This is a genomic window from Marivibrio sp. (assembly GCF_040218065.1).
Taxonomy (GTDB): Bacteria; Pseudomonadota; Alphaproteobacteria; order UBA8366; family Aestuariispiraceae; genus Marivibrio.
The window spans coordinates 683940-738900 of record NZ_JAVJQE010000013.1 but is presented as its reverse complement, the minus strand read 5'-3'; the positions used below and the strand labels follow the sequence as shown (position 1 = coordinate 738900).

Annotated in this window: 53 protein-coding genes and 1 other RNA gene (1 of these 54 running past the window's edge); 24 read left to right on the top strand and 30 right to left on the bottom strand. The window is 67.8% G+C overall.

Annotation, left to right across the window (positions count from 1 at the left end; translation table 11 throughout):
* Positions 1 to 841: the 5' portion of a polyprenyl synthetase family protein gene (locus RIB45_RS15370; RefSeq protein WP_350051413.1), read on the bottom strand. It extends 191 nt beyond the left edge of the window; 841 of the gene's 1032 nt are visible here — the first part of the coding sequence; the start codon lies at positions 839 to 841; the stop codon falls past the left edge of the window.
* A 141-nt stretch (positions 842 to 982) separates the two neighbouring features.
* On the opposite strand from RIB45_RS15370, the gene RIB45_RS15365 reads away from it, so the two are divergent.
* Positions 983 to 1192 (top strand): putative signal transducing protein, encoded by a 210-nt coding sequence (locus tag RIB45_RS15365; RefSeq protein WP_350051307.1) that lies wholly within the window; start codon positions 983 to 985, stop codon positions 1190 to 1192.
* On the top strand, positions 1189 to 1974 hold the full coding sequence (locus RIB45_RS15360; protein WP_350051306.1) for a tRNA1(Val) (adenine(37)-N6)-methyltransferase: 786 nt from the start codon (positions 1189 to 1191) through the stop codon (positions 1972 to 1974). The genes RIB45_RS15365 and RIB45_RS15360 overlap by 4 nt, the downstream gene beginning before the upstream one ends.
* Positions 1975 to 2087: 113 nt before the next feature.
* On the opposite strand, the gene RIB45_RS15355 is transcribed toward RIB45_RS15360, so the two are convergent.
* Positions 2088 to 2354, bottom strand: a complete 267-nt coding sequence (locus RIB45_RS15355; protein WP_350051305.1) for a hypothetical protein — start codon at positions 2352 to 2354, stop codon at positions 2088 to 2090.
* A 137-nt stretch (positions 2355 to 2491) separates the two neighbouring features.
* Here RIB45_RS15355 and gcvA point away from each other — a divergent pair, with 137 nt between their 5' ends.
* The 7 genes from gcvA (at position 2492) to RIB45_RS15320 (ending at position 12129) form a co-directional block, all read left to right on the top strand.
* Positions 2492 to 3391: a transcriptional regulator GcvA gene (gene gcvA, locus RIB45_RS15350; protein ID WP_350051304.1), complete on the top strand. Its 900-nt coding sequence runs from the start codon at positions 2492 to 2494 to the stop codon at positions 3389 to 3391.
* Between the two features lie 301 nt (positions 3392 to 3692).
* Positions 3693 to 4550 carry a S49 family peptidase gene (locus tag RIB45_RS15345; protein WP_350051303.1) on the top strand — a complete coding sequence of 286 codons (858 nt, stop codon included), beginning with the start codon at positions 3693 to 3695 and terminating at the stop codon, positions 4548 to 4550.
* Positions 4551 to 4591: 41 nt separating this feature from the next.
* Positions 4592 to 4873: a hypothetical protein gene (locus RIB45_RS15340; RefSeq protein WP_350051302.1), complete on the top strand. Its 282-nt coding sequence runs from the start codon at positions 4592 to 4594 to the stop codon at positions 4871 to 4873.
* A gap of 238 nt (positions 4874 to 5111) precedes the next feature.
* A complete protein-coding gene (locus RIB45_RS15335) occupies positions 5112 to 6038 on the top strand; it encodes a glycine--tRNA ligase subunit alpha (protein ID WP_502882575.1) in 927 nt (308 codons plus the stop codon).
* A 3-nt stretch (positions 6039 to 6041) separates the two neighbouring features.
* Entirely contained in the window at positions 6042 to 8222 is a 2181-nt protein-coding gene (gene glyS, locus RIB45_RS15330; protein WP_350051301.1) for a glycine--tRNA ligase subunit beta, read from the top strand.
* Between the two features lie 80 nt (positions 8223 to 8302).
* Positions 8303 to 10993, top strand: a complete 2691-nt coding sequence (gene ppdK / locus RIB45_RS15325; RefSeq protein WP_350051300.1) for a pyruvate, phosphate dikinase — start codon at positions 8303 to 8305, stop codon at positions 10991 to 10993.
* 167 nt (positions 10994 to 11160) lie between these two features.
* A complete protein-coding gene (locus RIB45_RS15320) occupies positions 11161 to 12129 on the top strand; it encodes a response regulator transcription factor (RefSeq protein WP_350051298.1) in 969 nt (322 codons plus the stop codon).
* Positions 12130 to 12136: 7 nt separating this feature from the next.
* Here the strand turns inward: RIB45_RS15320 and RIB45_RS15315 are convergent, their stop codons facing one another.
* The gene (locus RIB45_RS15315; protein WP_350051297.1) at positions 12137 to 12508 is read right to left on the bottom strand and encodes a helix-turn-helix domain-containing protein; all 372 of its coding nucleotides are present in this window, start codon (positions 12506 to 12508) and stop codon (positions 12137 to 12139) included.
* Between RIB45_RS15315 and RIB45_RS15310 the strand changes: the two genes are divergently transcribed.
* The 3 genes from RIB45_RS15310 (at position 12496) to RIB45_RS15300 (ending at position 14025) form a co-directional block, all read left to right on the top strand.
* On the top strand, positions 12496 to 13170 hold the full coding sequence (locus RIB45_RS15310) for a helix-turn-helix transcriptional regulator (RefSeq protein WP_350051296.1): 675 nt from the start codon (positions 12496 to 12498) through the stop codon (positions 13168 to 13170). The genes RIB45_RS15315 and RIB45_RS15310 overlap by 13 nt on opposite strands.
* 97 nt (positions 13171 to 13267) lie before the next feature.
* On the top strand, positions 13268 to 13534 hold the full coding sequence (locus RIB45_RS15305; protein ID WP_350051295.1) for a hypothetical protein: 267 nt from the start codon (positions 13268 to 13270) through the stop codon (positions 13532 to 13534).
* Positions 13534 to 14025 (top strand): hypothetical protein, encoded by a 492-nt coding sequence (locus tag RIB45_RS15300; RefSeq protein ID WP_350051294.1) that lies wholly within the window; start codon positions 13534 to 13536, stop codon positions 14023 to 14025. The genes RIB45_RS15305 and RIB45_RS15300 overlap by 1 nt, the downstream gene beginning before the upstream one ends.
* On the opposite strand, the gene RIB45_RS15295 is transcribed toward RIB45_RS15300, so the two are convergent.
* The 5 genes from RIB45_RS15295 to RIB45_RS15275 all read right to left on the bottom strand — a co-directional run bounded on the left by RIB45_RS15295 (position 13934) and on the right by RIB45_RS15275 (position 19462).
* A complete protein-coding gene (locus tag RIB45_RS15295) occupies positions 13934 to 14677 on the bottom strand; it encodes a hypothetical protein (RefSeq protein ID WP_350051293.1) in 744 nt (247 codons plus the stop codon). The genes RIB45_RS15300 and RIB45_RS15295 overlap by 92 nt on opposite strands.
* 165 nt (positions 14678 to 14842) lie before the next feature.
* On the bottom strand, positions 14843 to 15886 hold the full coding sequence (pyrC, locus tag RIB45_RS15290) for a dihydroorotase (RefSeq protein WP_350051291.1): 1044 nt from the start codon (positions 15884 to 15886) through the stop codon (positions 14843 to 14845).
* A complete protein-coding gene (gene asnB / locus RIB45_RS15285; protein WP_350051290.1) occupies positions 15883 to 17664 on the bottom strand; it encodes an asparagine synthase (glutamine-hydrolyzing) in 1782 nt (593 codons plus the stop codon). The genes pyrC and asnB overlap by 4 nt, the downstream gene beginning before the upstream one ends.
* Positions 17664 to 18692, bottom strand: coding sequence for a glycosyltransferase (locus tag RIB45_RS15280; RefSeq protein WP_350051409.1), 1029 nt, complete (start codon positions 18690 to 18692; stop codon positions 17664 to 17666). The genes asnB and RIB45_RS15280 overlap by 1 nt, the downstream gene beginning before the upstream one ends.
* Positions 18693 to 18709: 17 nt before the next feature.
* Positions 18710 to 19462: a glycosyltransferase family 2 protein gene (locus tag RIB45_RS15275; protein WP_350051289.1), complete on the bottom strand. Its 753-nt coding sequence runs from the start codon at positions 19460 to 19462 to the stop codon at positions 18710 to 18712.
* Positions 19463 to 19639: 177 nt separating this feature from the next.
* Here RIB45_RS15275 and ygfZ point away from each other — a divergent pair, with 177 nt between their 5' ends.
* The 5 genes from ygfZ to RIB45_RS15250 all read left to right on the top strand — a co-directional run bounded on the left by ygfZ (position 19640) and on the right by RIB45_RS15250 (position 25526).
* Positions 19640 to 20557, top strand: coding sequence for a CAF17-like 4Fe-4S cluster assembly/insertion protein YgfZ (gene ygfZ, locus RIB45_RS15270; RefSeq protein WP_350051288.1), 918 nt, complete (start codon positions 19640 to 19642; stop codon positions 20555 to 20557).
* A gap of 79 nt (positions 20558 to 20636) precedes the next feature.
* Complete coding sequence (locus tag RIB45_RS15265) at positions 20637 to 22265, top strand: acyl-CoA synthetase (protein WP_350051287.1); 1629 nt, start codon at positions 20637 to 20639, stop codon at positions 22263 to 22265.
* Between the two features lie 189 nt (positions 22266 to 22454).
* On the top strand, positions 22455 to 22985 hold the full coding sequence (locus tag RIB45_RS15260) for an ATP-dependent zinc protease family protein (RefSeq protein WP_350051286.1): 531 nt from the start codon (positions 22455 to 22457) through the stop codon (positions 22983 to 22985).
* 4 nt (positions 22986 to 22989) lie between these two features.
* Positions 22990 to 24531, top strand: a complete 1542-nt coding sequence (locus RIB45_RS15255; protein ID WP_350051284.1) for a UUP1 family membrane protein — start codon at positions 22990 to 22992, stop codon at positions 24529 to 24531.
* Positions 24528 to 25526, top strand: coding sequence for an alpha-L-glutamate ligase-like protein (locus RIB45_RS15250; protein WP_350051283.1), 999 nt, complete (start codon positions 24528 to 24530; stop codon positions 25524 to 25526). Before RIB45_RS15255 ends, RIB45_RS15250 begins: the two co-directional genes overlap by 4 nt.
* 7 nt (positions 25527 to 25533) lie before the next feature.
* On the opposite strand, the gene RIB45_RS15245 is transcribed toward RIB45_RS15250, so the two are convergent.
* The 4 genes from RIB45_RS15245 to RIB45_RS15230 form a co-directional block, all read right to left on the bottom strand.
* Complete coding sequence (locus RIB45_RS15245) at positions 25534 to 26874, bottom strand: cytosine permease (protein WP_350051282.1); 1341 nt, start codon at positions 26872 to 26874, stop codon at positions 25534 to 25536.
* Entirely contained in the window at positions 26871 to 27053 is a 183-nt protein-coding gene (locus RIB45_RS15240; RefSeq protein WP_350051281.1) for a hypothetical protein, read from the bottom strand. The genes RIB45_RS15245 and RIB45_RS15240 overlap by 4 nt, the downstream gene beginning before the upstream one ends.
* 176 nt (positions 27054 to 27229) lie before the next feature.
* Complete coding sequence (betA, locus tag RIB45_RS15235; RefSeq protein ID WP_350051280.1) at positions 27230 to 28906, bottom strand: choline dehydrogenase; 1677 nt, start codon at positions 28904 to 28906, stop codon at positions 27230 to 27232.
* Positions 28907 to 29351: 445 nt separating this feature from the next.
* Entirely contained in the window at positions 29352 to 30650 is a 1299-nt protein-coding gene (locus tag RIB45_RS15230) for a serine hydrolase (protein WP_350051279.1), read from the bottom strand.
* Between the two features lie 236 nt (positions 30651 to 30886).
* Between RIB45_RS15230 and RIB45_RS15225 the strand changes: the two genes are divergently transcribed.
* Entirely contained in the window at positions 30887 to 31651 is a 765-nt protein-coding gene (locus RIB45_RS15225) for a hypothetical protein (RefSeq protein WP_350051278.1), read from the top strand.
* A gap of 28 nt (positions 31652 to 31679) precedes the next feature.
* On the opposite strand, the gene RIB45_RS15220 is transcribed toward RIB45_RS15225, so the two are convergent.
* Positions 31680 to 32465 carry a proteasome-type protease gene (locus RIB45_RS15220; protein ID WP_350051277.1) on the bottom strand — a complete coding sequence of 262 codons (786 nt, stop codon included), beginning with the start codon at positions 32463 to 32465 and terminating at the stop codon, positions 31680 to 31682.
* 414 nt (positions 32466 to 32879) lie between these two features.
* Here RIB45_RS15220 and RIB45_RS15215 point away from each other — a divergent pair, with 414 nt between their 5' ends.
* Positions 32880 to 33380 carry a phasin family protein gene (locus RIB45_RS15215; RefSeq protein WP_350051276.1) on the top strand — a complete coding sequence of 167 codons (501 nt, stop codon included), beginning with the start codon at positions 32880 to 32882 and terminating at the stop codon, positions 33378 to 33380.
* Between the two features lie 240 nt (positions 33381 to 33620).
* Complete coding sequence (locus tag RIB45_RS15210) at positions 33621 to 34232, top strand: DUF1013 domain-containing protein (protein WP_350051274.1); 612 nt, start codon at positions 33621 to 33623, stop codon at positions 34230 to 34232.
* Positions 34233 to 34353: 121 nt separating this feature from the next.
* Here RIB45_RS15210 and RIB45_RS15205 read toward each other — a convergent pair whose 3' ends face one another.
* The 8 genes from RIB45_RS15205 to rpmJ all read right to left on the bottom strand — a co-directional run bounded on the left by RIB45_RS15205 (position 34354) and on the right by rpmJ (position 43667).
* Positions 34354 to 34623: a GIY-YIG nuclease family protein gene (locus tag RIB45_RS15205; protein ID WP_350051407.1), complete on the bottom strand. Its 270-nt coding sequence runs from the start codon at positions 34621 to 34623 to the stop codon at positions 34354 to 34356.
* A 157-nt stretch (positions 34624 to 34780) separates the two neighbouring features.
* A complete protein-coding gene (locus tag RIB45_RS15200; protein ID WP_350051272.1) occupies positions 34781 to 36664 on the bottom strand; it encodes a propionyl-CoA synthetase in 1884 nt (627 codons plus the stop codon).
* A gap of 79 nt (positions 36665 to 36743) precedes the next feature.
* A complete protein-coding gene (locus tag RIB45_RS15195) occupies positions 36744 to 37979 on the bottom strand; it encodes a bifunctional alpha/beta hydrolase/OsmC family protein (RefSeq protein ID WP_350051270.1) in 1236 nt (411 codons plus the stop codon).
* 29 nt (positions 37980 to 38008) lie between these two features.
* Positions 38009 to 38809 (bottom strand): dioxygenase family protein, encoded by an 801-nt coding sequence (locus tag RIB45_RS15190; protein WP_350051268.1) that lies wholly within the window; start codon positions 38807 to 38809, stop codon positions 38009 to 38011.
* A gap of 217 nt (positions 38810 to 39026) precedes the next feature.
* Positions 39027 to 40319, bottom strand: coding sequence for a glycolate oxidase subunit GlcF (gene glcF / locus RIB45_RS15185; protein ID WP_350051266.1), 1293 nt, complete (start codon positions 40317 to 40319; stop codon positions 39027 to 39029).
* Between the two features lie 6 nt (positions 40320 to 40325).
* Positions 40326 to 41564: an FAD-binding protein gene (locus tag RIB45_RS15180; protein ID WP_350051265.1), complete on the bottom strand. Its 1239-nt coding sequence runs from the start codon at positions 41562 to 41564 to the stop codon at positions 40326 to 40328.
* Between the two features lie 223 nt (positions 41565 to 41787).
* Positions 41788 to 43275, bottom strand: a complete 1488-nt coding sequence (locus RIB45_RS15175) for an FAD-linked oxidase C-terminal domain-containing protein (RefSeq protein ID WP_350051264.1) — start codon at positions 43273 to 43275, stop codon at positions 41788 to 41790.
* A gap of 266 nt (positions 43276 to 43541) precedes the next feature.
* Entirely contained in the window at positions 43542 to 43667 is a 126-nt protein-coding gene (gene rpmJ, locus RIB45_RS15170) for a 50S ribosomal protein L36 (protein WP_350051262.1), read from the bottom strand.
* Between the two features lie 269 nt (positions 43668 to 43936).
* Here rpmJ and RIB45_RS15165 point away from each other — a divergent pair, with 269 nt between their 5' ends.
* A complete protein-coding gene (locus RIB45_RS15165; protein ID WP_350051260.1) occupies positions 43937 to 44548 on the top strand; it encodes a gamma-glutamylcyclotransferase in 612 nt (203 codons plus the stop codon).
* 59 nt (positions 44549 to 44607) lie between these two features.
* The gene (locus RIB45_RS15160) at positions 44608 to 44829 is read left to right on the top strand and encodes a PAS domain-containing protein (RefSeq protein ID WP_350051258.1); all 222 of its coding nucleotides are present in this window, start codon (positions 44608 to 44610) and stop codon (positions 44827 to 44829) included.
* Between the two features lie 168 nt (positions 44830 to 44997).
* Here the strand turns inward: RIB45_RS15160 and RIB45_RS15155 are convergent, their stop codons facing one another.
* Positions 44998 to 45531, bottom strand: coding sequence for a GNAT family N-acetyltransferase (locus tag RIB45_RS15155; protein WP_350051256.1), 534 nt, complete (start codon positions 45529 to 45531; stop codon positions 44998 to 45000).
* Between the two features lie 62 nt (positions 45532 to 45593).
* Positions 45594 to 45743 carry a hypothetical protein gene (locus tag RIB45_RS15150; protein WP_350051254.1) on the bottom strand — a complete coding sequence of 50 codons (150 nt, stop codon included), beginning with the start codon at positions 45741 to 45743 and terminating at the stop codon, positions 45594 to 45596.
* Between the two features lie 222 nt (positions 45744 to 45965).
* On the opposite strand from RIB45_RS15150, the gene RIB45_RS15145 reads away from it, so the two are divergent.
* Positions 45966 to 46979: a class I SAM-dependent methyltransferase gene (locus tag RIB45_RS15145; protein ID WP_350051252.1), complete on the top strand. Its 1014-nt coding sequence runs from the start codon at positions 45966 to 45968 to the stop codon at positions 46977 to 46979.
* 63 nt (positions 46980 to 47042) lie between these two features.
* On the opposite strand, the gene rnpB is transcribed toward RIB45_RS15145, so the two are convergent.
* Positions 47043 to 47459, bottom strand: an RNA gene (rnpB, locus tag RIB45_RS15140) — RNase P RNA component class A.
* A gap of 75 nt (positions 47460 to 47534) precedes the next feature.
* Here rnpB and RIB45_RS15135 point away from each other — a divergent pair.
* Positions 47535 to 48677, top strand: a complete 1143-nt coding sequence (locus RIB45_RS15135; protein WP_350051250.1) for a GlxA family transcriptional regulator — start codon at positions 47535 to 47537, stop codon at positions 48675 to 48677.
* A gap of 21 nt (positions 48678 to 48698) precedes the next feature.
* On the opposite strand, the gene RIB45_RS15130 is transcribed toward RIB45_RS15135, so the two are convergent.
* The 6 genes from RIB45_RS15130 to RIB45_RS15105 all read right to left on the bottom strand — a co-directional run bounded on the left by RIB45_RS15130 (position 48699) and on the right by RIB45_RS15105 (position 54945).
* Complete coding sequence (locus RIB45_RS15130) at positions 48699 to 50021, bottom strand: MFS transporter (protein ID WP_350051249.1); 1323 nt, start codon at positions 50019 to 50021, stop codon at positions 48699 to 48701.
* Positions 50022 to 50149: 128 nt separating this feature from the next.
* Positions 50150 to 50542 carry a hypothetical protein gene (locus RIB45_RS15125; RefSeq protein WP_350051248.1) on the bottom strand — a complete coding sequence of 131 codons (393 nt, stop codon included), beginning with the start codon at positions 50540 to 50542 and terminating at the stop codon, positions 50150 to 50152.
* A 110-nt stretch (positions 50543 to 50652) separates the two neighbouring features.
* Positions 50653 to 52560 (bottom strand): helix-hairpin-helix domain-containing protein, encoded by a 1908-nt coding sequence (locus tag RIB45_RS15120; protein ID WP_350051246.1) that lies wholly within the window; start codon positions 52558 to 52560, stop codon positions 50653 to 50655.
* A gap of 11 nt (positions 52561 to 52571) precedes the next feature.
* Positions 52572 to 53372: a PP2C family serine/threonine-protein phosphatase gene (locus RIB45_RS15115; RefSeq protein ID WP_350051244.1), complete on the bottom strand. Its 801-nt coding sequence runs from the start codon at positions 53370 to 53372 to the stop codon at positions 52572 to 52574.
* Positions 53373 to 53376: 4 nt separating this feature from the next.
* Positions 53377 to 54237, bottom strand: coding sequence for a vWA domain-containing protein (locus RIB45_RS15110; RefSeq protein WP_350051243.1), 861 nt, complete (start codon positions 54235 to 54237; stop codon positions 53377 to 53379).
* 99 nt (positions 54238 to 54336) lie between these two features.
* Complete coding sequence (locus RIB45_RS15105) at positions 54337 to 54945, bottom strand: glutathione S-transferase family protein (protein WP_350051242.1); 609 nt, start codon at positions 54943 to 54945, stop codon at positions 54337 to 54339.
* Positions 54946 to 54961: the final 16 nt, after the last annotated feature.

Here is a 54961-nt window from a genome sequence, read left to right as displayed (position 1 = left end):
AGCGTTCGACGGTGCGGCGCCAGAACTCCCGCTCCTCCTCCGTGCCGCGCCGCCAGGCGAGGACGACGGGCAGGGTCACCTTGCCCTCGCGGAAATCGTCGCCGATCGTCTTGCCCAGCGCCGCCTGGTCGGCCGAGTAGTCCAGCACGTCGTCCACCAGCTGGAAGGCGACGCCCAGATTCATGCCGTAGGAGTGGAGCGCCTCCTCCTCCTTGTGCGGGCGGTCGGCGACGACGGCGCCGATCTGGCTGGCCGCGGCGAACAGCGCGGCCGTCTTGGAGCGGATCACGCGCAGATAATCCTCCTCCGAGGTGTCGGGGGCGTTCGCCGTCATCAACTGCAGCACCTCGCCCTCGGCGATCACGGCCGAGGCGTCGGAGAGGATCTTCAAGACCTTTAACTGCCCGTCGGCCGTCATCAGCTGAAAGGCGCGGCTGAACAGGAAGTCGCCGACCAGCACGCTCGCCTGATTGCCCCACAGAGCGTTGGCGCTTTCCTGCCCGCGGCGCAGGTCGCTTTCGTCCACCACGTCGTCATGCAGCAGCGTGGCCGTGTGAATGAACTCCACGCAGGCGGCCAGGCCGACGTGCCGGCTGCCGGTGTAGCCGCACAGCTGGGCGGCCGCGCAGACCATCATCGGGCGCAGGCGCTTGCCGCCGGCGGCGATCAGATGGCCGGCCAATTGCGGGATCAGCGCCACCGGGCTTTGCATATGGTCGAGGATGTGCTGGTTCACCCGCGCCATGTCGGCGTCGACCAGCCGCGCGAGATTGTCGAAGGAGGGCTTGCGGGCGTCCGCCGCCTCCGGCTTGGCGTTCTTGTCGCCGTGCAGCTTCACCACCTTCGCCACCGGTCCCTCTCCAACTCATATCCCGAGGCGGGATGCGCGCGCCGATTGACGCGCGCCGCCCCACGCGCGAACCATAGTCCGCGGCGGGGGAGGGTCAAGCTCAACAGGCGGCGGAAGACGGGCGGAGGAGCAATGCGCGAACTGGTGCGAAGCAACGATCCGGTGCGGCTGAGCTTCCTCACCGCATTGTTGGCCGAAAGCGGCATCGAGGCGGTGATGATGGACCTCCACGCCAGCGTCGCCGAGGGGTCGATCGGCGCGCTGGAGCGTCGCCTCATGGTGCTGGAGGAGGACTATGAGCGCGCGCGCCGGCTGCTGATGGAGGCGGAGGAGCATTGGTGAGAGAGCCTCTTCGCGATTTCACCGACGACGCCTTCCTCGACGGCCGGGTTCGCGTTCGCCAGCCGAAACAGGGCTATCGCGCCGCCATGGATCCGGTGCTGCTGGCCGCCGCCGTCCCGTCCGTCAATGACCGCGGCGCGCGCGCCGGCGGACCGGTGCTGGATCTCGGCTGCGGGGCCGGCGTCGCCCTGCTGTGCTACGGCGCGCGCGTCGCCCACGCCGAGCTTTGGGGGATGGAGCGCGACCCGGAGACGGCGCACCTCGCCCGCGCCAATCTGGACCGGAACGCCATGGCCGGCCGCGGACGCATCCTGACCGGGGATCTGCTGGCCCCGCCGGACGATCTGCCGCAGGGCGTGTTCGCCGAGGTGATGGCCAATCCGCCCTATCATCGGGCCGAGGCTTCGGCGGCCTCGCCGCACCCGCAGCGCGCCGCGTCCAACAGGGAGGGAGAGGCGCTGTTGGCCGATTGGATCGAGGCGGGGTTGCGGGCGCTTGCGCCGAAGGGCGGGCTGACGCTGATCCACCGCGCCGATCGGATTTCTGAGATTTGCGCCCTGCTGCGCGGGCGGGCCGGCGCGATCACGATTTTTCCGCTGTGGCCCCGCGCGGGGCGCGCGGCCAAGCGCGTGATCGTGCGCGCGCGCAAGGGCGTGAAAAGCCCCGACCTGTTGGCCGCCGGCCTTATGCTGCACGCCGGCGATCCCGAAAAAGAAGAGGGACAACGCTACACCCGCGAGGCGGAGGCGGTGCTCCGCGACGGGGCGGCGTTGTCCCTCTAACGCCGATCCGGGGGCCCGCGGCCCGCCCGTGATCCGTCCGCCTGAGTTTCGGGGGCTGCGGACGGATCGGGGCTTTGGGGCGGGACGGGCGTGCGGACCCGCCGGGCCGGTCCTCAGGCGGCCGCGGCGCCGTCCTGGGTCAGGCGACGCCGAGCCCGCTCGGTGTAGGCGACGGTCAGCCGGCGATAGGCCGCCGCCGCGGCGCCGGACAGCGCCTCCACCGCCTCCTGCCGGCGCCGGCGGGCGCGAGCCTTGCGGTCGGCGCGCTCCAGCTCGAGCCGCTCGCGCAGGCTCTGGGCGCCGAAGGGGTTGGTGCGCGCGTCCAGCGCGCCGTCGCCGAGGCGGGTCAGGCTCAGGGTCACGTCGTTCCAGGGGTTCATGGCAAATCTCCTTACGGTTTCTTGTCTTTGGCGTCGCCGATGTGCGCCGCCTTCTGGGATCATATGTAGGGAAAAGATTGACTTCGGGCGACTCAGCAATTCTTGCAAATATGTAAGATCAAGTTACATTTCTTGTCATGCGCCGCGCCATTCCCAACCTCACCCAACTGCGCGCCTTCGAGGCGGCCGCCCGCAATCTGTCGGTCAGCAAGGCCGCCGCCGATTTGAACGTCACGCACGCCGCCGTCAGCCAGCAGCTGCGCGCATTGGAGGGGTGGCTCGGCTTTGCGGTGATCCGGCGGGCGGGCCGGTCGATCGTCCTGACGGAAGCCGGGCAGCGCTACTACGCCGCCGTGCGCGACGCCTTCGACCGGGTGGAGGAGGAGACGATCCGCCTGCGCCGCGCGGACGAGGATCGCCCGCTGCACGTCGCCACCACCTCCGCCTTCGCCTCGCGCTGGCTGGTGCCGCGCCTGCCGCGCTTCGAACAGACCGCCCCCCACATACAGCTGCGCATCAACCCGACGCGGGAACTGGTGGATTTCGAGCGCGAGGACGTCGATCTCGGCATCCGGCACGGGGAGGGGAACTGGCCCGGCCTGGTCGCCGAGGCGCTGATCGGCGGGCGCCTCGTGCCGGTGTGCAGCCCGGATTACCTGGCCCAAGCGCCCAAGCTGGAGACGCCGCAAGACCTCGCGCATCATCGCCTTCTGCACGACAGCGAGTATGCGGAGTGGGAGCTCTGGTTGGCCGGCGCCGGCGCGCCGGAGGTGAATGCGCGCCGCGGCGTCATCTTCTCGCTGACGACGCTCAGCTATCAGGCGGCGATCGGCGGGCAGGGGGTGATGCTGGGGGTCGAGACCCAGGTGCGCGACGACATTGCGGCCGGGCGCCTCGTCATCCCCTTCACCCCGCCGCCGGATCGCCGGCACACCGCCTACTACATCGTCCGGCGCGAGAAGTCGCCGCTGCGCCCGGCCGCCGAGACCTTCCGCCAGTGGTTGATTGCGGAGGCCGAGGCGGATGCGCAAGGGTAGGGGGACGAGGGGGAGCCCCCGCGACGGCGGGGACCTTTCCCGGCGCGCCAGCGCAGAAGCGGCCCGCCCCAGGCCCCCGCCTTCGCGGGGGCGCCCTAGGAAGGAGGCCCCCGCCTTCGCGGGGGCGCCCTAGGAAGGAAGCCCCCGCCTTCGCGCGGGCGCCCTGGGACCGTGGGCGCGCGGGCGCGGGAAATAGCGGCGTGTCTGCAGGCGCGCTGACGGCCTCCCGCCTTGACCCGCCGGCCCCCCTCGCCATTTGTGGGGGAGGGGACTTTCACGCACAGAATTGGATAAGACAGCGATGGCGATGTTCGGGATGGGCGGCAAGCCCATGGTGTCGGTGCTGCGCCTCAACGGCGTGATCGCGGCCGGCGGCGGCCTTGGGCGCAAGGGGTTGAGTTTGGACAGCCTCGCCGGGCCGATCCAGAAGGCCTTCACGGCGCGCGGGACGCGGGCGGTGGCGCTCGCGATCAACTCCCCCGGCGGCAGCCCGGTGCAAAGCGCGCTGATCGCCGAACGTATCCGCCAATGGGCCGATCAGAAAAACATCCCCGTCTACGCCTTCTGCGAGGATGCGGCGGCCTCCGGCGGCTATTGGCTCGCCTGCGCGGCCGATCATCTCTACGCGATGCCGGGCACGATCGTCGGCTCAATCGGCGTGGTCTCGGCCTCCTTCGGCTTTCAGGATGCGATCGAGAAGATCGGCGTCGAGCGGCGCGTCCACACCGCGGGCGACAAGAAGGCGATGCTCGACCCCTTCCGGCCCGAGAAGCCGGAGGAGGTGGAGCGTCTGAAGGCCATCCAGCGTGATCTGCACGAGCAGTTCATTCAATACGTCAAGGACCGCCGCCTGACCCGCCTGGACGAGGCGGAGATGGATCAGCTCTTCACCGGGGAGTTCTGGACCGGCCGCCGGGGGCTGGAGCTCGGCCTCGTCGACGGGCTGGGCGACATGCGCTCGACGCTGCGCCAGATCTACGGCGAGAAGGTGCGCTTCCGCCTGATGAACCCGCCCAAGTCCCGCCTGCAACGCCTCTTCGGCGGCGACGGGGCGGCCGCCCCGGGCCTGCCGGGCGTAGACGGCTGGGGCGCGGAACTGGCCGACGGCCTGCTCACCGCAGCGGAGGAGCGGGCGCTTTGGACGCGCCTTGGGCTGTAGGTCGCTTGACCCGGCCGGCCGCGCCCCGCTAAATCCGCCCCATGCTCGGATTCTCCTTCACCAAACTCGTCATCCTCGTCGCCGTGATCGCGGCGGTCTGGTACGGCTTCAAATATATCGGCCGGCTGGAGCGGATGAACAAAGGCGAGCGCCGCACCGGCGAGCGCAGCTTCTCCGAACGGCTGCGCAAGGCGACCAAGGCCAAGTCCGGCGAGGCGGGCGAGCCCGGCCGGATCGAAGAGACCGAGCAGTGCCCCACCTGCAAGGCCTACGTCCCCGTTGAGGGCGTGGAGAATTGCGGGCGGCCGGGCTGTCCTTATTGAGCGGGTGAAAAAGGCGAGGCGTCCCCGCGAAAGCGGGGACCTCCTCCAGCGCGCGAGGGCGGTCGAGCGCGGATCGTAAAGGCCCCCGCTTTCGCGGGGGCGCCGGATCGCCCGGCGGGGCGAGCGAAGCGCTGTTCGCGCGGTTGATTCCCCTAAGGCCCGTCGCTATGTTGCGCCGCACCTTGGCCCGAGCCGACAGCGGCGGATTTCCGCCGCCAGAACAGGACGACGCCTTCTCATGGCCGACCCGACCCCATCGCCCGCCGAGCCGGCGGCGCAAGAGAGCGTGATTGCGCGTCTCGGGATCGCGCCCGAGGCGACTTTCCAGAACATCATCCTGACGCTGCACCGCTATTGGTCGGAGCGCGGTTGCGTGATCCTGCAGCCCTACGACATGGAGGTCGGCGCCGGCACCTTCCATTGGGCGACGACGCTGCGCTCGCTCGGCTCGAAGCCCTGGATGGCGGCCTACGTCCAGCCCTCGCGCCGCCCGACCGACGGGCGCTACGGCGAGAACCCGAACCGGCTGCAGCACTATTACCAATATCAGGTGCTGATGAAGCCCTCGCCGGCGGACAGCCAGGCGCTCTATCTCGGCTCGCTCGAGGCGATCGGCATCGATCCCAAGCGCCACGACATCCGCTTCGTGGAGGATGATTGGGAGAGCCCGACGCTCGGCGCCTGGGGCCTCGGCTGGGAGGTCTGGTGCGACGGGATGGAGGTGAGCCAGTTCACCTATTTCCAGCAGGTGGGCGGCTTCGACTGCAATCCGGTCTCGACCGAGTTGACCTACGGGCTCGAGCGTCTCGCCATGTACGTCCAGGGGGTCGAGAACGTCTACGACCTCGCCTTCAACGAGACCATGACCTACGGCGAGGTCTACCATCAGGCCGAGGTCGAATATTCCCGTCACAATTTCGAACTGGCCGACACCGACATGGTGCTGCGCCATTTCGAGGATGCGGAGGCGGAGTGCGCGCGCCTGATCGCGGGCGGCGTCGCGCTGCCGGCCTATGACCAGTGCCTGAAGGCGAGCCATCTGTTCAATCTGCTGGACGCCCGCGGCGTGATCTCGGTGACCGAGCGCCAGGCCTATATCGGCCGCGTCCGCGCGCTGGCGAAGGCTTGCGCGGAAGCCTGGCTGAAGAGCCAGGGGGAGCTTTAGCCGATGGCTGAACTCCTGCTCGAACTGTTCTCGGAAGAAATCCCCGCGCGTATGCAGCGGCAGGCGGCGGAGGATCTGAAGCGCCTCGTCCTGCAGGGGCTGAAGGACGCGGCCCTGGAGCACGGGCCGGCGCGCTGCTACTGGACGCCGCGCCGGCTCGCGCTGGTGGTCGAGGGTCTGCCGACCGAGCAGCCCGACAGCCGGGAGGAGCGCAAAGGCCCCAAGGTCGGCGCGCCCGACAAGGCGGTCGAAGGCTTCCTGAAGAGCTGCGGCCTTTCGAGCCTAGAGCAGTGCGAACAGCGCGACACGCCCAAGGGGCCGGTCTGGTTCGCGGTGATCGAGAAGCGGGGCGGGAAAAGCGCCGACGTGCTGCCCGGCCTGATCGTCGACGCGATCCGCCAGCTACCCTGGCCGAAGAGCATGCGCTTCGCCGACCAGACATTCCGCTGGGTGCGGCCGTTGCACAGCATTCTAGGGGTCTTTGCTGGAGGCGTGCTGAGCGGTGAACTCGATTTGGGCGTGAAGAAGCCGTACCAAATCCCCCCCCTTCGGGATGAGCAAGGTCGTGCGATTCCCAACACTGGTGCCGTCGACCTTCCGGACAAGCTTGAATTCACTAACGTTACCGCGGGCCACCGCTTCTTGGCCCCGGAGCCCTTCGCCGTCACCGGCTTTGACGATTACGCCGCCCGCCTGCGCGCGGCCGAGGTGATCCTGGACCCGGAGGAGCGGCGCGAGGCGATCGACGCCGATCTGCGCGCCGCCGCCGACCGCGAGGGGCTTACGGTCAAGGACGACCCGGCGCTGCTGGACGAGGTCGCCAATCTGGTGGAGCGGCCGGTCGTGCTGGTGGGCCGGATCGACGATCAGTTCATGGACGTGCCGGACGAGGCGCTGACCGCCTCCATGCGCGGCCATCAGAAATACTTTTCCCTGGTGCGCCCGGACGGGACGCTGGCGCCGCGTTTCGCGGCCGTCGCCAACATGCTGGCCGACGACGGCGGCGAGGCGATCCGCGGCGGCAACGAGCGTGTGCTGCGCGCGCGTCTGGCCGACGCGAAATTCTTCTGGGACCAGGACCGGGCGGTGAAGCTGGAGGACCGGCTGCCGAGCCTGGGGAAGGTGATCTTCCACGCCAAGCTGGGGACAGTCGCCGAGCGGGTGGAGCGGATCGCGAGCCTGGCCGAGGTGATCGCAGGCCGGGTCAAGGGCTGCCCCGCCAACGAGGCGCGCCGCGCCGCGCGTCTGTGCAAGGCCGATCTCGTCTCCGAGATGGTGGGCGAGTTCCCCGAACTGCAGGGGATCATGGGCCGTTATTACGCGCTGGAGCAGAACGAGCCCGAGAGCGTCGCCCAAGCGATCGCCGAGCATTACTCGCCCGCCGGGCCGAACGACGCCTGCCCGAGCGCGCCGGTCTCCGTCGCGCTGGCGCTGGCGGAGAAGATCGACACGCTGGTGGGATTCTGGCTGATCGACGAGAAGCCGACCGGCTCCAAGGACCCTTTTGCTCTTCGCCGCGCGGCCTTGGGCGTCATCCGGCTGGTGCTGGAGAACGGGGTGCGGCTGCCGCTGTCCAAGCTGATCGGGGAAGCGGCGGGCCTCTACGCCGAGCAGCCGCATGTCAGTTTCGACGTGCGCGATCTTCCGGGCCTCGCCGGCGATCTGCTGGGCTTTTTCGCAGACCGGATGAAGGCGCATTACCGCCAACAGGGGCTGCGGCACGACGTGGTCTCGGCCGTCTTCGCGCTGGAGGGGGAGGACGATCTGCTGCGCCTCGCGCGCCGGGTCGACGCGCTGACCGCTTTCGTGGAGAGCGAGGACGGGGCCAATCTGCTGACCGCCTATCGCCGCGCCGCCAACATCCTGAAGGCGGAGGAGAAAAAGGACGAGCGCTCCTATGCCGGCGCGGCGATCGACGCGGGCGCGCTGCAGTTGGGCGCGGAGAAAGCGGTCGCCGACGGGCTGGCCGACGCCGAGGCGGCGGTCGAAGCGGCCTTGGCCGAGGAGCGTTTCGACGGCGCGATGACGGCGCTAGCTAATCTCCGCGCGCCGGTCGACGCCTTCTTCGACGACGTGACGGTCAATGCGGAGGATCCCGCCCTGCGCGCCAATCGTCTGGCGCTGCTGGCGAAGATCCGCGGCGTGATGGGCAAAGTCGCCGATTTCTCGGCGATCGAAGGTTAAAAGATAGGTTGGGTTGGTCGAGGGCGGACGGCGACAGGCCGACGCCGATGGGCGCGAGCGAGCGAGGATAGGGCCGAGCGATGACGAAATGGGTCTACAGCTTCGGGGACGGGGCGGCCGAGGGCCGCGCCGACATGCGCAATCTGCTGGGCGGCAAGGGCGCCAATCTGGCGGAGATGTCGAATATCGGCCTGCCGGTGCCGCCGGGCTTCACCATCACGACCGAGGTCTGCACCTACTACTACGCCAACGGCGAGACCTATCCCGAGAGCCTCAAGGCCGAGGTCGAGACGGCGCTGGAGAGGATCGAGGCGACGGTCGACGCCAAGTTCGGCGATCCCTCGAACCCGCTTCTGGTCTCCGTCCGCTCGGGCGCGCGGGTCTCGATGCCGGGGATGATGGACACGGTCCTCAATCTCGGCCTGAACGACGCGACCACGGCCGGCCTGGCCGAGCATTCCGGCGACGAGCGCTTCGCCTATGACAGCTATCGACGCTTCATCCAGATGTATTCCGACGTCGTGCTCGGGGTCGAGCATCACCAGTTCGAAGACGCGTTGGAGATCGTCAAGGAGGACAAAGGCGCGATCCTCGACACCGAACTCGACGCGGGCGACCTGAAGCGCCTGATCGACGGCTACAAGAAGATCGTCCAGGACGAACTGGGCCGGCCGTTCCCCGAGGATCCGAAGGAGCAGCTGTGGGGCGCGATCGGCGCGGTCTTCGGCTCCTGGCAAACGGCGCGCGCGGTGACGTATCGCCGCCTGCACGACATCCCGGAAGAGTGGGGCACCGCCGTCAACGTCCAGGCGATGGTCTTCGGCAATATGGGCGACGATTGCGCGACCGGCGTCGCCTTCACCCGCGACCCGTCGACCGGCGAGAACATGTTCTACGGCGAGTATCTGGTGAACGCCCAGGGCGAGGACGTGGTCGCCGGCATCCGCACGCCGCAGCATCTGACCGTCGCGGCGCGCGAACGCCAAGGCGGCGACCTGCCGGCGATGGAAGAGGTGATGCCTGAAGTCTTCCGTCAGCTGGATGAGGTGCGCGGCACGCTGGAGGCGCATTACCGCGACATGCAGGACATCGAGTTCACGGTCCAGAAGCAGAAGCTTTGGATGCTGCAGACCCGCAACGGCAAGCGCACCAGCCAGGCCGCCATCAAGATCGCCTGCGACATGGTCGACGAGGGGCTGATCGACCGCGACGCCGCCGTGATGCGGGTGGAGCCGCAGTCGCTCGACCAGATCCTGCACCCGCGCCTTGATCCGAAGGCGGAGCGCAAGGTGATCGCCAAGGGCCTGCCGGCCTCGCCCGGGGCGGCCAGCGGCGTCGTCGTCTTCTCCGCCGATGAGGCGGAAAAACTGGCCCAGGAAGGCCGTCAGGTCATGTTGGTGCGGGTCGAGACCAGCCCGGAGGACATCCACGGCATGCACGCCGCCCAGGGTATTCTGACCACCCGCGGCGGCATGACGAGCCACGCCGCGGTGGTCGCCCGCGGCATGGGGCGGCCCTGCGTCGCGGGGGCCGGCGACATCCGCGTCGACTACAAGGGCGGGACCTTCTCGATCGCCGGGGTGACGGTGAAGGCCGGCGACTGGATCACCATCGACGGCTCCACCGGCGAGGTGATCGAAGGGCGCGTGCCGACCGTCGATCCGGAACTGTCGGGCGACTTCGCCCGCATCATGGAGTGGGCGGACGGCGCCCGGCGCCTGAAGGTGCGCGCCAACGCGGAGACGCCCGAGGACGTGACGACCGCGGCTAAGTTCGGCGCCGAGGGCATCGGGCTGTGCCGGACCGAGCACATGTTCTTCGAGGCCGACCGCATCGTCGCCATGCGCGAGATGATCCTGGCCGGCGACGAGGCCGGTCGACGACACGCGTTGAGCCGCATCCTGCCGATGCAGCGCGAAGACTTCGTGCAGATCTTTACCATCATGCAGGGCCTGCCGGTGACGATCCGCCTGCTGGACCCGCCGCTGCACGAATTCCTGCCCCGCGAGCCGGCGGAGTTCCAGGAAGTCGCCGATGCGACCGGCGTGCCGGTCGAGCGGGTCGAGGCGCGCGCCGCGCAACTGCATGAGACGAACCCCATGCTGGGCCACCGCGGCTGCCGGCTGCTGAACTCCTATCCCGAGATCTGCGAGATGCAGGCCCGCGCCATCTTCGAAGCGGCCGTCGAGGTGGGCAAGAAGACCGGCGCCCCGCCGCTGTGCGAGGTGATGATCCCGCTGGTCGGCGTAAAGAAGGAGCTGGATCTGCTGAAGGCCGTGATCGATGACGTCGCCAAGGCGGTCGAAGGCGAGACGGGCGTCCAGCCGGACTATCACATCGGCACGATGATCGAACTGCCGCGGGCCGCGCTGACCGCCGGGCGCATCGCCGAGTCCGCCGAGTTCTTCTCTTTCGGCACCAACGATCTCACCCAGACCGCCTACGGCATGAGCCGTGACGACGCGTCGGGCTTCCTGACCGCCTATGAGAAACGCGGGATCATCGAGCAGGATCCGTTCCAGACTCTCGACCAGGAAGGCGTGGGCGAATTGATCGAGATCGCGGTCGAGCGCGGGCGCAAGACGCGCGCCGACATCAAGCTCGGCATCTGCGGCGAGCATGGCGGCGATCCGGCCTCCGTCGGCTTCTGCGAGCGCGTCGGGCTCGACTACGTCTCCTGCTCGCCCTTCCGCGTGCCGATCGCGCGGCTGGCCGCGGCCCAGGCCGCGATCCGGACGCGCCGCGCAAAACAGGCGGAGACCGCGGCCTGACGCGGGGGCGCCGTTGGGCGCTCGTTCCGAGGGTGCGCTGCTTTTCAATTCGGTCTAAGATCGTCCCCGAGGGGGCCGCCGGCGTGCGGTAACGGGAGGCGTTTCAACGCGCGTCTGTGACCGTCGTTGCAGGGCGGGGCGCGTCTTGCGTGCGATTTTGGGGAACCATGGCCTTTTTTGAACAGCGCTCCAAAAACACTTACGCACGGGACGCGAAGATCCTGTTCGGGGAGCCGGAGGGCTCGTTGCGGCAGGCGCTGCGTCTCGCCCTGAATCGGGAAGGGTTCGAGAGCATCTCGGACTATGACCGCACCAAGTCCCTGCGCGAAGCGCTGATCAAGGATCAGCCGGATCTGGTCATTCTGGACTCCGAAATGGACAAGGGCGCCGCCGACGCCATGATCGGCGAAATCCGTCACGGAAAGTTGGGCGACAATCCCTTCGTACCGGTCATCGTCACGATCTGGGAGCCGACCCAGGAGGTGGTGCGTCGCGTCGCCTCTAGCGGCGCCGACGACATCATGGTGAAGCCGGTCAGTCCGGCGCAGATCCTTGAGCGCATCAAAGTGCTGGTCCAGGCGCGCAAACCCTTCGTCGTGACGAGCGACTATATCGGCCCCGACCGCCGCAAGGACGACAGCCGGAAGAGCGAGATCCCGCAGATTGAGGTGCCGAACACCCTGCGCGCCAAGATCCGCGGCGAGAAGATCGACCGAACCGAGCTGAATCGGTCCATCGAGGAAGCGCAAAATTCGATCAACGATCAGAAGCTCAAGCGCAACGCTTTCCACATCGCGTTTCTGGTGGAGGTGGTCCTGCCCGAGTTCAAGAAGCGGGAGGTGTCGGCCAATCTGCTGACCGGGCTCGACAAGCTGCTCGAGACGGCGCGCGACACGGCCACGCGGGTGAAAGGCACCAAATGGGCGCACGTCTCCGATCTCTGCAGTTCGCTGATCCGCGTCACCGCCTCGTTGCGGGAAACGGTCGAACAGCCCGAGAAGAAGGAGATCGACCTGCTCAAGCCGCTCTCGGAGGCCATCGTGGCGGCGTTGCACCCGGATGACAGTTCGGTCGACTTCGCCAGCGAGATCACCAACGCGGTGGCGGGCTACAAGAAGCGCGGCGGGACGCTCTGATCCCGCATCAATGGGTTCCGGTCTTCTCCGCCATGCTGCGCACGACCTGCCGCAGCGATTCGCGCATCGTCTCGTTCGGAATGGCCGCCCAGTCCCGCGCCACCTTCGACGCCTCGCCGTCGAGCGCCGGTTCCGGCCGGTCGGCCTCGGCCATGTCCACGCCGGTGAACAACTGGGCCAGCGGCACGTTCAGCGCGGTCGCCACCTGCACGAGGCGTGAGGCGCCCATGCGGTTTGAGCCGTTTTCGTATTTCTGAATCTGCTGAAAGCTGACGCCGAGCGCCTCGCCGAGCTTGGTCTGGGACATGGCGGCGCGGATGCGCAGTTCCCGAACCCGGGCGCCGACGGCCACGTCGACGGGATGTCTTGAGCCAGCCATTGACTTCTCCTCCAGATTTACCGCTGTCGCCGCAGCGCATACAGCGCCGCCGCATTGTGACAAATTTGCAGAAAAGTAGTATTTCTGCAACCAGTCTACCGAACTTAATTGCAAAAATTCTGGAGTTCAATCATGATTTGAAACGAGGTACATTTATTGTGACGCCGTCGAAACCGAAGAAATGGTGTGTGATGGAAAGTCGAGCGAGAACGCGAACGTCGGTTTCGGAAGAGCCCTGCGCGGTGGCGCTCGGACGCCGCTTGGAGCAAATTTGCGACTTGGCCGGCGGAAAGAAGGAGGCCGCGGCTTTGAGCGGGTTGTCGGAGGACATGCTCTATCGGTATTGCCGCGCGGCGACGCGCCCGCCCTTGATTCCCCTTGCGACCCTGACTGAAAAGCTCGGCGTTAGGCTGGATTGGCTGGCCTTCGGAAGCGGTGAAATGCGTAAGCAGGAGACGGAACCAGACGCATGGTCCGCCGATCTCATGCAGGACGTGATTTCAGAGACGACGCTCTATTTGCGCGAAATGGGCGTCGAACTGTCAGCCGAGCGGTTTGGGCGCGTGTGCGTGATTCTCTACACTTTGCTTAGCGCGACAAAGCATGAAGAGCGCCCGCAGGCGCTGCGGGCTTCGCTGAGACTGGTGGCGGATAACACATGAGCGCTCGCGCGGGGCCCTTCAGGGCGTGTGAGTCTTGATTTCGCCAAAAGAGCGCGCGATAGTTGCGCAACGTTTACGTTCAGTAGGTGATGCGGTTATGCAGCAAGCTCAACGAGAAGCACTCAAAGCGGAGTTGCGCGGTCTGTTGTCCGACGCTTGCCCGATGCACGATCAGCAGAGACGTTTGGTGGTGGAGGAGACGGCGAAGGCGCTAGGGCTCACGGCGATGATGCGGGCTATGTCGTTGTCCCAGTTTCGAACCGACGACCTTGAACAGTTATCGACGGCCCAGTTGAACCGGTTGTTCGAATTCCTGCGCGTCGCCAGCGAAGCATTGACGCACGCGGATCAGAAGGTCGAATAGTGACCGCGGTGAACTCTGCATTGATCCACCCGATCGCGCCGTCGTTCCTCGCCCACAGCAGCCTGTGCGCGCGCGCAACGCGGTGGTTCGGCGTGTCGCACGGGCGCTTGGATTGGGGCGATGAGGGGGAGGGCGCGGCCATCCTTGCGCGCGGCCACGCTTCGATCGCGGACCCGGCGCGCGGGTTTCCGCTTCTTTTTGTCGGCGCCGACAGCCCGGCCGCCCAAGTTTTCGGCGAGGACTGGGCGAGCGGCCAGTCAGGCGACTCGGGCATCCCCGATAACGACGCTGAGGCGCTTTGCACGCAGGCCTATTTCGACGTCGCCGCCAATGGCGATCGCCCTGCGTTGCATTATTGCAAAGTGCCGTTTCGTACGTTTGGAGGCTCCGAGATCCTCCTTACGTATCATCGTCTGCTGTTACCTTTTGAGACCAAGACGGGATCTCGACTGATTGTTTGTGTTTCGGATCTCCTCTCATTTGACAGTTGAGATCCTCTCTGCTCATCCACACGATCCAATCGTCGCCAGGAATTCCCGGAGGGTCCTTTCGATAGTGCGTTCCGAAGGGCTGACAGTGGAAATAGCCTATCCGGACGTGATAGCCCCGCATGATTTTGGCGTCGGAGACGTAACCCCACACGTAATCGGGATTCCAACGCAGATAAGCTAGGGCGATGGCGAGTTGCGCGAGATTCGTCGCAAGGCCGCCGCCGCGCCAGTCCGGCGTGATGTATAGGCCGCCGTGATAAACGATGTCGCCGGTGATCACGTCCGCGATGGGGGCGTGGCCGGCGATCGCGTTGGTGTCGCCGCTGCAATAAATGCGGCGGTAATGCCGATCCAGGTAGCGCGATAGCGGCACAGAGATCGTGTCACGTCGCATCGCCTGCGCCGCGATGCGACGGCCGCCGACGCGTACGTCTATCCAGAAAAAATTGTCCGGATCAATCTCTACGCTGTCAGAATTCAAGGGCGGCGCCGTGACGCCGGCCCCTCCCGGCTCGTCGAGAAGTTCGGTGTAGGCGCGCTCGAACGCCTCCTGGTCGAAGTCTTGGACCAACGAGATCTCACGCTCGTCCAAGAACCGTTGCCGTTTTTGAATATAGGTCAGTGTGTCGAAGTCGTTGCGCTGAGGTTTCATCGTTCGCATCCCTGAAAGATTTAGTTGTAGGGAGCGTTCCTCATAGCCCAAAAGCAATGTCCGCAACAGTGCGGTTAAAAAAATTGCCATAAATACGTGCAAAAACCCTATTCATTTCAGGCATCGGGCCGCGAGTGATGCAAAAATGCAGCAATCGCAGGTCACCTATGAGAGCCGCCACCGCAGCGTTTCGCCGCTTCGGAAGGGCAGAATCGCGGTGTCGGCGTCGATCGTGATCGGCCCGTCCACATTGAGCGGAGCGCGGGTCAGCGTCACCGTTTCCTGATTGACGGGCAGACCGTAGAAGGCGGGGCCGTTCAGGCTGGCGAAAGCCTCGAGGCGGTCGAGGACGCCGTCCTCTTCGAACGCCTCGGCGTAGAGTTCGAGCGCGCTCGGCGCGGAGAAGATGCCCGCGCAGCCGCAGGCGCTCTCCTTCTCGGCGATCGGATGGGGCGCGCTGTCCGTGCCGAGGAAGACCCGCGACTGTCCCGACGTCGCGAAGGCGCGCACCGCCTGGCGATGGCGTTCGCGCTTGGCGATCGGCAGGCAGTAGAGATGCGGGCGCACGCCGCCGCGAAACAAATCGGTGCGGTTGATCAGGAGGTGGTGCGGCGTGACCGTCGCGGCGATGCGCGCCCCGCCGCCTTCGACGGCCGCGACGGCCTCGGCCGTGGTGATGTGCTCCAGCACGATCTTCAGGTCCGGCTGACGATCCATCAGCGGCTTCAGCACCTCCTCGATAAAGACGGCCTCGCGGTCGAAAATGTCGACATGGCCGTGCGTCACCTCGCCGTGCACCAGAAGCGGCATGCCGATCTCGGCCATCCGGGCCAGCGCCGCGTCGATCTTTCGGATGTCGGTCACGCCGCGGTCCGAATTGGTGGTGGCCCCGGCGGGGTAGAGCTTCGCGGCCGTGATCACCCCGTCGGCGTGGCCCTGCGCCAGATCGTCCGGATCGATGTTGTCGGTCAAGTAGGCGGTCATCAGCGGCGTGAACCGCGCGCCGTCAGGCAACGCCGCCAGGATGCGGTCGCGATAGGCCGCGATCTCAGCCGTTGCGACGACCGGCGGGACCAGATTCGGCATGACGATGGCGCGGGCGAACTGGCGCGCCGTGTAGCCGACGACCGCTCGCAGGATCGGCCCGTCGCGCAGATGCAGATGCCAGTCGTCGGGACGGCGGATCGTGAGGCTTTCGGGGGCGCTCATCGGCTTTCCTCCAGCATGGCGAAGACGTCGCGGCCGCCGGGCTCGCGTCCGTCGATGACCGCGCTTTTCCAAAGCGCATAAAATAGCAGACCCCAGGCGGCGAAGCCGGCGCGCTTGCGGTCGGCTTTGGCGAATAGGTCGCGCACGGCGGCCGGCTCCGCGATCTCCTCCACGGCGGGGTGGGTTGCGACGAGCGGGCCGAGCCGCTCGGCGCGTCCGGCGATCCAGGCGCCCACAGGCACGGTGAAGCCGCGTTTCGCGGTGAAGGCCTGCGCCTCCGGCAGGCGCCGGTCGAGCCATCGGCGCAGCAGCCACTTGCCGCGTTTGCCGCGGATTTTCAGCCCGTCGGGCAGGCGGAAGGCGGCGTCGGCGACGGCGGGATCCAGGAAGGGGGTGCGCCCTTCCAGCCCGTGCGCCATCAGGCAGCGGTCCAGCTTGGTCAACAGATCGTTGGAGAGCCAATCCTCGCAATCGATCGCCTGCGCGATTTGCAGGCGATTCCGACCCATTTCGCGATGCATCGCCTCCTTGCCGGCGATCGGATCGCGCCAGCCGCGCGCCGCGTCGCGCAGCACGCCCAACCCGTCGAACACGCCGCGATTTCGGATCCCGCGACCGCCCAACCACCAGGGCCGCTTCAGCGCGCGATAGCGGCCGTAGCCGGCGAACAGCTCGTCCCCGCCTTCGCCGCACAGCACGACTTTCAAATCCTGGGCGGCGCGCTCGGCCAGCTTCCAAGTCGGCAGGATTGCGTAGTCGGCGGCCGGATCGTCCATCGCGGCCGCGATCCGGGGCAGGGTCTCCCAGAAATCGGCTTCGGCGAAATCGATTTCATGATGCTCGGCGCCCAGGCGCTCGGCCAAACGGCAGGCGTGATCGCGCTCGTCGTGGACCTGCCCGCCCTGGAAGCCTGCGGTGAAGGCGATTACGGGGCGTTCGTTGAGCTCCGCCATCATGGACAGGATCGCACTGGAATCTACGCCGCCCGACAGGAACAGGCCATAGGGCACGTCGGAGCGCTGATGCACCTCGACGCTGTCGCGCAGCGCGGCGTCGAGCCGCGCGATCGCCGCCTCCTCGCCGATCTCTTCCGGCCCGCCCGCGGGCAGGGCGCAGCGCCGCCGGCGCTCCACGATCCGGCCGCGCTGGACGACCAGCGTCTCTCCGGGCGCGACGCGCTGCACGCCGCGGATCGGCGTCGCCTCGCCGCAGCCGAACTGCAACTGCAACTGGCTGCGCCGCGCGTCCGCGTCGACGGACGCCGGTTCGCCAAGCAATCCGGCTTTGATCAACGCCTGCGGTTCGCTGGCGAAGGCGAAACAATCGTCCGTCTGGACATAGTAAAGCGGCTTGATGCCGAAGGGGTCGCGGCTCAGGACCAGCCGGCCGCCTTCGGCCGGATCGTGGATCGCGATCGCATACATGCCGCGCAGTCGCTCGGCGAAGGCCAGCCCGTCGCGCCGGTAAAGATGCAAGGGGGGCTCGCAGTCGGAGCGCGTGCGCAGATCGACTGCGCCCTCCAGCTCCGCGCGCAATTCGACGTAATTGTAAATCTCTCCATTGGCGACCAGCGCAGCCCCGCCGGGCTCGTAGAGCGGCTGGTCACCGGTCTCGAGGTCGATGATGGCGAGGCGGGTCTGGACCATCGCCACCCCGCCGGAGACGTAACGGCCGTCGCCGTCCGGCCCGCGGTGCGACAACGCCGCCAGCAGCTTGTCCAGGACGGCCGCGTCGGGAGGGCGCCCGTCGCGCGTCATCAAGCCCGCGATCCCGCACATCAGTCTGAGACCCCGCCCGCCGCTAGAGGCCTCACGCGATGGAAAAAGTCCTGATAGGCCGCGACCACCTTGGCCTCGGTGTAGCGATCCTGAAAGGCTTCATGTCCCTTTCCGGCGAGATCTAGCGCGAGGGCTTTGTCGTCGATCAACCGCTTCGCCGCCGCGGCGAGGGCGTCGGCGTCGTCGACCGGCGCCAACAGGCCGGTCGTCCCGTCCGCGATCAGCTGGCTGGGTCCCTGGGCGGCGGCGGCGACGACCGGGACGCCCTGCGCCCAGGCCTCGATCACGATGTTGCCGAGCGGCTCGTGCCGGGACGAGCATAGGAAGACGTCGGCGGCGGCGAACAGCGCCGGCGCGTCGCCCCGCCAACCGAGAAAGCGGACCCGATCCGCGACGCCAAGGCGTTCCGCGTGCGCCTTGAGGCGCGCCTCTTCCGGTCCGATGCCCGCGATCCAAAGATAGGCGTTCGGCAGCCGGCTGAGCGTCTCAAGCGCGACATCGAAGCCTTTGTTCTTGTGCAGGCGTCCCAGGCACAAAAACAGCGGCGCGTCCTTCGGTGTGTCGAAGGCGCTTCTGTCGGCGGGCGGCTGACGCTCCGCGTCGACGAAGTTCGGCAAATACCAGGCCCGCTCCTCCGGAACCCCTTGTGCGATCAGATAGCGGCGCAGATCTTGCGTGTTGCCGATCAGATGGTCGCACCGCTTGTAGTTCTTCAAATCGTAGTAGCCGCCAAGGCGCGCGGCCAGCGTCCAGTCGCCGACCGGCGCGGCCCGCGTGGCGCGGTTCATCCAGGTCAGCACGATTCCCGGCCGATACCGCCGGGCGGCCTTCTTGAACAGCCACGGCGTGATGAAGTCCGGCTTGCCGCGAAAGGGCAGGGCGAGCGTCTGTACGCCGGCATCCCTTAGCACGCTTTCGCGCGGCGCATTGGTCCGGATGACGGCTAGTTGCGGTTGGCCGGCGCGCGCCAGAGCCGGGACAAGGCGCGTAAAAAATGCTTCCGCGCCGCCGACCGGGGCCCCGGCCATCGCTTGCAGGATGCGCGTCACTCGTCCTCCAGCGTCGCCTTCAGGTAAGACAGAATGGGATAAAGCCCGGCGAAAAGGGCGATAAGAAATCCGTATTTCCCCTCTTTATACCCTTTCCGGCCCACATAGCATTTCCAAAAGCGCGAGAAGATGCGCCGCACGTTGCGTGCGAACCCGACGCCGTCCGGGTTGGCGCGCAGATCGCGGGCCTTCGCCGAGGTGTATCGGTCGAGACGCCGGATCATGTCGGAGATGTCGCGATCGACGTAATGCACCATGCGCTCGGTCAGCCGGCGCTCGGGGCCGGTCAGACGCAGGGCCGGATGCACCCGCTCGAGGCCCCATCGTTTCGCGTCCTTGCGCGACAGGCGCGCGGCCGCCGAAACTCCCCAGGCCGCCCCCCAGCCGTAGCGCACCAGCCGCGCGCCCACGTAATTGTCGAAGGGAATGAGGAAATAGCCGTCGTCGTGCGCCGCGACCGCCTGACGGATCTCGCGGGCCAGCGCGTCGCTCACGCGCTCGTCGGCGTCCACCTCGAGGATCCACTCGCCAGAGCAGGCGTCGCGCCCGGCGTTGCGGCGTGCGCCTTCGATCTCCCAGGAGCCTTCCAGGACCCGGTCCGTAAATCGTTCGGCGATCGCCTTCGTGCCGTCGGTGCATTTGTCCAGCACCACGACGAGCTCGTCGGCGAAGGCGAGACTCGCCAGACAGTCGGCGAGCTGCGCCTCCTCATTATGGGCGACCACAAGAGCCGAGAGCTTACCCGCCATGCAATCATGCGTCTCCGAAGGGGCGTGCGAAGCGCGCCCAAACCCAAGCGTTCCGGGCCGTATAGCGCTCCCGGCCCGGCTTGCCAACCGAAGGCCGGCCTTGCGGCGCGCGCGCCCTCGCGCCACATTCGCACAAGGGCGCGACCGAGGCCTTCAAGGGAGGATGCGACAGCGACCATGACCACCGCCTTCTACTTCCAGCGCCAAGACCGCGGCGTCGTCACCGTCGCCGGGGCGGATCGCCTGGAGTTCCTGCAGGGATTGATCTCCAACGACGCGGCAAAGGCCGGAGACGACCGCGCGATCTGGTCCGCGCTGCTGACCCCTCAGGGCAAGTTCCGGCACGACTTCTTTTTGGTCGCCCAGGGTCATCGCCTCCTGATCGAGTGCGAGTCCGGCGACCGACTGATGGATCTGGGCGTCACGCTGCGCCGCTACGTGCTGCGCGCGGACGTCAAGCTGGGCGTCGCCAAGGACCTCGCGGTCTTCCAGGTTGCAGGCGACGGCGCGCTCGACGCGCTCGGCCTCGACGCCGAGCCCGGCGCCGCCGTGGCTTTCGCCGGGGGCGTCGCCTTCGTCGATCCGCGGCTGGCCGACGCCGGCGCCAGGGTTCTCGCGCCGGCCGACCAAGCCCGAGCGGCGTTCGCCGAGGCGGAGATTGCGGCGGGTGAGAAGAGCGCGTGGGACGCGATCCGCATCCCGCTCGGCCTGCCTGACGGCTCGGCCGATCTTCAAGTCGACAAGGCGATCCTGCTGGAGAACGGCTTCGACGAGTTGGGCGGCGTCGATTGGAACAAGGGCTGCTACATGGGGCAGGAATTGACGGCCCGCACGAAGTACCGCGGCTTGGTCAAGAAGCGCCTGACGCCGGTGCGTCTCGAGGGGGGATCGGCGACGCCGGGGCAACTGGTCACGCTCGGCGGGAAAGAGGCGGGCGAGTTGCGGTCGGTCGCCGGCGACTGGGCGCTGGCGCTCTTGCGCCTGAAGGCGGTCAAGGACGCCAAGACCTCCGGCAAGCGGCTTGAAGTCGACGGCGTCGCCGCCGAGCCCGTGCGCCCCGCCTGGATGGTCTGGCCGGAAGAAGAAAAGGCGTAAAACGCCCTCTCGCCAAGCGCGCGTCTCTGCTGCATGGTGTGGCAAAACACTTGCGCCGTCAGGGAAGGAGCGCCGCCCCATGTCCACGCCCGGCATCTTCGAGACCGGTCTCGACGCGAATCCGGCGAATTACACGCCGCTCAGTCCGCTCAGCTTCCTCCGCCGCACCGCCCAGGTTCACCCGGGGCGGGAGTCGGTGGTGCACGGATCGCGCCGCTTCACGTGGGGGGAGACATACGCTCGCTGCCGGCGTCTGGCGTCGGCGCTCGCCGCGAAAGGCGTTGGGCTGGGCGATACCGTCGCGGTGATGGCGCCGAACATCCCGGCTCTTTATGAGGCGCATTTCGGCGTGCTGATGACCGGGGGCGTGCTGAACGCGATCAACACGCGCCTCGACGCCGCGACGGTCGCCTTCATCCTCAATCATGGCGAAGCGGACGTGCTGATCACCGACACCGAATTCGCGCCGGTGATGAAGAAGGCGTTGGAGCAGGTGGAACGGAAGATCGTCGTGATCGATATCGACGATCCGGAAGGACCGGGCGGCGAGCGGCTGGGCGAGATCGAGTACGAGGATTTCCTGGCCGGCGGCGACGAGGCGTATGCGTACGGCCTGCCGGAGGACGAGTGGCAGGCGGTCGCCCTCAACTACACCTCCGGGACGACCGGCGACCCGAAAGGCGTCGTCTATCACAGCCGCGGGGCCTATCTCCTGGCGGTCGGCAACGTGATGACCTGGAGCTTGCCGCAGGCGGCGCGCTATCTTTGGACCTTGCCGATGTTCCACTGCAACGGCTGGTGCTTCCCCTGGACGCTGGCGGCGATGGCGGGGACCAGCATCTGCCTGCGTCAGGTCTCGGCCGCCAACATCTTTCAGGCGATCGACGAGGAGAAGGCGACCCATTTCTGCGGCGCGCCGATCGTCCTCAACATGCTGATCAACGCCAAGCCGAGCGAACGGCGCGAGTTGCCGCATGAAGTTCATGTGATGACCGCGGCCGCTCCGCCGCCCGCCAGCGTCCTGCAGCGCATGGAGGAAGAGGGCTTCCGCGTCACGCATGTCTACGGCCTGACCGAGGTCTACGGGCCGGCGGTCGTGTGCGACTGGCATGAGGAGTGGAACGATCTGCCGCCGGCCGAGCGTGCGGCCAAGAAGGCGCGCCAGGGCGTCGCCTATCCGGTATTGGAGGATCTGATCGTCGCCGACGCAGAGACCTGCGAGCCGGTGCCGAAGGACGGCGAGACGATGGGCGAGGTGCTGTTTCGCGGCAACGTCGTCATGCGCGGCTACCTCAAGAACAAGCCGACCACCGACAAGGCTTTCAAGGGCGGCTGGTACCACTCTGGGGATCTCGGCGTCTGGCATGAGGACGGCTACATCCAGCTCAAGGACCGGGCCAAGGACATCATCATCTCCGGCGGGGAGAACATCTCAACCATCGAGGTCGAGGGCGTGCTCTACCGCCATCCCAAAGTGATGGAGGCCGCCGTGGTCGCGCGGCCCGACGAGAAGTGGGGCGAGACGCCCTGCGCCTTCGTCACCCTCAAGGAGGGCGCGGAGGCGAGCGAGGAGGAGATCATCGAGTTCTGCCGCGAGAACATGGCCCGCTTCAAGGCCCCCAAGACGGTGATCTTCGGCGATTTGCCGAAAACCTCGACCGGCAAGGTGCAGAAGTTCGTCTTGCGCGAGCAGGCCCGGGATATGTGAGGCCCTGGCGTCCGATTTCTGGAAAGCGCTTGAGGCCGCGGTTGATTCCCTGCGAATTCCTCCCACCTGTCGCACGGTCGAGCCGGGCGGCGGTCCCTAACATAAGTTAGGGGCGGCCCGAAGCCCCGATCCAAGAGAGCGAGAACTCCGTCGACAGAGCGACAGCCACGAGATCGGAGGACCTCCATCATGGTCAAGCCGCTTTCCCCGGCGCAGGCGTTATGCGTCGCCGCCGGCTTTCTCACCGCCGCCGCGGCGGCCGCGCCGACGCCGGCCCAGGCGACGCCAGGGCAATACGTCATGGGCTGGATCGAGCAGATCCGCCTGCCGGCCGCCCAGCGCGTCTTCAATGCGAAGCTGGACACCGGCGCGACCACCTCCTCCGTCGACGCGCGCGACATTGAAACCTTCAGCCGCGACGAGGAGGAGTGGGTCAGTTTCGTGATCCCGGGTCGCGACGGCGCGGACGACATTAGGCTTGAGCGCGAGATCGCGCGGGACGTCGAGATCATTCAGCAAGACGGTGAGATGGGCGAGCATCGCTATGTCGTCATCCTCTCCGTCTGCCTCAACGGCACGCTCCACAACGCGCAGTTCACGCTCGCCGACCGCGAGGCGTTCGACGAACAGTTCCTGCTCGGCCGCCGGCTGATGGAGGACGTGGCCGTCGTCCATTCCGGCGAGAAGTTCCTGACGGAGCCCGGTTGCTCCGGGAGCTGATCCGATGCGCCTCGCCCCCGTCTACGTCGCGGCCGCGCTGCTGGTCGCGCTCGGCCTCGGCGCGGCCGCGTGGCGTCATCTCGACGCCGGCGCGCCGCTGACCCCGGGGGCGGAGACGTCCGTCTGGAACATCGAGGCGCGGATCGGCGTCACCCCTGATCCCGCCCTGCCGGCCAAGATCGACCTGCTGGTCCCTAACGCCCCTCCGCGATTCATGCTGTTGGGCGAGACGCGGATCACCGCCGGCTACGGCGTCACGGAGAGCGTGCAGGGCGCCAATCGCGTCCTGACCTGGACCAAGCGGCGCAGCGAGGGGCGTGACATCCTTTATTACCGCGCCCGCCTTACCCACGGGGATTCGCCCAACGGCGCCGTCGTGGCGGGCGATCCGCCGCCGGCGGAGACGCCCGACTATCGCGCGTCCGTCGAGCCGACGGTCGAGGCGTTTCTCGACGGGGTGCGCCGGGACTCGGCCGACATCTTCAGCTTCGCGGCCGTGCTGCTGAAGCGGCTGCAGGAAACGGATCAGGGCGGAGAGTTGCTGGCGCTTATGCGCGACGCCGGCGGCGAGGACCGCCGCCGCGCCGAGGCTGCGGCGACGCTGTTGCACGGCGCGCGCATACCGGCGCGTCCGGTCTTCGGCTTCATGCTTTCGAACGGCGCGCGCAGCTACGATCCGCAGATCATGCTGCAGGTCCACAATGGCGAGGGCTGGGCGATCTTCGACCCGCGAAGCGCCGACCGCATCGCGCCGGAGGACTTCCTGATCTGGGCGCGCGACGCGGTCGATCCGCTCAGCGCCGAGAATGTCGAGTCCGCGGACGTCGCCTTCTCCGTCCTGCACGCCAAGCGCTCCGCCGAGACGATCGCCGAGACCCGACAGCAACAGGCGCATCCGATCCTGAACGGGCTGTCGCTGTCACGCCTGCCGGTCGACATGCAAAAGGTCTATCAGGTTCTGCTGCTGCTGCCGGTCGGGGCGGTGCTGGTGGTGCTGCTGCGCAACGTGGTGGGCGTTCCGACGGCTGGAACCTTCACACCGGTGCTGTTGGCGCTTGCGTTCAGGCAGACCGACCTGGCTGCGGGCGTGGGGCTGTCTGCGCTGGTGATCGCCTTCGGCCTCGCCGCGCGGCTTTATCTGGAGCGCTTGCAACTTCTCTTCGTGCCCAAGATCGCCGCGGTTCTGATCGCAGTGATCCTGATGATGACGCTGATCAGTCTCGCCAGCGCCGAGGTGGGCTTTACCGGCGGCCTCTCCGTGTCGCTTTTCCCGATGGTGGTGCTGGCCTGGATCATCGAGCGCCTGTCCGTCGTCTGGGAGGAGAACGGTCCGCAGGACGCGATGCCCCAGGCGTTCGGTACGGTGATCGCCGCCTCACTCGCCTTCCTCCTGCTCAATCTGGAGCAGGTGCAGCATCTCGCCTTCACCTTCCCCGAGCTGATGCTGGTGTTGCTCGGGGCGACCTTGGCGCTGGGGCGCTACAAGGGTTATCGCCTGCTGGAGCTTTGGCGATTCCGGGCCTTGAAGGGGGAGGCCGGCTCGTGATCGGCGCGTTCGCTGCGAAGCTGCCCCTCGCGACGCCCGGGGAGTTGCGCGCCAACGGCGTGCTAGGCCTCAACCGGCGGAATTTGCACTACGTCCAGGGCGAGAACCGTCGCGCGCTCTACCCGCTCGTCGACGACAAACGCCAGACCAAGCGCCTGCTTGAGAGCAGCGGCGTCGCGACGCCCAAACTCCTCGGCGTGATCGAGGGCGAGCGCGACGCCGACAGCTGCTTGCAGCGCATGGCCGACGCCGGCGAGGGCTTCGTCGTGAAGCCGGCGAAAGGATCCGCCGGCAAGGGCGTGACGGTGATCGAAGAGGTTCTGGCGAACCGACGCGGGCGCATCCTGTTTCGAACCGCCGGCGGCGACCTGTTGAGCTTGAGCCAACTGCGCCACCATCTCTCCAACATCCTCAGCGGCGTCTACAGCTTCGGCGATCGGCGCGACAGCGCCGTGGTCGAGGAGGTCGTCCATCCCGCGCCGCCCTTCACCGAGATCGTCTGGGAGGGAATTCCCGACATCCGGATCGTCGTCATGCGCGGGTATCCGGTGATGGCGATGGGGCGGTTGCCGACGCTCGAGTCGGACGGGCGCGGCAACCTGCACCAGGGTGCGGTCGGCGTCGGCATCCGGATCGCCGACGGCGCTTTCGCAGGCGGCCAGCACAAGAACCGCTTCATCTCCGAGCATCCGGATACGCTGCGCCCGCTGGACGGCTATACGGTCCCGGACTGGGGGAAGATGCTGCGACTTGCGGCGCGCTGCACCGATCTGGTCGGGCTCGGGTTCCTTGGCGTGGACATCGTGGTCGACCGCGAACGCGGGCCGCTTATTCTGGAGCTCAACGCGCGACCCGGCGTCAGCATCCAACTCGCCAACCGCTGCGGCCTCGAGGCGCGTCTCGCAAAGGCCGAAGCCTGGGCGGAGGCCGGAGATGCGGAGGACGCGGAGCCCGCCGACGCCCGCGTCGCGCGGGCGCAGGCGGGCTTCGCCTGAGGGGGCGTCACTCCGCGGCGTGCATCAGGCCGCGCGGGATTTTCTTTTCCGGATCGAGGAAGGGCAGCCCGACGATCTCGCACGCGACGGCGCGGCCGTCGTGCGTCTCGACGCTGAGCCCGCGCCCCAGCCAATCGCCCGCCGGATTGAACCCGCCGACATACCAGTAGCGCGACCGCCGATCGTGCCAGTAGAGCGACGGCACATGCAGCGTGTCTAGACGGCGCAACACGAACCAATCGACGATCTGGATCCCGATGATCGGGGCGACCAGGATGCCGATGAAGGCCATGAAGGCGCCGATATTGTCGTAGAAGGCCCCGGGGATCAGGATCATCACCAGCACCATCGGCACGATGGCGGCGGCGACCTTGGCGTTCCAGGGCAGGTTGCGTGTGGCGGGGCTGAGCTCCCCGAAGCCGAGGGCCGCGCAATGCGCGCCGACCAGCGCCGACCCCAGATTCGCCATCGCGACGAAGATCAGGACGAAGACCCCGGCCACCGGCCCGGCGACCGCGGCCATCCAGACGGTCGGGTCGGCCTCGCCAGCAGCGAGCCCGGAGTAGAGCGCGATCAGTCCGATCGCCGACCATCCGAAGCCGAGGGACACCATCGACGGGACCGCGCCCTTGCCGGCGCTGTTCACCATCCGGAACATGCCGCCCATGTAAGCCCACCAGCCGAGGGTGGAGACCATCAGAAGCTCAAGGCCGGTGGTGTAGTTCGTGAGCCGCCCGCCCTCGTTCGGGCCTATCGGGGCGGCGGCGACGATGTCGGCCAGACTATAGGTCTGAAACAACAGCCAGTACATCCACGCGCCGATCACGAGGATCAGAACCGCGACGGCCGCGCTGACCGCCTTCAGACTGTCCGACCCCCGCTGCAGCAACAGCCAGACGATCGCGGCCGCCCCGACCGATACGGCGGTGGCGGCCGCGCCGGCGCTCGCCTCTCCGATCATGCCGAGCGAGACCAGGGCGGCCGCGCAGGCACGTCCGAGAAAGATCACCAGCACGATGTTCCAGCCGATCAGGATCGCGTACTGCACGATCAGCGAGATGATCGCCCCGCGCGCGCCGAGTTGCGGTTTCGTCGTGCCCAGGGTTTCGATGCCGTATTTCGTCACGGGCGGGATCTGCGAGAGCGTGACCAGAAGCTGACCGATCAGGGCTCCGGCGATCATGGTCGCCGTGCCTTCGCGCGCGCCGACATAGTAGGCGGAAAACCCGCCGACGACGAACGACCAGGAGGCGACGCCGGCCGTAGCGGCCACGGCGGCCGCCGCGAAGCCGCCCCAGTTTCGTTCCGAAAGGGGGACGGGCAGGCGGTGGAAGGGCGCGTCCGTCATGACCACCCCCACAGCAGAAGCGCGACGGGAAGGATGATCCCCGTCGCGATTAGGAAGACGCAGTCCTTGGATTGAAGGGGCGCGCCGGTCGGCGCGCCGTCGAGAGCGGCGATCTGCGCTTCGAAGTCATCGTCGCGCTGCGCGTCCTGAACTGACGCAGGCTGATTGACCTGTTTCATGATGGTCTCCTCCCACAGGCTCCCGTCGTGGGGAGCGTTCTTTATGCGGAGCGCTATAAGCGTCCGCGTCGGCGGCTTATTCGATCGGTCGTCGCCGATCGCCGCCTGGTGGGGAGAAGGCTAAGATCTCGGGCGCGCGCGCCCTATTCATGTTTTCTGAGGAAAGTGAAAACCTTTTATGCGGGCCGCTCGCGCTGTGTCGTCTCCCACTCTGGCGCGATCCATACCGGCGCGTTGGAGGGGGCGAGCGGTTCGCGCCCGCGCACCAAGTCGGCGGCCTTCTCGGCGACCATGATCGTCGGCGCGTTCAGATTGCCGTTTGTGATGGTCGGGAAGACGGAGCTGTCGACGACGCGCAGAGCCTCGATCCCGCGCACCCGCGCCTCCTCGTCCAGCACCGCCATCGGATCGTCGGCCGGGCCCATCTTGCAGGTGCAGGAGGGGTGGTAGGCGCTCTCCGCCGCTCCGCGGATCCAGGCGTCGATCTCGTCATCGGACTGAACCGCCTCGCCTGGCTGGATTTCGCCGTCATTGTAGTCGGCCATGGCGGGTTGAGCCATGATCTCGCGGGTCAGACGGATGGCGCTGCGGAAGGCGTCGCGATCTTCCTCGGCCTCCATATAGTTGAACAGGACGCTCGGCATGTGGTGCGGGTCCGTGGCGCGGATTTCGACGCGCCCGCGGCTCTTCGGCTTGTTCGGGCCGACATGGACCTGAAAGCCGTGGCCCTTGAAGGCCGCGCGCCCGTCATAGCGCATGGCGCCGGGCAGGAAGTGATATTGGATGTCCGGCCATTCCAGGCCGGGGCGGCTGCGGATGAAGGCGCAGCTTTCGAAATGGTTGGTCGCGCCCAGGCCCGACTTGAATAGCACCCAGCGCAACCCGATCAGGAACTTGCCCCACGGCGTCAGATGGCCGTTCAGGGTGATCGGCTGCTTGCAGCGGAATTGGAAATAGACTTCCAGATGATCCTGCAGATTGCGTCCGACGCCGGGGAGGTCGTGGACGACGTCGACGCCGGCCTTCTGCAGCACCTGCGCCGGCCCGATCCCGGACAGTTGGAGGAGCATCGGCGAGCCGATCGAGCCGGCGGAGAGGATCACCTCCCGGGTCGCGCGCGCCTCGATCATCCGGCCGCCGCGCTCATAGCGCACGCCGACGGCGCGCCTGCCCTCCAACAACACCTTGTGGGTCACAGCCTGGCTCGCGATCGTCAGGTTGGCGCGCCCTTTGATCGGCTTCAGATAGGCGTTGGCGCAGGAACTGCGCACGCCGTCCTTCACCGTCATATGCATCGCCCCGAAACCTTCCTGGCGATAGCCGTTATAGTCCTCGGTCACGCCGTAGCCGGCTTGATCGCCCGCCTCGATGAAGGCGCGGTAGATCGGATTGGCCATCCGGTTGCCGGCGCCGGTGCCGAGCGGCCCGTCGTCCCCGCGATACGCGTCCGCGCCGTCGACCCAGTTCTCCGCACGCTTGAAATAGGGGAGGCAATGGCGATAGCCCCACTGCGCGAGGCCGCCTTCCCCTTCCCATTGGTCGAAGTCTCGCGCGTGGCCGCGCACATAGGCCATCCCGTTGATCGAGGAGGAGCCGCCCATCACCTTGCCCCGCGGACAGTCGAGCCGCCGACCGTCCATGTAGGGCTCCGGCTCCGACTCGTAGCCCCAGTTGTATTTGGGCATGTTCATCGGAATGGAGAGCGCCGTCGGCATCTGGATGAAGAGCGACCGGTCGCCGCCGCCCGCCTCGATTAGCAGGACGCGGGTCTGCGGATCCTCCGTCAGGCGGTTGGCCATGACGCAGCCGGCGCTGCCGGCGCCGACGACGATGTAATCGTAGCTCTCGCCCATGGGTCTCCGCGCTTTCTCTGGGGGGTCCGGGACCGCGAGAGGCTAGCGGCTTCGGAGGGCGCGGGCAATCGCGGACCCCGCCTGATCGCGCGCGCCTGATGCGCGAGGTCGTCGTGGACTAGCGGGCCAGGAAGGGGTCGATCCCGAGCCCATTGGGCTTGCGGAACTGCTTCCCGGGGGCAAGATCGACCCGCATGTCGACGGTCGGTAGACAGCGTCGCTCGCCCACCGCATCCACGCGCGGCCGATCAATCCGCCCGGGGCGGCGTGCAAGATCGGCGGCAAGAAGTTGAAGATGCAGGTCGGCCGCGCCTATGACTTCGACAATCAGCTGTAGCACAGCGTGCGCAACAAGTCGAAGCGCGGGCGGATCAATATACGCTTGGCTTTTCTCCCGAACCCGGGGGGCAAGGCGGCCCGGCCGGTCGGACCGCGCTAGGCCGCCTCAGTTCCGCGCCAGCTTGCTGTCGCCGGGCGCGACGGCGAGACAGTCGAGGCGCCGGCGCTCCAGCACGCGGCAGGCGAAGCGCGCCTCTTCCTCGGTCTCAATGCCGCCGAGGCGCGCGCGGTAGAGGCCCTTGCCGCTCAACCGATCGACGATGACGCTGAGCCCCTCGCCGAGATCTTCGAGCTTATCGTGCGCGGTTTCGGCCAGCGTGCGCGCGCTGTCGGGATTCTTGAAGGCGCCGACCTGAATTTTCCAGGGACCGCTGCGCGCCAGCGCCTCCTCGGCCATCTGAGTAACGCTGGCCGCGGCGGCGAGTTCTGCTGCGGGATCGAAATCGCCCTGCGCGATCGGCGGGGCGGAGCCGGCGTTCTTGAAGGGATTGCGGGCGTCGATCCGTTCGGCGACGCGCGCGGCCTCGGCGGCGGTCGCCACCAACTGGTCCCGGCTTGGGATAGAGGCGACGCGCACGAAGCCGCGGTCCAGCAGCGAGACCATGTGGCGATCCCGGCTCTTGCTGGTGCGTCCGCCGAACACGACGCCCAGGATCCGCCGACCGTCGCGCTCGACCGAAGCGACGAGGTTGAAGCCGCTGGCGCGGGTGTAGCCGGTCTTGATGCCGTCCGCGCCGCTGTAGTGACCGAGCAGATTGTTGTGATTGCCGTAGGTGCGCCCGTTGTACTTGAAGCTGGTGCGGCTGAAGTAGTGATAGAACTGCGGAAAGTCCGCCATGATCCGACGGCCCAACACCGACATGTCCCGGGCGGTGGAGAGCTGGCGACGGTTCGGCAGACCGCTGGCGTTGCGGAAGGTGGTCCGCCGCATGCCAAGCGCCCGCGCCCGCTTGGTCATATCGAGCGCGAACTTGTACTCGGTCTCGCCCAGCGCTTCGGCCACGACGGTCGCCACGTCGTTGGCCGATTTCGTGACCAGCGCCATGATCGCGTCCTCCGCGCGAATGCTCTCGCCTGGCTTCAGCCCCAATTTCGAGGGCGCCTGGCCGGCGGCGCGCTGCGAGACCGGAAACCGCGTGTCGAGCGCGACCTCGCCGCGCTCCAGCGCGTCGAACAGCATATAGAGCGTCATGATCTTGGTCAGCGATGCGGGATAGTTCCGGGTGTCCGCATTCTCCTCATGCAGGACGCGTCCGGTTTCCACATCGACGACGATGGAGGCGTATTTGGCGACCGCCGGTTGCGCGGCGACGAGCGTGGCGCACGCGACAAGCAAGACGGCCGCGGCGACGACGCCGGCGCGCTTCAAGGCGGGAAAAGCGAGACAGGTCATGACGAACCCCATTTTCATGACTTCCTCAATACTGAACCGCCGTGCAGTTGCCGGGGCGATTCGTCAGCGCGCCATTGGATAAGCAAGTTATAGGCCAAATGATTCGCGAAGTCTAACAGGGACGCTTTGGATTCATTGCTTTTTTGTTTTGAGGCGCCCGGCGTGAGGCGCCATGCTGGCGAAAATCCAACGGCGTGAGTCGCTTAGCCGGCGATCGCCATTCGCCCGTGCGAACCGGAGGCTCAGTCATGGTCATCTCGCCGTCCACGCTCGCGCCCGCCGCCCGCCTCTTCACGCTCTTGCTGAGCGCGGTCATTTTTGCCGGCTGCGCGGGCGATGGGAACGTCGCCAATCCGCTCGATCGGCGCGCGACCTGGATCGACCACATTTCGGGCGGCGACATTCGGCGCGCTTGCGCGGCGGGCGAGGCGGTCGGCCAGCGCCGCTTCGTCGAGTTCCGCAATCGCGCCGAGCAGGTGCGGCTCTATAATCTGACGCCCGCTCAGGACGGCGGAGCGCTTCTGCAAAGCCATGCGCTGACCGGCGGCGTCCGGTTGAACCAATGGCCGGCCTTCACAGACGTGCTGGACCCGTGGCGCGGGACCATCGTCGAAAGCCGGCTGTCGGCGCAACAGGCCGCCGCGATTGAGGCGGACGCACGCGCGGGCGGGCTGCTGCAGCCGCCGCCGGTCGGGCGCAAGCTCGCCTCGCGCAGTTACTTCTGGCTCGTTTCGGCCTGTACGGAAGGGCAAGGCTTCGCCCTTCAGGTTTGGGAGTGGCCGTCGCAGGGGTATCGCGAGCGGTCGTTTGCGGATCTCCTGCACGAGGCGGACGCGACCGGCGTGCCGCTGAACCCGCCGCCGAAGACGGCGGAGCGGATCGTCAACCGCCTCGGCGGCGGCTCGGTCACCGGCGAGGAGACGTTCCCGCACTACGATCTCATCGTGCGCGAGGACAGGGTCGAGATCGGGCGCACTTATCGCAACCGGGGCGGCAATCCGGCGCGGAACTAAGGACGACGCGCGCGCAGCTGCCGACGGCTCAGGCCTCGTCGTCGCCGCTCACCACGTGAAGGCGGCCCGCGCCCTTGCCGCCCGCGAGCAGGGTGCCGGTCCAGGGTCCGTTCGGCATCTTCATCGCGAGTTCAGTGATGTGCTTGTTCCACCACTGACGCTGCTGGACGACGTCGTCATAGTCGTAGATCGCCTCGCGCCAGGCGCCTTCGGCGACCGGATAGGTCAGCATGTCAATTGGGAAGCCGACGTCGGCGGCGCTGATCCGGGTCGAATCGAAGGAGAGGTAGGCGAGCTTCAGCGCGGTCGCCATGTCGGTGTCGCGGGTCAGGGCCCGGTCCAGGATCGGCTTTCCGTAGCTGGTCTCGCCGATCGAAAGGTAGGGGGTGCGGCTGCCGATCTCGATCCAATTGCCTTCCGGGTAGACCAGAAAGCAAGAGGGTTCGCGGTCTTCCTCCATCTTCCCGGCGAGAATGGTGTGGATGTTGAATTTCAGGTTGGAGGCCTTGAGGTCTTCCTCGTCCTGATCGCGCACTTCGCGGAGCTTGGCGCAATAGGCGTCGACCGCGTCCAGCATCGAGCCGAAAGGCTTCGCGCCCTTGCGATGCAGGTCGCGCCGGAAGAAGGCGACCGTCTTGTCGCGCACCGAGCGCAGGCCTGACGTCATCAGCACCATCTCGCCCGCCGGACCGGAGGCCGGAATGCCGAGCCGCTCCACCTTGCGGGCCGCGGTCACCTGCGTGCCCGCCGTAATGCGCCCGTCAGCCAGACAAACCAGCCCCTCGCGCACCTTGATCGCCAGACAATAGGTCATGGGGAGAAGGCCTTTCCCGCCGGCCGCGCCAGCGTCCCGAAAATCGTCTTCAACGCACCTAGGGCAGATTCGCGCCCGCGTCCATAGCGCCCGCCAAGTTCAGCCGCGGCTGACCGGTGTGAAACGCCTCAGATCCGCAGATTACCCGGGCTTTGGTTAATTTTCTCTCACCATTTTTGTGCAGTGCACAAAAAAATCCCTTGACGCTGGAAGGCCCTCGTCGCATATACCGCCTGCAAGCGATGTTGCGGTGCACAATAAAGCTGGTCGCAACGCCAAGAGACCTGATCCGCTCATCGCGCTTTGACCCGCCGGGACGCCCCCGGACGTGATCCGGGCGAGCGGGCCGAGAGGCGGACGTAGTGCAGCGAACAGAGCGATAGACATCCGGAAATCCGGAAAGGAGAAACGACAATGACCCAGCAGCAGAAGAAGACCCAGACCATGAACAACACGATCGACACGAAGAAGATGGACGAGGCCGTCCAGGTCGGCAAGCAGACCGTCGAGCAGGCCGTGGCCGCCACGAAGGAGCAGGTCGAGAAGGCCTCCACCGCGGCGCTGAAGGGCTACGACGAGTTCGCGACCATCAACAAGTCCTCGCTGGACGCCTACGTGAAGTCCTCGAACATCGTCGCCAAGGGCATCGAGGACATGGGCAAGGCCTACTTCGCCTTCGCGCAGACCGCGGCCGAAAGCAATGTCGCCGCCGCGAAGAAGCTGATGACGGCTAAGACCATCAACGACGTCGTGGACATCCAGTCCGAGGTCGCGCGCACCAGCTTCGACAGCTGGGTCGCCGAGACCACCAAGATGTCCGAGATGGGCATGAAGGTCGCCAATGAGGCCTTCGAGCCGATCCAGAGCCAGTTCACCGCCGTCGTCGAGAAGATGACCAAGCCGGTCGCCGCCTAATCGGCGAGACCAGCCCCGGCCTTAGGCGCGCCTGAGGCGGCGTTGAGACGAAGAGCGGTCCGGGTTATCCCGGGCCGCTTTTCTTTTGCAGCCCCGCGCCCGTCTTGATATATACCGGCTCATCCCCTTCATAGGTGGTTCAAGGGTTTGACCGCGCCGCGGACGGCGCGGGGTTCGGCGCGTCCGGACGACGGGGATCGCGCCGCACTGTGAGACTTTTTGGAAAAAGGGTTGGAGACGATGCCGAAGCTTCTGATGCCTAAGGCGACCGCGGTCTGGCTGATCGACAACACCGGCCTGACCTTTGAGCAGATCGCCGCCTTCACCGACCTGCACGAGCTTGAGGTGCAGGCGATCGCCGACGGCGAGGTGGCCGGCGGCATGCAGGGCATCGACCCGATCCAGGCCGGCCAGCTCTCCAAGGAGGAGATCGAGCGCTGCGAGCAGGACCCTGACGCGCGTCTGCACCTCCTGAAGAGCGACATTCCCGAGCCCGTCGTGCGTCACAAGGGGCCGCGCTACACGCCGGTCTCCAAGCGCGCGGACAAGCCGGACGGCATCGCCTGGCTGATCCGTCACCATCCGGAGCTCGCCGACGCCCAGATCGGCCGCCTGATCGGCACCACCAAGCCGACTATCAAGGCGATCCGCGACCGCAGCCACTGGAACAGCGCCAATCTGCGCCCGCGCTCGCCCGTCGAACTCGGCCTGTGCAGCCAGGCGGAGATGTCGATCGAGATCGAACGCGCCATCAAGGCCGGCCGCAAGCCGCTCGAACAGCCGATCCACGAGCCCGTCACGGACGACCCGGAGGCGCTCAGCAACTCCGGCGGCTGGGAAGGGCTGGAGTAAGGCTCGCTTCTGCGGACCCCCTGCCTGGGGCTTTTGCCTGCCGCGCCCGACGGGCGCCTTCCGCTCTCGTCTCCGGCAGAGCCCCCTGCTTTCGCGGGGGAGGGGAGGCAAAGGGCGCAGGTTAACGGTTTAAAAGAGGCGTCAAATCGCGCCAATCGGGATTTTCCGCCTCGATCAACTCGATTTTCCAGGCCCGACGCCATTTCTTCATCGCGCGCTCGCGGGCGCGCGCGTCCACTATATCTTCAAAGAATTCGGCGTGGACGAGGCGGTAGACGGAATAGCGCGCCGTGAAGCCCTCGACGACGCCGCTCCGATGTTCTTCCATCCGCCGCGCCAAATCGGTCGTCGAGCCGATGTAAAGCGTGCCGTGCTTTTGCGAGGCGAGGATGTAGCAATAGCCGGCGATCGAGACGGAAATCTCTTTATGGGGGTGTTACCAAAATAACACCACCCTCGTCCCCGCGAAAGCGGGGACCTCTGCCGGAGGCTTCCGCTTTCAGCGCCCGACGGGAGCCATCCGCTCCCGCTTCAGACGGGACCTCGCTTCACCCTTTTCCCAACCCCTCGCGGATCTCGTCCAGGATGGCGGGGTCGTCGATCGTGGCGGGGACGGCGACCTCCTGCCCCTCGGCGATGCCCGAGATCGAGCGGCGCAGGATCTTGCCGGAGCGCGTCTTGGGCAGGCGCTTGACGACGATCGCCTGCTTGAAGGCGGCGACCGGGCCGATCTCGTCGCGGACCTTTTTCACCACCTCGGCGACGATCTCCGCGTCCGGCCGCTCGACGCCGGACTTCAGCACCAGCAAGCCCAGCGGAAGCTGGCCCTTCATCGCGTCGGCGACGCCGACGACGGCGCATTCCGCGACGTCCGGATGGCCGGCCAGCACCTCCTCCATCGCGCCGGTCGACAGGCGGTGGCCCGCGACGTTGATGATGTCGTCGGTGCGGCTCATCACGTAGATGTAGCCGTCCTCGTCCATGTAGCCGGCGTCCCCCGTCTTGTAGAAGCCGGGATAGTCCGCGAGATAGGCGTCGATGAAGCGCTGGTCGGCGTTCCACAGCGTCGGCAGGCAGCCCGGCGGCAGCGGCAGCTTCACGCAGATCGCGCCCATCTCGCCGCGCGGCACCTCGTTCAACTGATCGTCGATCACTTGCACGTCATAGCCGGGAACCGCGCGGGTGGGGGAGCCTGCCTTGATCGGCAGCGACTCGATTCCGAGCGGATTGGCGGCCATCGGCCAGCCGGTTTCGGTCTGCCACCAGTGGTCGATGACCGGGACCTGCAGGATGTCTTCCGCCCAGTGCAACGTGTCGGGATCGCACCGCTCGCCCGCAAGATAGAGGGCGCGAAACTTCGAAAGGTCGTAGTCGCGCAGCAACTCCGCCTTCGGGTCCTCTTTCTTGATCGCGCGGAAGGCGGTCGGCGCCGTGAACAGAGTGACGATCCCGTGCTCCTCGATCACCCGCCAGAAGACGCCGGCGTCGGGGGTGCCCACGGGCTTGCCCTCGAACATCACGGTCGTGCAGCCGTGCAGCAGCGGCGCGTAGACGATGTAGCTGTGGCCGACGACCCAGCCCACGTCGGAAGCGGCCCAGAACACCTCTCCCGGATCGATGTCGTAGATCGCCTTCATCGACCATTTCAGCGCGACCGCGTGTCCGCCATTGTCGCGCACGACGCCCTTCGGCTGGCCGGTGGTCCCGGAGGTGTAGAGGATGTAGAGCGGATCGGTCGCCGCGACGGGCACGCAGTCGGCCGGCGTCGCGTCTTTCAGGCCCTGCACCCAGTCATGGTCCCGGCCCGCTTTCAGCGCCCAATCCGCCTGCTCGCGGGCGAGCACCGCGATCGACTTGATGTGATCGGGGGCCTGCTCCAGCGCGGCTTCGATGATCGGCTGATACTGGATGATGCGCCCCGGCTCCAACCCGCAGGATGCGGTCAGAATCGCGACCGCGCCGGAGTCCTTGATCCGCGTCGCAAGCTCGTTCGGCGCGAAGCCGCCGAAGACGACCGAATGCACCGCCCCGACCCGCGCGCAGGCCAGCATCGCGATCGCCGCTTCGGGGACCATCGGCATGTAGATGATGACCCGGTCGCCGTAGCCGACGCCCATGGTCTTCAAGAGGCCGGCGGCGCGCGCGACCTGATCCTGAAGCTCGGCGTAGGTCAGCGTGCGTTTGGTCCCGGTGATGGGGCTGTCGTGGATCAGCGCCGGCTGGTCCCCGCGCCCGGCTTTCACATGTCGGTCGACGCAGTTCCAGCAGGTGTTGAGCGTCCCGCCCGTGAACCAGCGATAGAAGTTCGGCGCGCCGCTGTCGTCGCGGACCTTGTTCCAGCGCTTGTCCCAGTCGATCGCCTCCGCGGCCTCGGCCCAGAAGCCGTCCGGGTCTTCCATCGAGCGACGGTAGATCTCGTCCAGCGCACCCATGATGATCGTCCTCCCTGGCGCCTCTTTGTTTGAGGCGAGTATGGACTGAGGGCCGCCGCGGAAACAAGGCGGGGAAGGCTCAGCCCTCGGCCAGCTTGGTGCGCACCTTGATCTCGCCGTGCAGCGTGCGGTGGACCGGGCATTTGTCGGCGATCTCCAGGAGCTTCGCGCGCTGCGCCGCGTCCAGCTCGCCCTCAAGGGTCACCTCGCGTTCGATCACGTCGACCTTGCCGCCTTCGGTTTCGCAGTCGGCGCAGTCCTCGGCGTGCACCTTCTCGTGCTGCAGACGCACCGCCGCGTAGTCGAGCGGCCAGCCCTTGCGATCGGCGTACATACGGATCGTCATCGACGTGCAGGCGCCGAGCGAGGCGAGGAGATAGTCGTAAGGGCTGGGGCCGCTGTCGCGCCCGCCCATCGATTTCGGCTCGTCCGCGCCCAGTTCGTGTCGTCCGACGCGCACGCGGTTTCCGAAAGGTCCTTTGCGGGTCTCGCGCACCTCCACCAGATTGTCGGGCAGGGGCGTCGGCGCGGGCTTGTCCATCGGATCGTGATCGACATAGCGCGCGGCCCAACCGGCCAGCACCTGGGCGACATAGGCGGCGTCGCGTTTGTCGGTCAGCAGATGGTTCGCCTGATCCAGGCTGACGAAGCTCTTCGGGTGCCGGGCGGCCTTGTAGATGCGCTCCGCGTTTTCGATCCCCACCGTCGCGTCGAGCGGGGAGTGCATGACCAGTAACGCCTTCTTCATGCCGCCGATCTTGGCCGCCAAGTCGATCTCGCCCAGGGCGTCCAGGAAATGCCGCTGGATCTTGAAGGGCCGTCCGCCCAGATCGACGACCGCCTCGCCCTCCTCGCAGATCACATCCTTATGCTCTTTGAAGTTATGGACGACGTGGTCGGGGTCGAACGGCGCGCCGATGGTGACGATCGCCTTCGTCTGCGCCAGCAGGTCCGCGGCCGCCAGCACCGCCGCGCCGCCCAGCGAATGCCCGATGACGATCGCCGGCGCGCGGCGCTCTTGGGCCAGGAAGTGCGCCGCCGCCTCGACGTCCAACACGTTGGTCCGGAAGTTGGTGTTGGCGAAATCGCCGTCCGACCCGCCGAGGCCGGTGAAGTCGAAGCGCAGCGTGGCGATGCCGCGCTCGGCCAGCGCGGCGGCGATGCGGCTGGCGGCCACCGAATCCTTGCCCAACGTGAAGCCGTGGACGAACAGCGCGTAGGCGCGCGGCTCGTCTCCCTCCGGCAGTTCCAGGCGGGCGGCCAGCTCGAAGCCTTGCGCGCCGGTGAAGGTGACTTTTTCGGAATGACGGGCCATCGGGCGGCTCCTCTCTTTCGGGCGGGCGGTCACTCGAAGCGATAGCAATCCATCGCGATGATGCCGTAACGATAGGAGCGATGGAGGGCGCGGCCGGGCGTGCCCTGCGTCCCCGCGCCGAGGGCTGCGAACAGCGGCAGGAAATGCTCCGGCGTCGGGTGGTTGCGCGCGCCCTCGGGCGCGGCGCGCCAGGCGTCGAGCGCCGCGTCGTCGCCGGCCTCGATCGTCTCCTGCAGCCAGTCGGCGAAGGCGCGCACCCAGTCGGGCGCCGGCGCGTCGGGCCGCTGGCCGCGGAACTCGGGCAGATTGTGCGTCGCCGCGCCGGAACCGACGATCAGCACCCCCTCATCTCGCAACGGTCCCAGCGCGCGGCCCAGCGCGCGATGATGCGCCGGGCCCAGATGCGGCTGGACGGAGAGTTGCAGGACGGGGACGTCCGCCGTCGGATGGCTCAGCAGCAGCGGCGTCCACGCGCCGTGGTCGAGGCCGCGGTCCTCGTCCGCCTCCGCCTCGGCGCCGGCGGCGGCCAGCAGGTCGACGACGCGGCGCGCCAGGGCGGGCGCGCCGGGCGCCGGATAGCGCATGCGATAGAGCGCCTCCGGAAAACCGTAGAAATCATGGATCGTCTCGGGCGCGGACGCGGCGCTCACCGTCGGCTTGTCCGTCTCCCAATGGGCGGAGAGCACGAGGATCGCGCTCGGCCGCCCGACCTCGTCCTCCAACGCCGCGCCCAACCCTTCCAGAAAAGCCTTCGCCTCCGCGCCCTCGTCGATCGGGATCGTGGGCGCGCCGTGGCTGATGAACAGGGCGGGTTGGCGGCGGGTCGGCATGGCGGATCTCCTGACAGCGTCAGGCTAGAAGCTAGGGGGCGCGCGTTACAGACACAATCGCGTCAACGGCGAACGGATTGTTTCCGCACTTTACCTCTCCCTGGGGAGAGGTCGGCCGCTTCAGCCGCCGGGTGAGGGGCTTTTGCGTGCGCCTTTGCTCGAATCTCGGAGCGGCCCCTCACCCCAACCCCTCTCCCCGAGGAGAGGGGCTTCTATCTCAGCCCCCCACGCCCTTCGGCGCGGGTCCGCCGGTCGCCCAGTCCAGCAGTTCGACCGTATGCGCAACGGGCAGCGCGGTGGCGCCGCCGATTTGGGTGATGCAGCCGATATTGCCGCTGGCGACCACGTCGGGCTTTGTCTTCTCGATGTTGGCGACCTTGCGGGTCTTCAACTGGTCGGCGATTTCGGGCTGCATCAGATTGTAGGTGCCGGCGCTGCCGCAACACAGATGGCCTTCCGCCGGCTCGACGATCCGGAAGCCGGCCGCCTTCAGCAGATCCTTCGGCGCGGCCGTAATCTTCTGGCCGTGCTGCATCGAACAGGCGGAATGGTAGGCGACCGTCAGATCCGCCGGCGCGGCCTCGGGCGCGTCGAAGCCCTGTTCGGCGAAGAACTCGGTCACGTCCTTGGTGAGCCGGCTTACCGTCGCCGCCTTGCTCGCCATCGCCTCGTCGGTGCGGAACATGTAGCCGTAATCTTTGACCGTCGTGCCGCAGCCGGACGCGTTGATCAGGATCGCGTCCAGGGCCTCGCGCTCATGCTCGGCGACCCAGGCGTCGATATTGGCCTTGGCCCAGCCGTGGCTGTCCGCGGTGTCGCCCATATGATGGGTCAGCGCGCCGCAGCAGCCGGCGCCCTTCGCCACCACCACCTCCCAGCCCTGGCGGGTCAGCAGGCGCACGGTCGCCTCATTGATCTCCGGCGCCAGCACCTGCTGCGCGCAGCCGGAGAGCATCGCGACCCGGCCCTTCTTCGTCCCCTCGGCCGGAAAGGTCTGGGGGACGTCGACCGGGCTCACCCGCGGGATCGTCTTCGGCGCCAAACCCAGCATCGCCTTCAGGCGCCCCGGCATCAGCGGCGCGAAGGGCTTGCCCATCCACGCGCCGACCAGCGCCAGGCGGAACAGCGTCGGCCGCGGCAGCACGATCGACAGGATCTTGCGCAAGGCCCGGTCGGGCAGGGGGCGGGTGTAGGTCGCGTAGATCCGCTCGCGCGCCTGATCGACCAGATGCATGTAGTGGACGCCGGATGGGCAGGTCGTCATGCAGGACAGGCAGGAGAGGCAGCGGTCGATATGCTTAACGACCTTCTCGGACGCCGGCTTGTCGTTCTCCAGCATGTCCTTGATCAGGTAGATCCGCCCGCGCGGACTGTCGAGCTCGTCCCCCAACAGCACATAGGTCGGACAGGTCGCCGTGCAGAAGCCGCAATGGACGCAGTTCCGCAAAATCTGATTGGCTTCCGCCAAATCCGGATCGGCCAGCTGGGCGAGGGAGAAGTTGGTTTGCATTTTCGTCTAAACCCCCTCGCTCATCTTCCCCGGGTTGAGCACCCGGTTGGGATCGAAGCTTTGCTTCAGGCCGCGGTGCAGCGCGTCCAGCGCCTCGCCCTGCGGCTGGAAGACGGGGACGGCGGCGCGCAAGCTGTCGGGCGCGCGGAAAAGCTGGGCCCAGCCGCTGTCGGCGGCCGCGACCGCGTCGCGCACCACGCCCTCCGCGCCCGTCTTCGGCGCGTCGATCGCGAGCCAGACGAGGCCGCCGCCCCAGTCGCAATAGGCCTCCGCCCCCTTGATGCCGGCCGTCGCCGCCAGGAAGGCGGGCGCGTCGGCGGGCGGCAGCGAGACCTTCCAGATCACCCGCTCGTCCGCGCCGTTGGGGCCGGCCGCAAAGGGCGTCACGTCTCGCACGGCCCTCCAGAAGGCGAGGGAGCGCTGGCTGTGCAACTCCTCCGTCGCGCCGTAGGGCGCGAGCAGGCGTTTCAACGCCTCGCAGCGGTATTCGACGGAGGGGCCGAAGCCCTCGACCCGCACGGCGGCGACGCTCTCGCCGGGATCGGCGACCATGTCGACGCCCGTGCGCGCGGCGACCGAGGCCGGCAGCCACGCCGCGCCGGAGACTTCGCACGGGCTGTTCAGCGCCTCGGCCAGCGCCTTCACGCCGGCGGCGGCCTCCGCCCCGAAGACCAGCAGGGTGCGCGTCTTGGCCCCGCGCGGCAGAACCTTGACCGTGACGGTGTGCAGCGCCGCCAGCACGCCCCAACTGCCGGCCATCAGCTTGCACAGATCGTAGCCGGTGACGTTCTTCACGACCCGGCCGCCGGACTTGAACAGCTCGCCCCGGCCAGAGACGCCCTCGAACCCTAGGAAATGATCGCGCGCCGCGCCCTGCTTGATGCGCCGCGGCCCGGCGAGGTTGGCGGCCAGCACGCCGCCGATCGTGCCCGCCCCGCGCGGGCTGCCGAGGACGGCGGAATAGTCCGGCGGCTCGAAACTGAGCTCCTGGCCTTTCTCCTCCAACGCCGCCTGGATGTCGCTCATCGGCGTGGCGGCCCCGGCGCTCAGCACCAGCTCCTCCGGCTCGTAAAGGCTGATGCCGTTGAAGGCCGACAAGTCCAGGCGATGCGCCGTCTGCACCGGCCGTCCGAGCGCGCGCTTGGAGCCGCGGCCCATCACCTCCAGCGGCTTCAGGTCGGAGTTGGCCCAGGCGACGGCGTCGCGCAGCTGATCCGGGGTTTCGGGCTTCAGGGTTTCGGTCATGGACGAGCCCCCGGCAAAGGCCTTTCCCCTTGAGGGGGGAAGGGTGGATGGGGGTGAGCGATCTTCGATCGAAGATCGCCTCGGCGCTTTGCGCCGAGATAGTTATTCTTGCGCCCTCTCCACGACCCTCTCCCATGAAGGGAGAGGGGGAAAAGCCTCCCCCCTTTATGGGGGGAGGTTGGAGGGGGGCGGTGCGGGTGCGACAGGACGGCGGGGCGGACCATCAAAACCTCGGCAGATCCGGGAAGGGCAGCTGGCCGCGGTGGATGTGCATGCGGCCGAGCTCCGCGCAGCGGTGAAGCTGTGGGAAGACCTTGCCGGGATTGAGCAGCCCGTCCGGGTCGAAGGCGCATTTGACCCGCTGCTGCTGCTTCAGATCGGTCTCGGTGAACATCGTCCCCATCAGGTCGCGCTTCTCGACGCCGACGCCGTGCTCGCCGGTGAGCACGCCGCCGACCTCGACGCAGAGCTTCAGGATGTCGGCGCCGAACTCCTCGGCGCGCTCCAGCTCGCCCGGCGTGTTGGCGTCGTACATGATGAGCGGATGCAGATTGCCGTCTCCGGCGTGAAAGACGTTGGCGACACCCAGGCCGTGCTTCTGCGACAACTCGCGCATCCGACCCAGCACCTTCGGCAGCTGATTGCGCGGGATCGTGCCGTCCATGCAGTAATAGTCGGGCGAGATGCGGCCGATCGCCGGGAAGGCGGCCTTGCGGCCGGCCCAGAAGCTGTTGCGCTCCTCCTCGCTTTCGGAGACGCGGACCGAGACCGCGCCCTTGTCTTCGGCGATGGCGCGCACGCGTTCGATCAGATGGTCGACCTCGGCCTCCGGCCCGTCGAGTTCGACGATCAGCAGCGCCTCCACGTCGAGCGGATAGCCGGCGCGCACGAATTCTTCCGCGGCCTTGATTGCCGGGGCGTCCATCATCTCCATGCCGCCGGGGATGATGCCGTCGGCGATGACGCCCGCGACCGCGTCGCCCGCCGCCTCGCTGGAGGGAAAGCCGATCAGCAGCGCGCGCGCCGTCTCCGGCTTCGGCAGGATGCGCACGGTCACCTCCGTCACGACGCCGAGCAGCCCTTCCGAGCCGGTCATCAGGCCCAGCAGGTCGAAGCCGGCGGCGTCCAGATGCTTGCCGCCGAGCCGGATCACCTCGCCGTCGATGGTGACGATCTCGACGCCCAGCAGGTTGTTGGTGGTGAGGCCGTATTTCAGGCAGTGCACGCCGCCCGAATTCTCCGCCACATTGCCGCCGATGGAGCAGGCGATTTGGCTCGACGGATCGGGCGCGTAATAGAAGCCGTCGGCCTCCACCGCCTTGGTGATGGCGAGGTTGGTGACCCCCGGCTGCACCCGCGCGCAGCGGTTGTCGGCGTCGACCTCCAGGATCTTGTTGAACTTGCCGAGTCCCAGGAGGATGCCGTCGGCCAGCGGCAGCGCCCCGCCGGAGAGCGAGGTGCCCGCGCCGCGAGGCACGACCTTCAACTGATTGCGCTTGCAGTAGCGCATCACCTCGGCCAGCTGCTCCACCGTCTCCGGCAGGACCACGATCAGCGGCAGGGTGCGGTAGGCCGTCAGCCCGTCGGCCTCATAGGGTCGCAGCTCGTCCTCGTCGGCGATCACGCCCTCTCCGGGGACGATCGCACGCAACTCCTCAGCGATTTGCGCGCGTCGGTCCAGCACGTTCGCGTCCGGGGTCGGCATCTCCATAAGATCGGCGCTCCCTCTTGGCGTCGTCGGCCGATTCATGCCGGCCGCGCTTGAGACTCGTGCCCTGCGCGCGCTTTGGCAAGTCCTCCGGACCTGAAATTGGTAATACCAATCGGGTTGCGTTCGGCCAACAAAAAACGCGGCCGAGGCAGAGCCCGCACCGCGTCAGGACGGTAAAACGCGAAACCGGCCGCCGCCTGATCGGCTACGGCCGGTTCCGATGCTGCGCTCCGGCGCGCCGCTTGCAGCGCGCCAAGCTCAACGCGTCAGCCCTGGCGGGGCTTCATGCGCTTGTTTTTCGAGTTGATGACGTAGACGCGCCCGCGACGGCGGATCACGCGGCAATTCTTGTCGCGCTTCTTGAGCGTCTTCAACGAGGAGGCGACCCGCATCTCTCTTACTCCCGATATCGATCTCTGTTTCACCCGGCCGAACCGAAAGCGCCGAGAGGCCCGCCGGGGCCCGCGTCGCCGTCTTCGAAGTCGATCGAAAGAGGTTCGCCGATAACCGCGGCGGAAAATAGGGAGGGCCTCAGCGCTTGTCAAACGCTTACTCGCCCGGATTTCCGGGGGGCGGAGGGTCGGACGAGGGGGCGGCGCTAGCCGGCCGGCGCGCCCCGCAGCCTTGACCGAGCGGGCCGCGGCCCGCATCCCTAGGCGCAATGGATAGAAACCTGCGCGAATGGGCTGAGATCTCGCAAGCCGAACAGGCCGCCGACGGCGCGATCTGGGTGTTCGGCTACGGCTCTCTGATGTGGCGACCTGGATTCCGCCATCAAGAGAGCGCGGGGGCCGCTTTACCCGGCTATCGCCGCAGCTTCTGCATCTGGTCGGAGCATCACCGCGGCGCCCCCGGCGCGCGCGGGCTGGTGCTGGGTCTGGCGCCGGAGGCGGGCGCGCGCTGCGAGGGCCGCGCGTTCCGCGTCGATCGCGCCGACTGGCCTGAGATCGCCGCCTATCTGGAGGAGCGCGAGCTGCGCGGCTACGCCTACCGTCCCGCCTGGCTGCCGATCGCGCTTGAGGACGGCCGCGAGGTCGGCGCGCATTGCTTCGTCGCCGATCCGGAGCATCCGCATTTCGCCGGGTCGCTGCCGGCGGAGGCGGCGGCGGCCGTGATCCTGCGCGCGCGCGGGCGCAGCGGCCTGAACCGTGACTATCTGGTGCAAACGGTCGAGGCGCTGGAGGCGCACGGCTATCGCGAGCCGGAGCTGCACGCCCTGATGCGGCGCGTGCGCGCGTTGACCGGCGAGATCGAGGCGGGCGGCGGGATCTGAGGCGCCGTCGGCGCGCGGCGCGGGGCCTCAGGCCCGGAAGCGCCACGGCTCTTGACCCGTTGATCGACATCCCCCACGCGGCGCCGCACCTGACGCTGATGGACGTTGAGCGCGCGCCGGACGGGGCGCTTTGCGACTACGGCTTTCGCCTCGCGGGAACCCGGATCGTCGAGACGGAGGGCGGCTGCACCGGCAAGCGACTGCTCGAGATCTTCCCAGACCGTAGGCGCTACGAGCCTGTATGGCGGCACTTCGCCGACGCGATCGAAGGGCGTCTTTAATTCCGCATCGAGACGCTCGCCCGGCGAGATCGCGGGCGCATCGCTTGTAGCAGCCTGCTGATGCCGCTTCGTCGCGACGGGGAGGCGGTCGACATGCTTCTCGGCGTGCATTACTCGGAAAGCGCATAGGTCCGCGCGCTGACGGGCGCCGACGCGCGGCCCGTCGGCCTATCTCGGGGCCGGCTGGTCGGCCCCCGGCCCCAGCGCGCGCTGCATCGTAACGACGTCGACCCAGCGCTCGAACTTCCAGCCGACGGCGCGCGCCCGCCCGGCATGCTCGAAACCCGCTGCGACGTGCAGCGCGACCGAGGCGGGGCCGCCGCTGATCACCGCCATCATCTGGCGTTTGCCCATCGCCTCGCAGCGCGCAATCAGCGCCTCCAAAAGGGCTCGTGCGACGCCGCGTCGGCGCGCCCACGCGGCGACGTAGATCGAATTCTCCACCGTAAAGCGATAGGCCGGGCGGGGTCGATAGGGGCCGGCGTAGGCGTAACCCGCGACGCGTCCGTCCAACTCCGCGCTCAGATACGGAAAGCCTTGAGCGATCAGATCGCCGCGCCGGCGGGCCATCTCCTCAAGCGGAGGCGGCTCAAGCTCGAACGAGGCCAGGCCCGTGCGCACCTCGGCGGCGTAGATCTCGGTGATGGCGGAGAGGTCGGCCTCGACGGCGTCACGGACGAGCGGGGCGCTCGGGTCTGTCATGGCGGGGCCTCTCAGGCGTCGACGGGTCGGAGGCCAGCTTACGCCGGACGACCGGGTCGGCGCTAGAGCACCGAGAGGACGGCCAGACCGCCGAGCGCGGTGATCGACGTCGCCAACGCGCCGGCGAAGAGCAACGCCGGCGGCATGCGATCGAGGGCGGTGCGACGGCGCAGGCGACGCGCGCGGCTGGGACGCGGGGATGAGGACGACATGGCTCGGGCGCTCCGATAAGGCCAGGGGACGTCGGCGCTTCTATCCCGCCCTTGCGACGGCGCCTGTGACGCGCGTCACAAGGCGCTCTTATCATGCGCTTTTCCCCCGAAGAGTCGCTGTCGCGCTTTAACCCCAATTTAACCAGGGGCTGCGCCAATAGGCGGACGCAGGGGCGTGTCATCCTCTGCAGCCTGGACAACCCTGGGAGAGGTCCGATGGCCGTGGCCAAGGACGCTGTCAAAAAAGCCGGCGCAAAAGCGGCCGCCGTCAAGCGCCCGGCGAACGACGGCTACGTCCCGTTCGCCGTCCGCTTCAAGGCGTGGTGGGAAGGCGTCGACGCCGCCGCTTTGATGCACAAGGGCGCGCCCCCTCCGGCCCCCGCGGCGGCCGGCATTTCGGTCGAGTCCGAGCCGGAAGAAGATGAGGGCCGCTGGTCGTCCGGCCGTCTCAGCCTGTGTCAACGGCTCTGGGAGACGGGCGACGGCGACGAAGTCGTCCATCCGGGCGGCGCCGACTACACGGTCGAGTTGGCGAAGCCGATGGCGCTGGACAATTCGAAGAGCGCCGCCGATCTCTCCGCCGGCCTCGGCGGCGGGACGCGGAAACTGGCCGCGTCTCTCGACCTCTGGATAACCGGTTTCGAATCCGATTCCGAACTGGCCGACCATGCGATGGCGCTCTCGCGTAAGCACGGTCATGAACGGCGCGCGCCGATCGCGGCGCTCGATGAGGAGAGTTTCGATCTCGGCGAGAAGCGCATGGACGGCGTCTTGATGCGCGAGCGGCTGTTTCGGTTTCACAACAAGCAGCGCGCGCTCGATTGCGTCTTTCGGGCGCTGAAGCCGCGCGGCCATCTGGTGCTGACGGATTTCGTCTTGGCCGACGAGGCCGCCGCCGAGGATCCGGCGGTGTCGGGCTGGTTGAAGCGCGAGGCCGCCTTCGGGCCGACCGGGCGGGAGCCGGCCCTATGGACCAAGGCCGACGTCAAAAAGGCGCTGGTCGCCAAAAAGCTCGATCTGCGAATCTTCGAGGACGAGAGCGAGAAGTATCTCGGCATGATCCGAGGCGGCTGGGCGCATTTCGTCGACGGTCTGGACAAGGGCGAAATGACCCGGCGCTTCGTCGACGACATGATGCGCGAGGCGGAATACTGGCTGCATCTCGGCCGCGCGCTGGAAAGCGGCAAACTGATCTATCTGCGCGCCCACGCCATCCGCGGCGGGGAGACGCTCTGAGGGGGCTCGCCCCGTGGCGACGCCGACCTCTGCAAAAAACGGGGACGCGCCCGGCGGAAAAAACGGGTCAGACGGTCTGTAAGCCGGGTTCTGTCCACGCCGGCCCGTAGACCGGCGCTGGATGGCCATTCGTCTGGGACGGTCGTCGCCGACCGCCTCACGCGACCTACCCGGACGGGACGCGGGAACGCGTCTCGGGCCTGCCCGCGGATCGCTCCGCGGTCCCTGCCGTCCCTATTCGGTCTTGCTCCCGGCGGGGCTTGCCGTGCCGTCCCTGTCGCCAGGGACGCGGTGCGCTCTTACCGCACCCTTTCACCCTGACCGCGCCCGGCGAACCGGGCGGGCGGACTGCTCTCTGTGGCGCTTTCCCGGAGGTCGCCCCCGCCGGACGTTATCCGGCGCCGTGTTCCCGTGGAGCCCGGACTTTCCTCACCGACGCGGGTTTCCCCATTGCGCCGGCGCGGCCATCCGACCGTCTGACCCGGGCGATTTATTAAGCGTCCGCGCGACGAAACGCAATCGCGTCGCGCCGCCGCTTCGGTCTATCATGCCGAAATGATCGACGGTGACGCTCCCAAGACCGACAGCGTGCGCCCGGCTGCGACGGGCGCGGCGGCGGAGCGGCTGCGCGGGTCGATCGCCGGACCCGATCCGGGACGGCGGCGGGCGCTGTCGGTCGGCATCGCGCCCTTGCCGCGCTTCACGCTGAACGCGTTCGCCTCTTTCGTCGACGCGCTCCGTCTGGCCGCGGACGAGCGCGACCGCTCACGCCCCATCCAATGCGCCTGGACAGTGATGAGCGAGACCGGCCAGCCGATCCAGGCCAGTTGCGGCGTCGAGGTGAGCGCGCAGTCCCGCTTCCAGGATCCGGCCGTCTTCGATTACGTGATGGTGGTCGGGGGCCTGTTGGAGCACGACATGACCGCCGACGCCGCCGTCGCACGCTACCTTCAGCGCGCCGATGCGGCCGGCGTGCCGATCATCGGGCTCTGCACCGGCGTCTTCACGATGATCCGAGCCGGATTGATGCGCGGACGGCGGTGCTGCGTCTCCTGGCTGCACTATCACGATCTGCTGGAGGCGAGCGAGGAGGTCGTCCCGGACGCCAGCCAGCTTTTCGTCGTCGACGGCAACCGCATCACCTGCGCGGGCGGGATCGGCTCCGCCCGGGTCGCGGCGCGGCTGATCGAGAAGCATGTCGGGCGGGACTGGGCGCAGAAGGCCCTCAGCATCATGATGGTCGACGGCGGGCGCGGCGCCGCGGGTCCGCAACCGCAGCCGCCGGTCGCGCTGACGGCCAAGAATCCGCGCGTCGCTCGGGCGATTTCGATCCTGGAGCAAAATCTCTCCGACCCGCCGACGATCGAGGCGTTGGCGGAGCAGGTGCACATTTCGCGTCGCCAACTGGAGCGCGGCTTCCGGGAGGAGCTCGATATGAGTTTCGGCGATTTCTCCCGCCGGCTTCGGCTCGATCACGGGCTGTGGTTGGTGCTGACAACCGACCGTTCGATCCTCGACGTGACGGTCGAGTGCGGCTTCACCGGCCAGTCGCATTTCGCGACGCTGTTTCGCCGCGCCTACGGCCTGTCGCCCACCCAGGCGCGCAAGCTCTCCCGTCGCGAGCGAGAGCGCATGTTGGAGCGCGCGCTTCATCTGCGCTCGCGCGAGCGGGTGGCGGGCGTCGCATTGCGCGGCTAGGAACCGTGACGCCCCGGCGGCTTACCGATCCGCTGCGGCGTCTGCCTTTCGCTCAGCCTCGCGCTCCGCTTCACGCTCAGCTTCGGTTTCGGCCTCCTCGGCCTTGATCTCCGCCTGTTCGACCGCCCAGGCGCCGGCCGTCTCCACCGCGACGGGCGAGGCGGTGGGCAGCACGCTCAGATAACTCTCAGTGTCTTCGACGGGCGTCGCCGCTCGCTGCGTCATGCGGTAGAGCGCATAGAGTGCAATCGCCGAAAAGGTCGCGCCGAGAATGACCCAAAAGCCGCCCGGTCCGATAACCTGCATCGCCCAGCCGGCGAAGAGCGGCCCGAGAATCGCGCCCACGCCGAAGGTGAGCACAAGGCCCCCCGACGCGGCGGGCATGTCCTCGACCGAGAGATAATCGTTGGTGTAGGCGAGGAACAGCGCGTAAAGCGGCGTCGTCACTCCGCCCGCGAAGAAGGCCGCCGCCATCAGGAACCATAAGCCGTCGCCGGCCATCCAGCCGAGGCCGCAACAGGCGGCGCCCAAGGCTGCAGAGCCGAAGATCAGGCGGCGCCGATCCAGCCGGTCCGACATCCATCCGATCGGATATTGCAGCACCAGCGCCCCGGCGAAAAGCATCGCCACAAACAAGGCGATCTGATCCGCCGTCAGGCCGATCTGCGCGCCGAAGACCGCGCCCATGCCGGATTGCGTCGCATAGACCCCGCCCAACAGAAAGATTCCGACCGTGCCGAGCGGCGATTTCTTGAACAGACCGCGCAACGACATCGGACGCGCCACTTCCTGCGCCGGGACGCGCCCCGCGGAGAGCAGGATCGGCGCGAAGGAGATGGAGACGAGGATCGAGGCGACGATGAACAAGACGGCGGTCGCCGCGTCGCCCAGGGTCAGCAGCGCCTGCGCGCCGATGATCCCCAGCGTCTGCGCGATCATGTAGGCGGACAGAACCTTGCCCCGGGTGCGGTTGTCGGCCGCGTCGTTGAGCCAGCTTTCGGCCGTGACATAGATGCCGGACATGCAGAAGCCGACCAGCACCCGCAGGGCGGTCCAGGCCCAAGGCTCCGCAATCAGCGGAAAGGCGATCAGGCCCGCCGACATGAAACTGCCGAGCGCGGCGAAGACCCGCACATGACCGACGTTGCGGATCATCACCGGGCTCAGCCGCGCGCCGGAAAGGAAGCCCGCGAAATAGCCGGAGGTGACGATGGCGAGCTCGGCCGAGGAGAAGCCTTCGAGATCGCCGCGCAGGCCGATCAGCGTGAAATGCATGCCGTTGCCCAGCATGATTAACACGACGCCGAGCAGCAGCGCCCAAACGCCTGCAAGCACCTTGATCATGATTTTCCTTCCGCGGCCGCGCGTCCTGCCCGCCTACCTTGCACTGCAACATAATTATTTCGCAGGTGCAGCAAAAAAAGCTTGCGTCACAGCGCCGCGTCTGAGGTGGAAACCGACCCAGTCGCGCCCTAACCGTCGCCGTTGGCGGATTCCACTTGGGCGATCGCCTTATCCAGGCTTGCGGCGATGGCGATGGTGACCGGGAAGTTCGGGGTCGCTTCTGCGTAGGCCTGATAGAGCCTGTCCAAGGCGAGGAGATGCGGGTGCTCGGCTATGAATACCGTGACGCCGCCGCGGCGATGGTCGCCTCTGGTTTTGGACAGTGAGAGCGCGCGCTTGAAGTCATCGAGGGTGAAGAGATCGAGGCTGCAGGCGCGCAGATCGAGGATGGCGTGCTTCGCCTTGCCGTCGGCGTAGAACCGCGATTGCGCCCGATGCATGAGGTCCGGCGAGAGATCGCCGCGCATCGTAAAGATCATGAGGTTGAGCGCAGGCCGCTCTTCAACGTCGATCGCCGCCATGACGCCCCCCGCTAGACCACGGCGCCCCCGAAGCATCCGCTGAGTGTTTCGTCCGTAAAAATACGACCGTCGCGGATATCTGGCAACGCCGGGGTGCGGGACGGCGGCGCTTACCTCGCGGGCGCCGGTCGGCCGGCGGGGGAAGAGGGCGCGCCCATGACCCGCCGACGCCGAACAGGCGGATGGTGGATCGAAAGGCGGCCGGCGTCGGCGGCGGCGGCCGGCTCAAGCCGGACGGCGACGCGTCCTGCCGGTTGCTCGAACGGGACGCTGACGCGGCCGGCGCGCCGACGCCCGGCCGGCACGCTCGCCAGCAACGCCCCGGTCTCCTCCGCAATCAGCGCCAGGGCGGGCAGCGTCGCCGGCGCCTGAAGCGTTAGGATCAACGCCGCCGGGCGTAAGCCAGCCCAGCCGGCGTCGATTTCGTAAGAAAGAGCGATCGCCGGAGCGCCGACGGGCCGGCGCCGCGCCGGGTCGGCGAGCGAGGTCGGCATCGGCGGGATGTCGAGGGACGCGTCTTCGCAGCTCGGAGCGGGCGCCTCCCGCGCGGCCGCGCGCCTGGCTTCGCCGGCCCGCCGGGCTTCGAGCGGGGTGGTCAGCAGCCGGTCGGGCGGCGTGAGCGGAATGTCGAGCGTGCGCTCCGCCGCTTCGGCGACGATCTCTTCGGCCGGCCGACCGGCGATCTCTTCCCCGGCGATCAACCGGCGATCGGCGAGGCCGGGCGCGCCCTCCCAGATCCGGGCGAGGGCCGGCCAATCCGGAGCGCCCGACTGCAGGCCCGCGAGATAAAGATCCCGCCACGCGTCGAAGGCGTCGAGCGCCGCGCCGATCTCCGCCATCCGGGCGCGGTAGGGGACGAGCGCGGGCAGCGCCGCCAGCCCGTCATACTCCCGCCAAAGCTCCAAAGCCATGCGTGCGTCGCCGCGGGCCAGCGCGCGTTCGAAGGCGAGTTCTAACGGCCGGTAGGGTTCGATCGGCGTTTCCGGCTCGGGGAAGGCGTCGCTGCCGGTCGCGCTCAGGCGCGCGCACCAGGGGCATGCGCCGCGGGTCGGCAGATAGGCGTGACTGGGCCGGAGGTCGCAACTCTCCAACTCGGCCAGCGCTAGGCACAGCGCCTCCTGCCATCGCCGGCCGTCGGGGCGGGCCGCGGGATTGCCGATCCCCTCCTCGAAGCTGCGACGAAACAGCGCTTCAAGTCGCGGGTCGAGCGCGTCCAGGGGCGTCGCTCCCTTTGGCGGGATCATTGTCGCGCCATGCCGGTGCGGCCAATCGCCGGCCTTGATCAACTGATCGCGCGTCGGCGGCTCGCCCCCGCCGATCCACTCGCCGGCGAAGGGATGGCGGCCCAGCAACAGTTGGAAGATCAGCACGGCGAGCGCGAAGCGGTCGCTTTCCCGCGTGCGCGGCGTGCGGGCGAAGGACTTCCCGATCAGTTCCGGCGCAGTGAAGCCTTCGGCCCCGACGGTGCACAGGAAGGCGGGCGCGCCCGGCTCGCGCGGATCCGGGATCTGCCAGGAGTCGCAGTCGATCAGCGTCACCAGCGCGCGATCGTCGACCAGCACGTTGTCGGGCTGCAAATCCCCGACGACAAAGCCCTGCGCATGCAGCGCGTCGAGCGTATGGGCCAGATTGGCCGCGAGCGCGTGCAGGAACCGCCAGTCGATTTCGCCCGCCTTGCGCCGGCGCAGCTTCGGCGCGGAGAGCGCCGTCAGGCTGCGCGCGCCGGGCACCTCCGGGATGACGACGCCGACGGCGAGACCGGTCCCGTCCACGATCGCGTCTTCCGGCCAGGCGAAGGCGCGATGGCGCCCGCCAAGCGACGGGTCGGCCGGCGGGGCGCAGAGCAAGGCTGCGATCTTCTCGATCCGTCGAGCGTCGAGGGCGGACGGGTGATAGAGTTTGGCCAGCCGCCCCGGCGCGCCGTCGATCCGGCGAATGACGGCCTCGCCGCTGTCCGCCAGGGCTTCGCCCAGCTGCACCGGCGCGCCGGCGCGATAGAGCTTGTAGCCGTCGACCATGGCCGCGCCCGTCACCCTGCGCCGGCGGCGTGCGGGGCCACCGGTCGCCAGCCGCCCAGCATCAGCGCGACATCGTCGGCCGTCCGCGCCTCCAGCGCGTCGGAGCGCAGAAAGCTTCGGATCGCGCGATGCGCCTCGCGATCGTCGTCGGTCGCGCCGATGAAACGGTCCAGCGGCTCGAAGAACGGGGCGTGGGGCGCATCGCCGCGATTGTCGATCGACACCGACGCCAGTCCGTCCGTCGCCGCGCACAGGAAGGGCGCCGGTCCTTTATGCCGATGCAAGGCGGCCGCGTCGGCCGCGTCGGCATCGCTTAGGAAGCGGGTCTCGTTCGCATATTCGCCCCGCTGCGGCCGGCCGAGCAGAAGGTACGCCCCCTCCCCATCGCGCGCCACAAGCCAGCCGTCGCCCAGCTGCAGGCAGGCAATGCCGCGCGGGCCGGCCGCGAAGGCCAGCAGCGTGGTCGCAAAGTCCTCCACCGGCCGGCGATGCTGGGACGCGACGTCGCTGAGCGCCGCTTGGGCGGCCTCCACGATCCCGTCGAACAGCGCCTCCGGGCCGCCGTCGCCGCCGGCCGGGTCGCCGCGCCGGCCCGGCTCTTGCGCGACGCGGGCCTCCAGCAGCGCAAGCGCCGCCTGGACGGCGGCGTGCGCGCCGAGATGGCTCAAGGGCGCGGAGCCCGCGCCGTCCGCGAGCGCGCCGAGCAGAAGATCCTCGTTCGGCTTGGTCAGGCGCCCGAAATCCTGGCACGGCGCGCCGCTGCGCCGATGGTCGGCGCCTTGGCGAAAGTCGACGGCGGCGGTCCAACTCATGGCCTCACACCCCCACCTGCGCCCAGCCGTGGACCGGCGGCAGGGTGACGCGCTCGGCGTCGACGCGGCTCAACGAGACCCGGCGCACGCTGGTCGAGAGCCATTGGAACAGCTCGCGAAATTTCAGGCCTTGCAGTTTCAGGGGCGGGCGGTTCGCCGCCGCGATCTCGCCGAGGATGTCCATGTCCGCCCCCTCGACGCCGACGGTGAAGAAGCTGAGACGCCCGTAGAGGTCCGCCTCCTGGGCGCGCATCGCTGCTTCCTGCCAGAGGGGGCCGTCGGTCGGCGCGCCGTCGGTGATGAGGAACAGCCAGGGGCGATAATAGTGGACCCCGGCGCGCCGGTAGACCGCCTTGCGCGCCTCCAGCGTCTTCAGGCCGAGGTCGAGCGCCCCGCCCATCGGCGTGTCGCCGCCGGCCTCCAGCTGCGGCGTGATCAGATCGTCGATCGTGGTGAAGTCGCGCACCAGGCGGACCTCGCCGCCGAAGGCGATGATCGAGAGCTCGACCCTCAGGCTCGCCGTCTCGTCGATCAGGATTTGGCGACGGAAGGCTGCGACGCCGGCGTTGAGCTCGTCCATCGCCGCCCCGCGCATCGAGGCGGACGCGTCCAGCAGCAGGACCACCGGACATCGGTTCTCCGGATTGTCGACGAACTCCGGCAGGCCGCCGTCGCCGAACGCCAGGGTCATTGTCGCCTCGCCGCCGCCTTGACGCCGCACCGCCGTGCGGCTCGGTTGCGCCGGCCCGCCCGACGATGCGCTCACCGCGCCGCCGACGGGTCGGTCGAAACGCTCGTCCGGCGGCTGAAAGGCGATCCCCGTCTCACCCCAAGGACTCGTCCAGTCGCCGGCCAAGTACTGCATAAATTCTATGCAGTATCCGTGCCATGGTAGGCGCGCGAATCGCGGAGCGCAAGGCGGCTCGACTTTTCGGCTATTGGCGCGGAGGCGCGCGCCGGGCGTTCAGTCGGACCAAGGCTCCATCGCGATGAAGCCGGGCAAGGCTTCGATGCGTCCGAGCCAGCGGTTCAGCGCGTCCAGGCCGTCGCGGTCGACGCCGCCCTCCTCGGAGACCGACGAGTAGGAATAGAGGCACAGATCGGCCACGCTGGCCCGCCCGCCGACCAGCCAGTCGCGCGTCGAGAGGTGGCGGTCCAGCAACTCCAGCGCGGCGCGGCCCTTCTCGCGCTTCTGCGCCAGTTGCTCCTGGCTCGGGCATTTGGCGGGATGGTGCGCCCAGAAGCGCGCGACGGCGACGTTGGGCTCGTGATTGTATTGCTCCCAGAACATCCAGGCGAGCGCGCGGGCGCGCTCCAGCCGGTCGTCCGGCAGAAAGGACGAGCCCTCGGCCAGCCACACCAGGATCGCGTTGGATTCCGCAAGACAGGTCCCGTCTTCCAGGCGCAGAAGCGGGATGCGGCCGTCGGGGTTCAGGGTCAGGAACTCTGGCGTGCGGGTTTCGCCTGCGTGGATGTCCTTCAGGACCAGCCGGCACTCCCGGCCGAGCAACGAGAGCAACAGCCGCACCTTGTGGCCGTTGCCGCTTTCCAGGCAGTCGTAAAGGGTGAGCATCGAGGCCGGCCTCTCC

Bases quoted from the DNA above. Each gene is read 5' to 3' on its own strand.
- RIB45_RS15315 (WP_350051297.1), bottom strand. From the start codon at position 12,508: ATGGCTGGCTCAAGACATCCCGTCGACGTGGCCGTCGGCGCCCGGGTT.
- glcF (WP_350051266.1), bottom strand. From the start codon at position 40,319: ATGCAAACCAACTTCTCCCTCGCCCAGCTGGCCGATCCGGATTTGGCG.
- RIB45_RS15115 (WP_350051244.1), bottom strand. From the start codon at position 53,372: ATGAGTTGGACCGCCGCCGTCGACTTTCGCCAAGGCGCCGACCATCGG.
- glyS (WP_350051301.1), top strand. From the start codon at position 6,042: ATGGCTGAACTCCTGCTCGAACTGTTCTCGGAAGAAATCCCCGCGCGT.
- rpmJ (WP_350051262.1), bottom strand. From the start codon at position 43,667: ATGCGGGTCGCCTCCTCGTTGAAGACGCTCAAGAAGCGCGACAAGAAT.
- RIB45_RS15220 (WP_350051277.1), bottom strand. From the start codon at position 32,465: ATGACCTATTGTCTGGCGATCAAGGTGCGCGAGGGGCTGGTTTGTCTG.
- RIB45_RS15110 (WP_350051243.1), bottom strand. From the start codon at position 54,237: ATGCAGTACTTGGCCGGCGACTGGACGAGTCCTTGGGGTGAGACGGGG.
- RIB45_RS15295 (WP_350051293.1), bottom strand. From the start codon at position 14,677: ATGAAACCTCAGCGCAACGACTTCGACACACTGACCTATATTCAAAAA.
- RIB45_RS15215 (WP_350051276.1), top strand. From the start codon at position 32,880: ATGACCCAGCAGCAGAAGAAGACCCAGACCATGAACAACACGATCGAC.
- RIB45_RS15320 (WP_350051298.1), top strand. From the start codon at position 11,161: ATGGCCTTTTTTGAACAGCGCTCCAAAAACACTTACGCACGGGACGCG.
- RIB45_RS15120 (WP_350051246.1), bottom strand. From the start codon at position 52,560: ATGGTCGACGGCTACAAGCTCTATCGCGCCGGCGCGCCGGTGCAGCTG.
- RIB45_RS15150 (WP_350051254.1), bottom strand. From the start codon at position 45,743: ATGTCGTCCTCATCCCCGCGTCCCAGCCGCGCGCGTCGCCTGCGCCGT.
- RIB45_RS15125 (WP_350051248.1), bottom strand. From the start codon at position 50,542: ATGGCGGCGATCGACGTTGAAGAGCGGCCTGCGCTCAACCTCATGATC.
- RIB45_RS15190 (WP_350051268.1), bottom strand. From the start codon at position 38,809: ATGCCGACCCGCCGCCAACCCGCCCTGTTCATCAGCCACGGCGCGCCC.
- RIB45_RS15130 (WP_350051249.1), bottom strand. From the start codon at position 50,021: ATGATCAAGGTGCTTGCAGGCGTTTGGGCGCTGCTGCTCGGCGTCGTG.
- asnB (WP_350051290.1), bottom strand. From the start codon at position 17,664: ATGTGCGGGATCGCGGGCTTGATGACGCGCGACGGGCGCCCTCCCGAC.
- RIB45_RS15240 (WP_350051281.1), bottom strand. From the start codon at position 27,053: ATGAAACAGGTCAATCAGCCTGCGTCAGTTCAGGACGCGCAGCGCGAC.
- RIB45_RS15180 (WP_350051265.1), bottom strand. From the start codon at position 41,564: ATGACCGAAACCCTGAAGCCCGAAACCCCGGATCAGCTGCGCGACGCC.
- RIB45_RS15260 (WP_350051286.1), top strand. From the start codon at position 22,455: ATGGTCAAGCCGCTTTCCCCGGCGCAGGCGTTATGCGTCGCCGCCGGC.
- pyrC (WP_350051291.1), bottom strand. From the start codon at position 15,886: ATGAGCGCCCCCGAAAGCCTCACGATCCGCCGTCCCGACGACTGGCAT.
- RIB45_RS15255 (WP_350051284.1), top strand. From the start codon at position 22,990: ATGCGCCTCGCCCCCGTCTACGTCGCGGCCGCGCTGCTGGTCGCGCTC.
- RIB45_RS15225 (WP_350051278.1), top strand. From the start codon at position 30,887: ATGGTCATCTCGCCGTCCACGCTCGCGCCCGCCGCCCGCCTCTTCACG.
- RIB45_RS15195 (WP_350051270.1), bottom strand. From the start codon at position 37,979: ATGGCCCGTCATTCCGAAAAAGTCACCTTCACCGGCGCGCAAGGCTTC.
- RIB45_RS15175 (WP_350051264.1), bottom strand. From the start codon at position 43,275: ATGGAGATGCCGACCCCGGACGCGAACGTGCTGGACCGACGCGCGCAA.
- RIB45_RS15265 (WP_350051287.1), top strand. From the start codon at position 20,637: ATGTCCACGCCCGGCATCTTCGAGACCGGTCTCGACGCGAATCCGGCG.
- RIB45_RS15165 (WP_350051260.1), top strand. From the start codon at position 43,937: ATGGATAGAAACCTGCGCGAATGGGCTGAGATCTCGCAAGCCGAACAG.
- RIB45_RS15200 (WP_350051272.1), bottom strand. From the start codon at position 36,664: ATGGGTGCGCTGGACGAGATCTACCGTCGCTCGATGGAAGACCCGGAC.
- RIB45_RS15340 (WP_350051302.1), top strand. From the start codon at position 4,592: ATGCTCGGATTCTCCTTCACCAAACTCGTCATCCTCGTCGCCGTGATC.
- ygfZ (WP_350051288.1), top strand. From the start codon at position 19,640: ATGACCACCGCCTTCTACTTCCAGCGCCAAGACCGCGGCGTCGTCACC.
- RIB45_RS15345 (WP_350051303.1), top strand. From the start codon at position 3,693: ATGGCGATGTTCGGGATGGGCGGCAAGCCCATGGTGTCGGTGCTGCGC.
- RIB45_RS15230 (WP_350051279.1), bottom strand. From the start codon at position 30,650: ATGGGGTTCGTCATGACCTGTCTCGCTTTTCCCGCCTTGAAGCGCGCC.
- betA (WP_350051280.1), bottom strand. From the start codon at position 28,906: ATGGGCGAGAGCTACGATTACATCGTCGTCGGCGCCGGCAGCGCCGGC.
- RIB45_RS15245 (WP_350051282.1), bottom strand. From the start codon at position 26,874: ATGACGGACGCGCCCTTCCACCGCCTGCCCGTCCCCCTTTCGGAACGA.
- RIB45_RS15335 (WP_502882575.1), top strand. From the start codon at position 5,112: ATGGCCGACCCGACCCCATCGCCCGCCGAGCCGGCGGCGCAAGAGAGC.
- RIB45_RS15365 (WP_350051307.1), top strand. From the start codon at position 983: ATGCGCGAACTGGTGCGAAGCAACGATCCGGTGCGGCTGAGCTTCCTC.
- RIB45_RS15105 (WP_350051242.1), bottom strand. From the start codon at position 54,945: ATGCTCACCCTTTACGACTGCCTGGAAAGCGGCAACGGCCACAAGGTG.
- ppdK (WP_350051300.1), top strand. From the start codon at position 8,303: ATGACGAAATGGGTCTACAGCTTCGGGGACGGGGCGGCCGAGGGCCGC.
- RIB45_RS15135 (WP_350051250.1), top strand. From the start codon at position 47,535: ATGATCGACGGTGACGCTCCCAAGACCGACAGCGTGCGCCCGGCTGCG.
- RIB45_RS15305 (WP_350051295.1), top strand. From the start codon at position 13,268: ATGCAGCAAGCTCAACGAGAAGCACTCAAAGCGGAGTTGCGCGGTCTG.
- RIB45_RS15280 (WP_350051409.1), bottom strand. From the start codon at position 18,692: ATGGCCGGGGCCCCGGTCGGCGGCGCGGAAGCATTTTTTACGCGCCTT.
- gcvA (WP_350051304.1), top strand. From the start codon at position 2,492: ATGCGCCGCGCCATTCCCAACCTCACCCAACTGCGCGCCTTCGAGGCG.
- RIB45_RS15210 (WP_350051274.1), top strand. From the start codon at position 33,621: ATGCCGAAGCTTCTGATGCCTAAGGCGACCGCGGTCTGGCTGATCGAC.
- RIB45_RS15275 (WP_350051289.1), bottom strand. From the start codon at position 19,462: ATGGCGGGTAAGCTCTCGGCTCTTGTGGTCGCCCATAATGAGGAGGCG.
- RIB45_RS15355 (WP_350051305.1), bottom strand. From the start codon at position 2,354: ATGAACCCCTGGAACGACGTGACCCTGAGCCTGACCCGCCTCGGCGAC.
- RIB45_RS15155 (WP_350051256.1), bottom strand. From the start codon at position 45,531: ATGACAGACCCGAGCGCCCCGCTCGTCCGTGACGCCGTCGAGGCCGAC.